This is a genomic window from Kineococcus lubricus, from assembly GCF_050871965.1.
GTDB lineage: Bacteria > Actinomycetota > Actinomycetes > Actinomycetales > Kineococcaceae > Kineococcus.
Genome location: NZ_JBJLSK010000022.1, coordinates 1 through 57,493, shown reverse-complemented (window position 1 = coordinate 57,493; position 57,493 = coordinate 1). Strand labels below are relative to the sequence as shown.

The window sequence follows — 57,493 nt, the reverse complement described above, 5'->3', positions numbered from 1 at the left end:
CCCGAGGATCGTGACGCGCGAGCCGAGGGTCTCCTTGGCGGCGCGGATGCGGCGGTCGAGCTCGTCGGCCGGCAGCAGCCGGTACTGCGCCGGGATCTGCTGCTGGACGGGCGATCCGGCCGGGACGGGGTCCTGCCGCGAGGCGCCCGCGCCGTAGGTGGGCGCCGGCAGCGGGAGGCCCGGGACGGCGTCGAACTGCCAGGGGGCGGTGGGCAGGTCGGGGTCGCAGGTGCTGTCCGCCCCACCCGGGGCGCGGGTGAGCAGCTCGATCTGGGTGGGGACGGACGCCATCGTGCAGCCTTCTCTCGGGGGGTTTCTTCTGGGGGGTCTGCTCAGGTGCCGGGCGAGCGTCCCCGGGGGTTCAGGCCAGGGAACCGGCGGACCGCAGCGGTCCGGCGGACCCCTCGGGGACCACGGCCCGGTACAGCTTCGGCGGGCGGTGCCGGCCGCCGGTCTGGCGTTCGCCCGTCTCGACCACGGTGCCCGAACCCTCCACCTGGCGGCGGAAGTTCGCGGGGTCGAGGGGGCGCTGGAGCACGGCCTCGTGCACCTCGCGCAGTTGCGCGAGGGAGAACTGCTCGTCGAGGAAGTGCTGGGCGACGTGGGCGTGCTGGACCTTCGTCCGCAGCCGCCACAAGGCGTACTGCACGATCTCGTCGTGGTCGAACGCCAGCCCGTGGCAGTCGTCCGCGGAGGTCCAGCGGACGTTCTCGCCCTCGACGGCGGCGGCGGCCTCGTGGTTGCGGACCAGGGCCGAGTACACGACCGACACGACGCGCTGGCCGGGGGAGCGGTCGGGGCGGCCGAACGTGTAGAGCTGCTCCAGGTAGCTGGGGCGCAGGCCGGTCGTCTCGGCCAGCGTCCGCCGTCCCGCGTCGCTGAGGCTCTCGGCGGTGCGCACCCACCCCCCGGGCAGCGCCCACCGGTCCCCGAACGGGTCCCGCGTCCGGCGCACGAGCGGCAGGTGCACGCGCACGGCGCCCTCGCGGTCGGGCAGCAGCGCGAAGATCACCGTCGACACCGCGACGAGGATCGCCTGCTCGGACGTGCTCATGGGAACCCAGGACCCCGGATCAGTAAAGGTGGTTCTGACAACAACTGGTCGCCGAGAACTGTAGGGCCACGACCCCCGTCGTCACAAGCCGCCGGCCGCCCCCAGGCGCAGGTGCTGCCAGGTGCCCGCCGCGTCGAGCCGGGTGAGCAACCCCGCCGCCACCGGCAGCGCCGGCAGGTGCACGACACCGGCGGGAGCCTCCCCGTGCACCAGCGACCGGGCCACCTCCGCCGTGACGGCCGCCGTCGCCCGCGTCTGCCGGTGCCCGGTCACCGCGCGCGCCGCGTGCTCGCCGGAGGCCGACCAGGCGTCGGCGCGGACGGTGAACACGTCCCCGCCGAGGTGGACCCGGCCCAGGGACCGGGCCAGCGCCGACCGCACCCGCCCGGACCCGCTCCACGGGGTGCGCCGCAGGAGCCCGAGGGCGCGCAGCGCCGCGCCGGCCGGCCGGGAGTCGAACGCCAGCCGGCTCGTCGTCCTCGCCCCCAGGGCCGCCGCGACGACCGGGGCGTCGGCGAACGGGAACCCCCGCGCCCGGCGCACGAGGACGGTCCCGTCGGGGCCGGGCAGGTGGACGGTCTCGTCCGGGGCGCCCGGGGCGGGGTCCAGCAGGGAGTCCACGGTCCAGCGCACCGCCGCCGGGCCGTGGCGCTCGGCCGCGCCGAGCAGGACGGTGATCTCGACGCGCGCGGCGCCCCCGACCGCGGCCGCGGCCTCGTGCGCCAGCAGGTTGCTCGCCCCGGGGGCCAGGCCCACCGACAGGACACCGGTCGCGCCGTGCTCGCGCGCCGTCGCGTCCAGGCCGGTCAGCCGCGCCAGGTGGGCCGGCGTGGCGCCGACGTCGACGAACCCGGCCCCGGCCTCCAGCAGCGCCCGCGCGGCGGCGACCGGGCCCTCCACGGTCAGCACCGCCACCCGGACCCCGCGCGCGAGGCGGCGCACGGCCGCGGGGTCGTCGAGGTCGGCCGCGCTCCACCGGGTGCCCAGCCGGGCGGCCAGCTCGCGCAGCGGGCCCTCGCGCCGGCCCACCAGGACCACGTCGCGGCCGAACTCCGGCGCCAGCGCCCGGGCCACCCGCGACCCGACCGCACCCGACGCCCCCACCACCAGGATCCCGTTCACCGCGGTGACGCTACGGCGAGCGCGGGGTGCGGCCGTGCCCACCCGGGTCGAGGAGGTCCGCGCAGCGCGCCTCCCCGAGCGCCCTGGCCGGTGAGGCGTCCCTGCCCCCACGACCTCGACGGCGCCGTCGACGTCGACGTCGACGTCGCCACGGTGCTCGCCGCCGACCTCCGGGAACCCCTGCGGGAACCTCTCCGCGAACTCCCCGGTAATTCGGGGTGACAACCCCGGCCCACCGGTCGTACCGTCGAAGGACACGGGAAGGAGGTGGTCCGACACATGGTTTCTCATCGGACGCGTGAGGTGGCTGCCCGCTAGCAGCTGCGTGACAGGACGCGGACCGCTCTGGTCGCCCCGCGCAGCGCGGCGAATCCACGGCAGTCACCGGGTCCCCGGGTGCCGGCTCGTCCAGCCGGCCCACCCCCGCACGGTCGCCCGACCGGCGGAGGTGGAAGTGCCCGGGGACTTTCCCCTGTCCGGGTGACTCGTCCCCGTACTCGTCCCGGGAAGTCGTCCAGAGAAGTTGTCCCGGACAACCACCTATCCTCGACGGCGTGAGTCCCGCCCCGGCCACCCGCCGACGCCTCCTCGCCGACACCACCCCGCTGCGCGAGGTCCCCGCCTTCCGGTGGTTGTGGATCGGGCAGTCGCTGGCCGGCATCGGCACCCAGCTCACCGTCGTCACCGTCGGGTTGCAGGTCTACGCCCTGACCTCCTCGACGTTCTCGGTCGGTCTGGTCGGCCTCTTCGCGCTCGTGCCGCTCGTCGGCCTGGGGCTGTACGGCGGTTCCCTCGTCGACGCGCACGACCGGCGGAAGGTCGCGCTGATCGCCTCCCTGGCGCTGTGGGTGCTCGCCGTCGCGATCGCCGCCCAGGCCTGGTTCCACGTCGGGTCCGTGGAACTGCTCTACGCCCTCGTGGCGCTGCAGAGCGCGGCGTTCGCGGTGAACAACCCGGCCCGGTCCGCGATCGTGCCGGGCATCGTGCCGCGCGAGCTCCTGCCGGCCGCGAACGCCCTGTCCGGCACCACGAACGCCCTCGCGCTGACCGTCGGCCCGCTGCTGGCGGGTTTCCTCGTCGGCGCGTGGGGGTTCCAGGCCGCCTACACCGTCGACGCGGTCACGTTCGTCGCCGCGCTCGTGGGCGTGCACCGGTTGCCGGCCATGCCGCCGGAGGCCGTCCCCGGTGCCCACCGGCCGGGGTTGCGCTCGGTCCTGGAGGGCGTCCGGTTCCTCGGCACCCGCCCGAACGTCCGCATGACGTTCCTGGCCGACCTGTGCGCCATGGTGTTCGCCATGCCGCGCGTGCTGTACCCCGCGATCGCGGCGGCCGAGCTCGGCGGCGGGGCCCGGACCGTCGGGATCCTCGGCGCGGGTTTCGCCGCCGGGTCCGTCCTGGCCGGGTTGTTCTCCGGGCCGCTGGGGGCCGTGCGCCGGCAGGGCGCGTTCGTCGTCGGCTGCATCGCCGTCTACGGCGCCTCGGTCGCCGCGTTCGGGGTCGTGCTCGTGCTCGCGCCCGGCGGCGCCGGGTGGGAGCTGTGGCTGTGCGTCGCGCTGCTCGCGGTCAGCGGCGCCGCCGACGCGGTGAGCTCGGTCTTCCGCGGCACGATCCTGCAGGTCGCCACCCCCGACGCGCTGCGCGGCCGGCTGCAGGGCGTGTTCATCGTCGTGGTCGCCGGCGGGCCGCGCCTGGGCGACCTCGTCCTCGGCTCGACCGCGAGCGCCGTCGGGGAGGGTCTCGCGGCGCTGGCCGGGGGAGCGGCGTGCGTCGTCGCGGTGCTCGTGCTCGCCGACCGCCAGCGCGGGTTCCTGCGCTACGACGCCCGCCACCCGGTCCCCTGACCCCGGGGTCAGGTGGCGCGCAGGCGGGCGTAGTCGTCGAGCGCGACCCGCCGCTCGTGGGCGTGGTCGACGATGCGCTCGGGGTAGCCGTGGGCGTACCCGTCGGCGGCCTCCCACGGCGTGTGGACGGCCTTGCCGGCCAGGTGCCGCAGCTCGGGCACGTAGCGCCGCACGTAGTCGCCGGCGGGGTCGAACCGCTGCCCCTGGGTGACGGGGTTGAACACCCGGAAGAACGGCGAGGCGTCCGTGCCCGAACCCGCGACCCACTGCCAGCCGTGGCTGTTGCTGGCCAGGTCCCCGTCGCGCAGCCAGCGCATGAACTCCCGGGCCCCGTGCGGCCACTCGACGTGCAGGTCCTTGACGAGGAAGCTCGCGACGATCATCCGGACGCGGTTGTGGATCCAGCCGACCGACCGCATCTGCCGCATCCCCGCGTCGACGATCGGGAACCCGGTCCGGCCCTCGGACCAGGCGGTGAACGCCTCGCCGGGCTCGGCGTAGCGCAGCCCGGCGAGCTGGGGCTTGTAGTACTCGCGGGCCGTCTCGGGCCGGTTCCACAGCACGTCGGCGTAGAACTCGCGCCAGCACAGCTCGGTGCGGAACGTCTCGGCGCCGCGGGAGCTCTCGCGGCGCAGCGCGGCCAGCAGCGTCCGCGGGTGCAGCTCACCCCACTTCAGGGCGTGCGAGAGCTGGGACGTCCCGTCGTGGTCGGGGCGGTCGCGCTCGTCGCCGTACCCGGCCAGGCCGTGGCCGAGGAAGTCCTCCCACCGCTCGTGGGCGGCCCGCTCGCCCGCCTCGGGCAGGGTGAGGTCGCCCAGGTCGGGCTCGGCGGGCCAGTGGCGGCCGTCCACGCCCTCGCCGTCGCCGATCCAGCGGACCGTGCCGGGGCTCGGCGCCGGGGCCGGCCAGCCGTGCTCGGCCCAGGCGCGGGAGAACGGCGTGAAGACCTGGAAGGGCCGGCCCGAGCCGTTGAGGATCGTGCCCGGGCCGATGGCGTAGGGGGTGCCGGTCCGGACGAGCTCGCGGTCGTGGGCGGCCAGCGCGGCGGCGACGGCGTCGTCGCGGCGGCGGCCGTGGGGGCCGGCGTCGGCGGTGACGTGGACGCGGCGGGCGCCGACGCGCGCCGCGACCTGCGCGACGACGCGGACGGGGTCGCCGCGCTCGACGACGAGCCGGCCGCCGAGGTCGGCGTCGAGGGCGCGCAGCGACCGCAGCAGGTAGGTGCGCCGGACGTCGCCGGAGGGGCCCCACAGGGCGGGGTCGACGACGAACAGCGGCAGGACCGCGCCGTCGGCGGCGGCGGCGAGCAGCGCGGGGTGGTCCTCCAGCCGCAGGTCCCGCCGGAACCACAGGACGCTCGTGCTCTCCTCGCGCGCAGCCACGACCGCCGACGCTAACCGCGTCCGGTCCCGGCCGCGATCGCAGCCGGTGGCCGGGGTGCCGGGGCCGGGTGCCGGGGCCGGGTGCCGGGCGGCGGGTCAGGGGTGCGACCACCACCGTCCGTACCGGATGATGTGCCCCGTGAGCGATCTCATCGACACCACCGAGATGTACCTCAAGACGGTCTTCGAACTGGAAGAGGAAGGCATCGTGCCGATGCGCGCTCGCATCGCCGAGCGACTCCACCACTCCGGGCCCACCGTCTCCCAGACCGTGGCCCGCATGGAGCGGGACGGCCTGCTGCACGTCGGCACCGACCGCCGGCTGGAGCTGACGGAGGCGGGCAACGCCAAGGCCATGCGGGTGATGCGCAAGCACCGGCTGACCGAGCGCCTGCTGACCGACGTCATCGGGCTGGAGTGGAGCCTGGTGCACGAGGAGGCGTGCCGCTGGGAGCACGTCGTGTCCGAGGAGGTCGAGAAGCGGCTGGTGGCGATCCTGGACCACCCGCACTTCGACCCGTACGGCAACCCCATCCCCGGGCTGGGGGAGCTGGGGGAGGACGACGCCGCGGAGGGGTTCCGCTCCGGGGTCCAGCCGTCGACGGCCCCCGACGTGGAGGGCCGGCCGGTGGTCGTGCGCCGGCTCGGGGAGCCGCTGCAGACCGACGTGCCGCTGCTGGCGCGGTTCCGCGCCGCGGGCCTGGTGCCGGGCGCGGAGGTCGTCGTGAAGTCCGTGGGCGGCGGTGTGGAGGTCGCCGTGGGCGACGGTGTGGTGGACCTCACGACCGCCGAGGCCGGTCACATCTTCGTCGCCCCGCTCTGACCGGTCCGCCCGCTCCACCCGTTCGGCCCTCGCACCTGCGCGGCACCGCGATCGCGGTGACGCTGCGTGCGGGGGCCGTTCGTCGTCCAGGGCCGGACGAGATCGGCGCAGCGTGCCGACTAGTCACTCTCCGTTGCATTCGTGACGACGGCCCGTCACACTCCCGGCACCCGTTCGTCACCGGGTCGTGACATCGCGGCGGCGGAGGGGTTATGGTCCACCCGCAACCACGACAGCGCACGTGGTCGCCCTCGCGTGGACGCCGAGCCCTGCCACCACGCCGAGGTCCCCCGAGACAGTTCATGGCAGGGGTGGGGGAACCACGTTTCCCGGGCGACGTCCGACCCTCCGGTCGGTCCGAGCCCTAGGGGTGAAGCCGGTGCGAACCGGCCGGGCAACTCCAGCCCGAACCCGACAGCTCACCTCGCAGGCGTCGGAGAGGCCACTTCCTTGACGACTCGCGTCCAGGCGCGCCACCGCGCCGCCGTCCGTCCCCTCACGCCCCTGACCGACCTCTCGGACAGCGTCGCCCGCACCGCCGGAGGGGCCGCTCGCACCGGCGCCGTCGCGGCCGCGGCCGGTGGCCTGCTCCTCGCGGTCGCCCTGCCCGCCGGTGCGGCCCCCGCCGCCGCCCCCGCCGCGATCGACAGCTCGGTCGCCTCGACCGTGCCCGCCGCCTTCGGGGCCAACCCGATCGGCGTGGTCTCCGCCCCGGCCACCACCGCCGCCCCCGCGGCCACCGCCACCTTCGCCGCGGCCCCGGCCGCCGCCCCCGTGGTCGTCGCCCCGACGCTGGAGCGGGCCGTCCGCGCCGGCGACGCGGCCCCGGTCGTCGCCTCCTCCGTCGCCGAGAGCGCCGTCGCCGTCCCGGTCGCCGCCGCCGCGGTGGCCGAGCCGGCCCCCGCCCCCGCCCCCGCGCCGGCTCCCGCCCCCGCGCCGGTCCCCCTCGGGCACCGGATCCTCGAGGTCGCCGACGACTACGCCGGCGTCCCCTACGTCTACGGCGGCACCACCCCGCGCGGCTTCGACTGCTCCGGCTACACCAGCTACGTGTACCGCCAGCTGGGCTTCGAGATCCCCCGCACCGCCAACGCGCAGAAGCAGGCCGCCGCCTCGATCTCGCGCGGCGACGCGGTCCCCGGCGACCTCGTGTTCTTCGCCAACGGCGGGGGCCGCGCGTACCACGTCGGCATCTACGCCGGCGACAACATGATGTGGGACGCCCCGCGCGCCGGGAAGCCCGTCCAGCTGCGGGCGATCTGGAGCGACGCCGTCACGTTCGGCCGCCTCGCGCCGACCGTCTGAGCAGTCCCACCGAACACTCCCCCCGCCAGGCGCGGGCCGTCACCCGACGGCCCGCGCCTGCGTCGTCCCCGGGACCGTCGCGGGTGCGCCGGTCGTGTCGGGTGGGATTCACGGGAAAGTTGCTGACTGCCCCGCCACCGGCGACGTACTCTCCCTCCAAGGACGTCGGACCGGACCCACGACGCGGAGGGGCGATGACCACGGCTCAGCCCGGAACCACCCCCCGGACGGGGACCGCGATACCGCACGGCCGGTCCGCGGCCCAGGTCACGGGGCACCACCGCGTGCACCACCACCATGTGACCGTCGTCGCTCTCTCAGAGGCGCCTCTCCCCGCCGGGGAAGGCGCCTCTCGTCGTCTCAGGAGGTGGATGTGCGCACGCTCGTGCTGAACGCCGGCTACGAACCCCTCGCGGTCGTGTCCTTCCGGCGCGCCCTGGTGCTGGTCCTGGCCGGGAAGGCGTCGGTGGTCCTCGCCGACGCCGACCCCGTCGTGGGCGCCACGATGAGCCTGGAACGGCCCTCCGTCATCCTCCTGACGCGCTACGTCCGGGTCCCGCGCGGGCAGACCGTCCCGGTGAGCCGGCGCGGGGTGCTGCGTCGCGACCACTCCCGCTGCGCCTACTGCCGCGGCCACGCCACCACCGTCGACCACGTCCTGCCCCGCAGCCGGCGCGGGCCGGACAGCTGGGAGAACCTCGTCGCCTGCTGCGTGCGCTGCAACAACGCCAAGGGGGACCGCACGCCCGAGGAGATGGGCTGGCACCTGCCGTTCCGGCCCGCCGCCCCCCGCGGCGCGTCGTGGGCCGTGCGCGGGGCCGACCAGCCGGACCCGCGCTGGGACTCCTTCCTGGCGACCGCCGCCTGAACCCGCCGCCCGGACCCGCCGGGACGTCAGTTGACGATCTCGGCGTCCGCCTCGCGCAGGGCCGTGAGGCGCTCGGTCCACTGCCGCAGCGCCTGCGGGGACAGGCGCGTCCAGTCGTGGACCTCCCGCACGACCCGCAACGGGTCGGCGCTGCGGAAGGAGCGCGTCGGGTTGCCCGGGAACCTCTTGTCCGTCACGTTCGGGTCGTCCTCGAAGGGGCCGGTCGGCTCGACCTCGTAGACGTGGGGGACCGCACCGCTGCCCGGGCCCCCGGCCAGCACCACGGCCAGCTCCGCGGCCAGGCCCGCCCCGTCGCGCAGCGCCGTGAAGTAGACGTGGTGCATCACCACCTCGGGGCGGTAGTTCGACCGGCGACCGGCCACGAGGAGGTCGCCGGCCGCCAGCTCGGCCCGCGTCCCGTGGAAGAAGGGTCCGCCCTCGTCCGCCGCCGTCACCCCCGCAGCGTAGGACGGCGCCCGGAAAACGGGAGGCCCCCGGCGCCCGCCCCTCGCTAGCGTCGACGGGGCGACCCCGCCGCCCCGAGCGCTCACCGGAGGACCCGCATGTCCCGCCCCACCCTGTCCTGGCGGCGCCTGGCCGGCCCGACGGCGGCGGGGGCGGCGGTCCTGGGGGTGCTGGCCGCGGTCGCCGAGACGCTGGGCACCGTCGTCACCGGCCGGCTGGCCGCCGACCCCGGCGTCGGGCTGCTCGCCGCGCTCGCCGTCCTCGTCGTGGGGGCCAGCGCCGGGGACACCCTGGGCCGGGTCGCGCTGGCCACGGCCGTCGGGCGGGCCGAGGGCCGGCTGCGCGCCGACCTGCTGGCCGCCGCCTTCGCCCAGCCCGTCCCGGCGCTGGGGGAGCAGGCCGTCGGCGAGGTCATCGACCGCGTCGACGACGACCCCCGCCAGCTCGCCCAGCTGGTCCGCGAAGCCGTCTGGGACCTGGGCCGCGGCGCCGTGCGCTGCCTGGCGGGGTGGGTCGTGGCCGGGCTCGTCTGGTGGCCGGCGTGGATCGTGTTCCCCGTCGTCGCCGTCGTCGTGTGGTTCGCCGTGCGCCGGCCCGCGGCGCTCCTCGTCGAGCGCAAGGTGGCCGAGGAGGTCGCCTGGACCGAGCACGCGGCCCAGCTCGAGGAGGCCGTCGCCGGACGCGACGACATCCGCTCCAGCCTGGGCCGCCCCCACGTGGTGCGCCGCTACGCGGCCCTGGCCGCCGCGGTGCTCGACCGGGTCCGGGCCACCACGGCCGTCTCGGCCACCGTCGCGCGCCGCAGCGTCCTGGTCCTGTCGCTGCTGTGCTGCGCGCTCGTCGTCGGCGGGGTCGCCCTCGTGGGCGAGGGGCGCCTGGGCGTCGCGCAGCTCGTGACGATCTTCCTGCTGTGCTCGGGGTTCGCCGGCGACCTCAACCAGATCGCCGAGCGGCTGCCCGAGGTGCAGGCCGGGCTCGGTGCGGTGCAACGCATCCGGGCCCTGCTGACCGCTCCCGCCGAGCCCGTCGGCGGCCGTCCGGTGGCCGCCGGCCCGCTGAGCGTGGAGTTCGCCGGCGTCCGCTTCGCCCACCCCGGCGGCTTCGCGCTGCGCGACGTCCGCTTCACCGTCCCCGCCGGCACCACCTGCGCCCTCGTCGGGCGCAGCGGCTCGGGCAAGTCGACGCTGGCCGCCCTGCTGTCGCGGGCCCTGGAGCCCGGCCCCGGGCAGGTGCTGCTCGGCGGGGACGACGTCGGCGCGCTGGACCTGCAGGACCTGCGCCGCAGCGTCGGCGTCGTCACCCAGCGCACCGAGCTGCTCGCCGGGACCCTGGCCCAGAACATCACCCTCGACGCCGACGTCCCGCCCGCCCGGCTCGAGGCGGCCGTCGACTCCCTCGGCCTGCGCGAGTGGGTCGACGGCCTGCCCGAGGGGCTGCTCACCCGGCTCGGTCCCGGCGGCAGCACCCTGTCGGCCGGCGAGGAGCAGCTCGTCGCCTTCGCCCGGCTGCTCGTGCGCGACGTCCGCGTCGTCGTCCTCGACGAGGCCACCGCCCGGATGGACCCCGTCACCGAGCACCGCGTCAGCGCCGCCGCCGCCCGGCTGCTCGCCGGCCGCACCGGCCTGCTCATCGCCCACCGGCTCAGCACCACCGCCCGCGCCGACCACGTGGCCGTCCTGGAGGACGGCGCGCTCGTCCAGCACGGGCCCCGCGCCGAGCTCGCCCACCGGCCCGGCCCGTTCGCCGACCTGCTGCGCGCCAGCGGCTCCGAGCAGCTCGACCCCGTCCACCACGACGGCGAGGTCCTGTCCAGCCGGCCCCGCCGCCCCCGCCCGCCCGCCCCGGCCGGCCCCCGCCCCCGGCTGCTGCGGGCTGTCGCGACCGCCGTCACCCGGCACCCGAGCTGGGGGCTGCTCGGCGCCGTCCTGTTCGCCCTGTGCTCGGTGCTCGGCACCTACGGCGCGGTGGCCGGCTGGCTGTGGGGGCTCGTCGTGCAGGGCCTGCAGACCGGCGCCGAGCCGCAGCGGGTGTGGGCGCCGATGGCCGGCCTCGTCCTCGTCCTGGTGTCCGTGCCCTTCCTGCTGACCGTCGCCCTGCGGGTGTACCCGTTGTGGTGGAACGCGATCACCCTCACGACGCGGCTGGCGGTGCTGCGCGGGCAGACCCGCCAGCACCGCCTCGCCCGGGTGCCCGCCGGGGAGGTGACCGCCCGGTGCTTGGACTCCGAGCGGTTCGTCCTCTACACCGACCGCTGCGTCGACGTCGTCATCGGCGTGTTCGTCGTGGCCGTGACCTCCCTGGTCGCCGGGGACGTCACGGCCGGGGCCGTCGTCGCCGTCGTCATGGCCGGTTCCGCGCTCGTCTCCGTCGTCGGCGCGCCGCTGGCCGGGCGGCGGGGCCGGGCCGCCGGGGACGCCCGCGCCGTGTTCGGCCGCGACCTCGGCTCGGCGGTCGACGCCGCCCGCACCGTCAAGCTCGCCGGGGCCGTCCCCGACGTGCTGCGCCGCCTGGTGGCCGTCGACGGCCGGCGCGTGCGGGCCTCGGTGCGCGAGCTGCGGGTCCGGGCCCTGCTGGAGGGGGTCCCCGGGGTGCTCGTGCAGGCCGGCGTCGTGGTGACCTGGGGCCTGCACCTGAGCGGCTGGTGGTCGCTGGCCGACGCCCTGCTGGTCTCCACCGCCGTCGCGGGAGCGTCCTACTACGGCACGGTGTCCGGCGCCGTCATCACCGAGGCCCCCGTCGCCCGGGAGTGGCTGCGGGCCGTCACCGCGCTCGCCGGGACGCCGGACGTGGTGCGCGTCCCGGCCGGCACGGACCTGCTGACCGGCCGCGCGCCCGCCCCGGAGGCGCCGCCGCGCACGCCGCTGCGGCACGTCGACGTCGAGGGGTTCACGGCCGTGCACGACGACGGCACCGTCGGTGTGCAGGACGTCGACCTGCACGTGGAGGCCGGTGAGCTCGTCCTGCTCACCGGCCGGGTCGGGTCCGGCAAGTCCAGCTTGCTCGCCGCCCTGGCCGGTCTGGTCGACCACGAGGGCGCGGTGCGCTGGAACGGCGTCGACGTGGAGGACCCGCAGACCTTCCTGCGCCCGGGCCGGGTCAGCTACGTCGCCCAGGTCCCGCGGGTCCTGTCGGGCAGCTTCGACGACAACGTGACCCTCGACCACGCCCACGCGCGCGCCCTGGCCGACGACGCGGTGCGCGACGCCCGCCTGACCCGCGACGTCACGGCCGCCGGGGGCCGGCACGCCCTCGTCGGGCACCGCGGGGTGCGGCTGTCGGGCGGCCAGGTGCAGCGGCTCGCGCTGGCCCGCGCGCTCGCCTCGGGCGCCGACCTGCTCGTCGCCGACGACGTGTCCTCCGCGCTGGACGCCCGCACCGAGCTGGAGCTGTGGCAGTCGCTGCGGGACCGGGGGACCACCGTCATCGGGGCGTCCTCCAAGCGGTCCGCGCTGCTGGCCGCCGACCGGGTCGTCGTGCTGGCCGACGGGCGGGTGGAGGCGGTCGGCCCGTGGAAGGAGCTGGAGGGGGACTGGGGGCACCTGGCCGGGTGAGGCCGGGGTCCGACCCCGGGGGGACGACCCGACCGCGCCGGGGTGCGAGGCTGGGGCCATGGACGAGAACAAGGGTCAGGGCGAGTCGCTGGACTCGGTGCTGCGGGGGCTGCTCAGGCAGGGCCGGATCGACCCGCAGGCCGAGCGCCTCGCCGCGCAGGGCATCGACCGCCTCAAGGCGTTCCTCGGCACCACCCCGGCGCCCGGCGGGGCGAGCACCGAGGAGGTCCAGGAGGCCGAGGTCGTGGCCGAGGGGCGGGCGATGCTCATGCACACCGTCCCGCTGGCCGACGGCACCCGCGTGGAGGTCCTGGTGCCCGAGCGCCTCACCCGCGCCGAGGCCGACCGGATCGCCGGGGTGCTCACCGCCCTGGCCGTCGAGGAGTGAGCGGCCCCGACGCCGAGGTGGTCGAGGTGACCGGGGTCGTGCGGCTGGGGCAGTTCCTCAAGCTGGCCGGGGCCGTGGACACCGGCGGGCAGGCCCGCGAGGCGCTCGTGGCCGGGGACGTCACCGTCAACGGCGAGCCGGAGGAGCGGCGCGGGCGCCAGCTCGCCGACGGCGACGTCGTGGGCCTGGGCGGGGGGACGTGGACGGTGCGCGTCACGGGGTGAGGCCGGGGCGCTCGCCGGTCAGCGGCCGAGGGCGTCGATCGCGGCGACCTCCGCCGCGTCCAGCGCGAACCCCGCCACGTCCCGGTTGCGGGCCTGCCGCTGCCGGTCCCCGGACTTGGGGATGACCACGACGCCGTGCTGGACGTGCCAGCGCACGACGACCTGCTCGGCGCTCACCCCGTGCCGGTCGGCCGCCGCGCGCAGCGGCCCGGCGGTGAGGTCGGTCGCCTTGAACGGCGAGTAGCCCTCCAGCACGACCCCGCGCTCGCGGTGGGCGGCGAGCAGCTCCGCGTCGAACAGGGCCGGTCCCCACTTCACCTGGTTCACCGCCGGGGTCACCCCGGTCGCGGCCGTCAGCTCGTCGAGCTGGGCCAGGGAGTAGTTCGAGACGCCCACCGCCCGCACCCGCCCGGCCTCGCGCGCCGCGACGAGCCGCTCCCACACGTCCGGTCGCGCCGCCCCGCCGGGCGGCCAGTGGATGAGCCACAGGTCCAGGACGTCGACCCGCAGCAGCCGCAGGCTCCGCTCGAGGAACTCCTCCTCGCGGCCGGCGTGCTCGTGGTGCAGCTTCGTGGTGATCCGCACGTCCGGCAGGCCGGCGTCGGCCACCGCGCGGCCCACCTCGTCCTCGTTCTCGTACATCGTCGCGGTGTCCAGGAGCCGGTACCCCACGTCGAGGGCGTCGCGCAGCGCGCGGTACCCGGGCTCGCCGCGCAGCCCGTACGTGCCCAGGCCCACCAGGGGCAGGTCGAGGGTGCCGTCGAGCGTGCGGACGGGCGTGGTCGGGTCGGTCGTCGCGTCGGGGCTCACGCCGCCGACGCTACGTCCGGTCCCGGCGGCCCGCAGCGGACAGGACCGCCTCGGCGACGGCCCCGGGGGCCAGCTCGGGCACCCAGTGCCCGGTGTCCAGCGGCACCCGCCGGTAGGGGCCCCGGACGTGGTCGGCGGTCCCGGTCACGGCGGCGGGCGCGTAGAACGGGTCGCGGCGGCCGTGCAGGTACGTCACGGGGACCTCGACGGAACCGACCGGACCGGCGTGCGGCAGCGCCCGGTACCAGTTCAGCGCCGCGGTCAGGCTCCCCGGGGCGCGGTGCCGGCGCGCGTACCCGGCGGCGAGCCCGGCGGGCAGCCCGCTGCGGCGCAACGACGCCGCCAGGAGCCGCCCGCCCCCGGCGAGCAGCAGCCGCTCGGGCAGCGCCGGCAGCTGGAAGAACGCGACGTACGTCGAGCGCAGCGGCTGCGTCGAGCGCGTCATCGCCGCACCGAACGCCGCGGGGTGGGCCTGCGACAGCGCGGTCAGCGACGCGACCCGGTCCGGGTGCGCCGCGGCCAGGGCCCAGGCTACGACCCCGCCCCAGTCGTGGCCGACGAGGTGCACCGGGCGCCCCGGGGCGGCGGCGTCGAGGAGGGCGAGGACGTCCGCGACGAGCTCGGTCAGCGCGTAGCCGCGCCGGTGCGGGGGCCGGGCGGTGGGGCAGTAGCCGCGCTGCTCGGGCACGAGCACCCGCAGCCCGCCCGCGACGAGCCGGGGCACCACGGCGTCGTAGGCCTCCGGACCCTGCGGGAACCCGTGCAGGCACACCACGACGTCCCCGTCGGCGGGTCCGGAGTCGGAGACGGCGAAGCGCAGGCCGGCGCGGGTGAAGGTGTCCACCGGCCCACTGTCCCCGGGCGGGCGGCCGTCCGCCCGGGGAAGGTGCTCAGTCCTTCAGACCGGCGTTGATGTCGGCGTTCATGACGTACCGCTGGAACACCAGGTAGATGACGACGAGCGGGACGATCGAGATGACCGAGGCCCCCAGCAGGACCGACCAGTTGACGTTCTGCGCCCCCACGATGCTCTGGATGCCGATCTGCAGCGTGAACTTGCCGGGGTCGTTGAGGACGATCAGCGGCCAGATGTAGTCGTTCCAGCGCCACTGGAACGAGAAGATCGCCAGCGTCACCATGATGGGCCGGGCGATCGGCAGCATGACCCGCACGAACGTCGTGAGCTCGTTCGAGCCGTCGATGCGGGCCGCCTCCAGGAGCTCGTTCGGGACCGTGGAGAAGAACTGCCGGAACATGAAGCAGCCGGTCGCGGTGATGATCGACGGGACGACGATCCCGGCCAGGTGGTTGTAGAGCCCGAGGTCGCGCACGACGAGGAACGAGGGGGACAGGATGACCTCGGTCGGCAGCATCGTCGTGGCGAGGATGCACAGGAAGAACGCCTTGAGCCACCAGTTCTGGTACTTGGCCAGCGCGTACCCGGTCATGGCGCTGGCCAGGACGGTCAGGACGGTGGTGGAGACGGCGACGACGAGCGTGTTGGTGAAGTACCGGGCGAAGTCGAAGCTCGTCCAGGCCTGCTCGTACCCGGCGAGCGTCGGGTTCTGCGGCAGCAGGGTGAGGGGGTAGGAGAACAGGTCCCCCGCCGGTTTGAACGACGACAGGACGAACCACAGCACCGGGAACCCGTACAGGACGGCCAGCAGCCACAGCAGGACGGTGGCGCCGACGGTGCGGGCGGGGGAACCGCCCTCGCGTCCGGCGGCGGCGCGGCGCAGCGCCGGTGCCTTCGGGCGCGGCAGCGAGGAGAGGGCCATCTCACGCCTCCCGGCGTCGGTTGACGAGGACTTGGAGCAGGGCGATGGCCATGAGGACGGCCATGAGCACGAAGGAGGCCGCGCTGGCGTAGCCGATCTGCCCCTGCTGGAAACCGGTCCGGAAGATGTACTGGACGAGGAGGTTGTTCTCCGTGCCCGGGCCGCCGCCGTTGAGCGACTGCAGCAGGGCGTACTCCTTCATGGCGCCCAGGCTGCCGAGGAGGATCACGATGAACGACGTCGGCGCGATGCTCGGCAGGGTGATGTAGCGGAACCGCTGCCACGGGGAGGCGCCGTCGATCGAGGCGGCCTCGTGGTAGGAGACGGGCACGTTCCGCAGGGCGGCGACGAACAGCAGCATGTTGAACGCGGTCCCGCCCCAGGCCCCGGCGATGGCGACGATGACCAGCGACAGGTCGGCGTTGGACTGCCACGGGACGGCGCTGCCGCCGAGGGAGGTGATGAGGTAGTTCACCAGCCCGAAGTTCTCCCCGAAGATCCACCGCCAGATGACCCCGGCGACGATGGGGGAGACGAGCCACGGGACGAAGAACAGCACGCGGGCGACCGCCTTGCCCTTGGCGTGCGGGCTGGTGAGCAGCACCGCCATCGTCAGCGACAGGACGTAGATCAGCGGCACCGACACGGCCGTGAAGACCACGGTGCGACCGAAGGCGGAGTAGAACGCCGCGTCCCCGAGGAGCTTCTCGTAGTTGGCCAGCCCCACCCACGGGGCCGACCCGACGCCGGTGTAGCTGGTGAACGAGTAGTACAGCCCCGTCACCGCGGGCCAGACGAAGAACAGGGCGAAGAGCACCACGTTGACGGCGACGAACAGCAGCGGGGCGAGGCGGTAGCGCGCCGCGCGGCGGCGGGTGGCGCGGCCGGTGGCCGGGCGCGGGGCCGGCGCGGGGGCGGCGGGGCCGGTCCCGACCGCGGCGGGGACCGGACCCGGGGCGCTGGGGGTCATGGAACCTCCTGGGGGTGGTCCCGGACCCGGCGGTCCCGGGTCCGGGCGGGGACGTCAGGCGATCTGCTGGTTGAGCAGTTCGACGATGTTGTCGACCGCCTGCTGCACGGTCTGCTGGCCGTTGATGGCCTTGCCCAGCTCGTCCTTGGTGGGGTCGGTCGTGATGGCCTTGCCCGCCAGGGTGAGCTTTTCACCGGCCTCGCTGCCGGAGGTGGAGATCGGGTCGGCGAGCTCGATCTCCCGCTGGTAGAGGGCGTACCCGTCCAGGGCGGCCTGGTTGGTCCCCGGGTAGGCGATGTCGAGCCCGGTCTCCACGGGCAGCCAGCCGTTCGTGGCGGCGACCTTCGCGTAGTTGGCGGGGTCGTAGAGGAACTCGACGAACTTCATCGCCGCGTCCTTGGTGTCGCCGTTGTCGAAGGCGACGACCTTGCCGCCGGTGTTGATGTCCGTCGCGTGCGTCGGCTGCGCGGGCGTGGGGACGGCGGCCCAGGTGAACTGCGAGATGCTGTCGGCGAAGTCGGCGACCTGCCAGACGCCGGAGAAGTACGCCACGACCTGACCGCTCTTGAACAGCGCGTTGGGGTCGGCGCCGGAGGTCCACACCGACTTGGGCATGACGACGTCGTCGTTGAGGTCGACGAACTCCTGCAGGGCCGTGACCGTCGCGTCGTCGACGGTGTACTCGGTGCCCTCGTCGTTCAGCTGGAAACCCTTCGCCCCGTGCCCGTAGACGAACGCGCGGATGCGGGCGGGGGAGGCGTCGTAGACGAGGTCGTACTGGGCGCCGGTGGCGGTGCGGACCTGGGCCGCGGCGGCCAGGAACTCGTCCCACGTCCAGGTGCTCGCCGGGTCGGTCGGGTACGCGACGCCGGCCTGCTGGAACAGCGAGGCGTTGACGAACAACCCGGCCGCGGTGATGTCGGAGGGGATCGTGAGGATCTTGCCGTCGTCGGTCTCCTGGTACAGCTTGTCGTCGATCCCGTTGGCCGGGTTCGTCGCGACGGCGCTGAGGTCCTGGAGCTTGTTCGTCCAGATCGGGTCCAGGGACGGTGCGCTGGCCACGTCGGGCAGCGAGTCCGCCTGGGCGGCCTGGCGCAGCTTGGTCTGGTACCCGTCGTAGGGCACGTTGACGATCTCGACGGTGGTGCCGTGCTGCGCCTCGAACGCGTCGGCGAGGTCGTAGTAGCCCTTCGCCTGCGCGTCGCTGGCCGACAGCCAGAAGGTGATCTTGTCAGCGTTCCCGCCGCCGGTGGACGAGTCCCCGCCGCAGGCGCTGAGGGTCCCGGCGGTGGCGGCCGCGGCGAGGGAGCCGAGGAGGACGGACCGCCGGCTGGTGCTGTTCTGGCTCATGGATGGACTTCCTCGTCTCCCGGTCCCCAGCCGTTCCCGCACCCGTCGTCGGGTGGCCCGAGAGGGGGCCGGCGGTCGGAACGGCACCGCCGTGCCGGCGGTTCCTGGAACGTAGGTGGAAAGGGTTTACCGGGTCAAGGGACACGACGCTGGTGCGCATGACTTCTCGTCAGGTCATGCGCACGATAACGTCACCGCCGGTGGCGCAGCGTCGTGCCCACCCGGCGCCGCGCGCCCACCCCGTCCGGAGGACCCCGTGCACCCCACCCCCACCCCCCCGTGCGACCCCGCCTGCGACCCCGCCTGCGACACCGCTTGCGACACCGCGTTCACCGCGGCCCTGGTGCGCGACCTCGACGAGGACGTCACCGGCCTGCTCGCCCCGGACGCCCCCGCGCTCAGCCCGCTGGCCCACCGCGAGACCACCTCGCGGCTCAAGGCGCTGGTCACCGCCGCCTGCCACCCCGGCTCGGTGCACCACGGCTCCGCGCTCGTGCACGCGACCGCGTCCCGGCTGGTCGGGCAGCTGCGCGCCGCCCAGACCCCCGGCGGCCTGTTCGACAGCACCAACCTGGCCTCCCCGCCGGACACCGCCTTCACCGTCAACGACCTGTGCCTGACCGCCGCGATCGCCGAGCGCGACCCCGCGCTGGCCGACGTCGCCGCGGGCCTGCGGGACGTCGCCGCGCGCGTCCTGCCCCCGCTGCTGACCGGCGGGGTCCACACCCCCAACCACCGGTGGGAGCTGGCCAGCGCGCTCGCCCGGCTGGAAGCCCTGCTGGGCCCGGACGCGGCCGTGCGCGCCCGCGTCGAGGAGTGGCTCGCCGAGGGCGTCGACCTGCAGCCGGACGGCATGTACTCCGAGCGCAGCCCCCTGTACGCCGGGGCCGTCACCAACCCCTCGCTGCTCGTCCTGGCCGACCTGCTGGACCGCCCCGAGCTGCTGGACCCGGTGCGCCGCAACCTCGAGGCGTTCCTGCCGCTGCTCGACGAGGACGGCGTCGTGGAGTCGGTGCACTCCCGGCGCCAGGACCAGCACGCCCCCGGCCACCCCGGCCGCGACCTGCTGCTGCCCTACCGCCGCCTGGCGCTCGAGGAGGGCCGGGCCGACTTCGCCGACGCGGCGCGCCTGCTGCAGGCCCACGGCGTGGACGGCCGCCGCCTGCTGCCCGAGGTGCTCGTGCGGCCCGCCCTCGGCGCGGTCCTGCCCGCCGGGCCCGGCACGGCGTGGAACGGGCGGGCCGAACTGCCCGCCTCCGGCCTGCTCGTGCACGCCAGCGGCCGCACCCGCACCGTCGTGTTCGGCGGCAGCGACCAGCCGCGGGTGGGGACGATCCGGTCCGGGACGGCCAACTCCGCCACCTTCCTGCGGCTGCGGCACGGGGCCGCGGTCCTGGAGTCGGTGCGCCTGTCGACGGCCTTCTTCGGCCTCGGCCCCTTCCGCAGCGCCACCCTGGGCCGCGCCGACGACGGGGCGGTGCTGCTGCACCAGGAGCTGCGGGCCGGGTACTACCAGCCGCTGGCGGCCGCCGACCGCGACCCGGCGGGCGCCTACCCGCTGGGCGACGAGGGCCGCTTCCACGCCGCGATGGCCTTCGACCGGCGGCGGGTGGACGCGGTCGAGCTCGTCACCGACGTCCGCGTCGACCTGCTCGACGACGGTGCCGACCTCACGGTCGGGTTCGGCGGCGCCGCGACGTCGTACGCGCTGGAGCTGACCTTCCGCCCCGGCGGCGTCCTGGAGGGCGTGGCGCCCGCCGCGGGCGGCGGGTCGGTGCCCACCGGGGCGCAGGTGCGCTACGCCGTCGGGCCGGACGAGATCGTCCTCACCCGCACCGGCGAGGGCGCCGGCGCGGCCGACCAGCCGGCCCGCTACGACGGCGGGGAGCAGTACGACTACCTGCGCGGCAGCCACGCGGCCGAGGGGGAACGGGTGTACCTGACCGGGCGGACCCCCGGCGTCCTGCGGGTGCGGCTGCGGGGGCGCGGCGGGGCCGGGTGAGGCGCGCTCGGAGGGATTCGAACCCCCAACCAACCGGGTAGAAGCCGGTCGCTCTATCCGTTGAGCTACGAGCGCCTGCGCCGGCGACGGCCGGCGCGCACACCTTAGCGAGTCGCGGGCGCGCGCACCTCCGCCGCGAGGCCCCCGGGGCGACCGGCCGGGCCCGCCACCCGGTCGGGGGGTCCAGGCCCGGCCCCCGGGTGCCGACACCTCCTGCGACCCCCGGGAGGACCACGTGAGCGCGACCCGCGCCCAGGCGCCGGCGCGCCACCTGCTGCTGCAGGCAGCCCTGCTCGTCGCCCCGATCGCCTTCGTCGTCTCGACGATCCCGGGCGTGCGCGCCCAGGAGGGGTACACCCCGCTGCTGGACGGCCTGCTCAACAACCTCGCCTACGAGGCCGCCGCCGCGATCTGCCTCGTGCGGACCCTGGCGATGCCCCGCGCCCGGCGCGCCGGGTACCTGCTGGCGGCGGGCCTGGCCGTCTACGGCGCCGGCAACGTCTTCTGGAGCCTCTTCGTCCGGCCCCTGGCGGACCAGCCGTACCCCTCCGGCGCCGACCTGTGCTTCTTCCTCTTCTACCCGGCCGCCTTCACGGCGCTGATCCTGCTGGCCCGCCACCGCGACGACCGGCACGCCGGCAGCCTGTGGCTGGACGGCGTCGTCGGGGGCCTGGCGGTCGGCGCCGTGGCCGCCGCCGCGGTCATCGGGCCCATCGTCTCCGCGTCCGGTTCCTGGGCCGCCGTCGCGACCACCTCGGCCTACCCCGCGCTGGACCTGGTCCTGCTGCTGGTGCTGGCGGCCGTGCTCTCCCTCTTCGGCTGGCGCCCGCCGCGGGGGCTGTGGCGGCTCGCCGCCGGGCTCGTCCTGTTCGTCGTCGCCGACCTGGCCTACCTGCTCGCCACGGCCACCGGCACCTACGTCTCCGGTCGCCTCACCGACGGCGTCTGGGTGGCCGGCGTGGTCCTCATGGGCTTCGCCCCCGGCGGGGCGCCCGGGCCCAGGGGGCCGCGCCTGCCCGGGTGGGCGCTGGTGTCGATCCCCCTGCTGGCCACGGTCGTGGCGCTCGGCGTGTTCGTCGTGGACCACCGGCACCCCCTGCACCCGGTGGCCGTCGTCCTGGCCGTCGCCACCGTCCTCAGCGCCCTGGCCCGCCTGCTCTTCACCTTCCGCGAGGTCACCCGGCTCGCCGGGCAGCGCGAACTGGCCCGCACCGACGACCTGACGGGCCTGGGCAACCGCCGGGCGCTGGACCGCAGCACCACCGACCTGCTCCTGGCCGCCGGTCCCGGCGCCGACGTCGCCCTGCTGCTGCTCGACCTCGACGGCTTCAAGGAGGTCAACGACAGCTTCGGGCACCAGGCCGGGGACTCCCTGCTGCGGGACGTGGCCGGGCGCCTGCGGCAGGTCGCCGACGCCCCCGGCGCCGCGGTCGTGCGCCTGGGCGGCGACGAGTTCGCCGTGGTGCTCGGCGGGGCCGCGGCGACCCGGGCCGGGGCGCTGGCCCTGGCCGGGCGGGTCCACGAGGCCCTGCGCGAGCCCTGCACCGTCGCCGGCGTGCAGGTCCACGTGCGCGCCAGCGTCGGCGTCTCGGTGCTGCCGGCGGCCTCGGCCGGCCTCGACGCCCTGCTGCGCCAGGCCGACGTCGCCATGTACCACGCCAAGGCCCACCACCTCGGCACGTTCGCCTACTCCGAGGAGGTCGACGAGTTCGGCTCGGGGGAGCGGCTGGAGACCGCCGAGCTGCTGCGCGGTGACATCGCCGCCCGCCGCATGGTCCTGCACTACCAGCCGAAGGTCGACGTGGGCACCGGCGCGGTGCACGGCGTCGAGGCCCTCGTGCGCTGGCTGCACCCCCGGCGCGGGCTGCTCTTCCCCGACGCCTTCCTGCCCGCCGTGGAGGGCGCGGGCCTGATGGAGGAGCTGACCCGGGCCGTGCTGGAGCAGGCGCTGGACCAGGCCGGCGACTGGTGGCGGGCGGGCCGGCCCCTGGCCGTCGCGGTCAACCTGTCGGCGTCGTCCCTGAGCGACGAGGAGCTGCCCGAGCGCGTCGCGGAGCTGCTGGCCGCCCGCCGGCTCCCCCCGCACCTGCTGGAGATCGAGATCACCGAGGACTTCCTCATGGTCGACCACGAGCGGGCGCGGCGGATCCTGCACCGCCTGCGCGGGCAGGGCGTGCGGGTGGCCGTGGACGACTACGGGACCGGCTACTCCTCCCTGGCCTACCTGCGCGAGCTGCCCGTCGACGACCTCAAGCTCGACAAGGCCTTCCTCACCGACCTCACGGCCGACGACCGGGCGCTGGCCATCGTGCGGTCGACGATCATGCTGGCCCACTCCCTGGGCCTGCGCCTGGTCGCCGAGGGCGTCGAGGACGAGGAGACCAACCGCGAGCTGGCCGCCGCGGGCTGCGACGTCGTGCAGGGCTGGCTGTACTCCAAGGCGCTGCCCGCCCACGAGCTGGAACGCTGGCTGGCCGGGCGGGAGCCCGCCCCGGTGCCCGCCGCCGTCCCGGCCGGGGCGGGCGGCGGGCGCGCTTCCCGCCGCGGGGCGGTGCTCGACTAGCCTGGGGCCGTGGCGGAATTCATCTACGTGATGTCCAAGGCTCGCAAGGCGCACGGGGACAAGGTCATCCTCGACGACGTCTCCATGTCGTTCTACCCCGGGGCGAAGATCGGCGTCGTGGGCCCCAACGGCGCGGGGAAGTCCAGCGTCCTGAAGATCATGGCGGGGCTGGACCAGCCCTCCAACGGCGAGGCCCGCCTCTCGCCGGGGTACAGCGTCGGCATCCTCATGCAGGAACCGGCCCTGGACGAGACCAAGACGGTCCTGCAGAACGTCCAGGACGGCCTGGGCGACCTCAAGGTCAAGATGGACCGCTACAACGAGATCACCGGCCTGTTCGAGGACCCCGACGCCGACTTCGACGCCCTCATGGCCGAGATGGGCCAGCTGCAGGAGGAGCTCGACCACGCCAACGCGTGGGACATGGACTCCCAGCTGGAGCAGGCCATGGACGCGCTGCGCTGCCCGCCCGGCGACGCCGACGTCTCGGTCCTGTCCGGTGGCGAGAAGCGCCGCGTCGCGCTGTGCAAGCTGCTGCTGGAGCAGCCCGACCTGCTGCTGCTCGACGAGCCCACCAACCACCTCGACGCCGAGTCGGTGACGTGGCTGGAGCAGCACCTGGCGAAGTACCCCGGCGCCGTCCTGGCCGTCACCCACGACCGGTACTTCCTCGACAACGTCGCGCAGTGGATCCTCGAGCTCGACCGCGGCCGCGCCTACCCCTACGAGGGCAACTACTCCACGTACCTGGAGAAGAAGGCCGCCCGCATGGAGGTCCAGGGCAAGAAGGACGCCAAGCTCGCCAAGCGCCTCAAGGACGAGCTGGAGTGGGTCCGGTCCAACGCCAAGGGCCGCCAGACCAAGTCCAAGGCGCGCCTGAACCGCTACGAGGAGATGGCCGCCGAGGCCGAGCGGACCCGCAAGCTCGACTTCGAGGAGATCCAGATCCCGGCCGGGCCGCGGCTGGGGTCGGTGGTGATCGAGGCGAAGGGCCTCAAGAAGTCCTTCGGGGACCGCACCCTCATCGACGGCCTGTCGTTCTCCCTGCCGCGCAACGGCATCGTCGGCGTCATCGGCCCCAACGGCGTCGGCAAGACCACCTTGTTCAAGACCATCGTCGGCATCGAGCCGCTCGACGGCGGCGACCTGAAGATCGGCGAGACGGTCAAGCTGTCCTACGTCGACCAGTCCCGCGGCGGCCTCGACGGCTCCAAGACGCTGTGGGAGGTCGTCTCCGACGGCCTGGACTTCATCCAGGTCGGCAGCCAGGAGATGCCCTCGCGCGCCTACGTCTCGGCGTTCGGGTTCAAGGGCCCGGACCAGCAGAAGCCCGCCGGCGTCCTGTCCGGCGGGGAGCGCAACCGGCTGAACCTCGCGCTGACCCTCAAGGAGGGCGGCAACGTCCTGCTGCTGGACGAACCGACCAACGACCTCGACGTCGAGACCCTCGGCTCGCTGGAGAACGCGCTGCTGGAGTTCCCCGGCTGCGCCGTCGTCGTCAGCCACGACCGGTGGTTCCTCGACCGCGTCGCGACGCACATCCTCGCCTACGAGGGCACCGAGGAGAACCCGGCGAACTGGTACTGGTTCGAGGGCAACTTCGCCGGCTACGAGGAGAACAAGGTCGCCCGCCTGGGCCCGGACGCCGCCCGCCCGCACCGGGTGACGTACCGCAAGCTCACCCGCGACTGACCGGGACCCCCGCCGCGCCCGCCGCGTCGTCGCCCACCGGCGGCGGCGCGGCGGCCGGCACCACCCGGTCCCGGCCGGCCGTCTTCGCCAGGTAGAGGGCGGTGTCGGCGCGGGCGAACAGCTCCGCGGGGCTCTCCAGCCCCGACCACAGCGCCACCCCGGCCGAGAACGTCTGCCCCGCCGGGGTCAGGGTGCGCAGCCCGTCGGCGACCGCCGTCGCCGACGCCAGGTCGTGGCCCAGCAGCAGCAGCACGAACTCCTCACCGCCCCAGCGGCCCAGCATCGCCGCCCGGCCCGGCCCGGTCCCGGCGTGCGCGGTGGCCAGACCCTCCCGCCACGCCGCGGCCGACTGCACGAGCAGGCGGTCCCCGGCCTGGTGGCCGAAGGTGTCGTTGAACGACTTGAAGCGGTCCAGGTCCAGCACCGCCACGCACAGCGCCGTCCCCTCGGCGCGGGCGCGGGTCTGCATCCGCTCCAGCTCCGCGTCGCTGGTGCGCCGGTTCGGCAACCCCGTCAGCGCGTCGGTGCGCGCCAGGTCCGCCAGCCGCGACGCCTGCTGCTCCAGGTGCCGCAGCAGCCCCGACATGCGCAGCACCACCAGCAGGAACAGCACGACCGACGCCAGGCCGACCGCCCACGCCTCCAGCCGCCAGTGGAAGGCCAGCTGCAGCAGCAGCGTCCCGGGCGCCACCAGGCTGGCCAGCGTCAGCGCCGCCAGCCGGCGGCGGGTGAAGCGGGTGTCCCCGTCGCCGTGGCCGGGGTCGGTCAGCCCGCGCATCGACGGGTGCAGCGCGGCCGCGGCGAAGGCGACGTACCCCAGCAGCCAGGGCAGCGAGATGATGCCGCCGGAGTACCCGGTCGTCATGAGGACGTACTGGTAGGCGCAGTCGGCGACCAGCAGCAGCGCGTTGGCCGCCACCAGCCAGCTGAAGGCGGCCGTGCGGGCCCCGGTGGTGGTCAGCAGCCGCACCAGCAGGGCCAGCAGCAGCACGTCGCCCAGCGGGTAGGCCGCGGCCAGGACCCGCGCCACCGTCGACTCCCCGGCCGACTCCAGCCCCGGGCGCATCAGCAGCACCCAGCTGACGAGGACGAAGCCGACGGTGAAGATGAGGGAGTCGATGACGCCCTCGCGGTCGCCCTCCCCGCGCCGGGCGCGCACGAACAGCCAGAAGCCCGAGGCGATGAGGACGTAGCTGGCCAGGTACAGCGCGTCGGCGGGGGAGGGGAACGGGGAGACGCCGAGCACCCACGTGTAGACGGCCCACAGCAGATCGGCGCACGCCCACACGGCGATGCCCGCCGTCGTCAGCCACCACGCGGCCGCCGCCCGGGGGCGGTGGCGGCGCACGCCGACGGCCATGAGGGCCGCGCAGCCGAAGCTGATGGTCGTGTACAGGACGTCGCGCACCGGGCCGACCGGCAGCAGCGTGCACAGCACCGCCAGCGTCGTGCCGACGATCAGGTGCAGGCGCAGGAGCGTCCCGCCGCGCGAGGTGTTCACGGGTGGACGATCGGCGCGGGGTGGGCCGCGGCTGAGACCGTCCCACCCGTTCGGCGGGTCGGTCAGGGCAGCCGCAGCATGCCCTCCTGCGCGACGGTCGCCACCAGCCGCCGCTGCCGGTCGTACATGCGGCCGGTCGACAGCCCCCGCGCCCCCGAGGCGCTGGGGCTCTGCGTGACGTACAGGACCCACTCGTCGGCGCGCGCCGGCCGGTGCCACCACATCGCGTGGTCCAGGCTCGCCACGCTCATCCCCGGCGTCGCCCACGCCAGCCCGTGCCGGCGCAGCACCGGCTCCAGGACGCTCAGGTCGCTGGCGTAGGCCAGGGCGCCGCGGTGCAGCAGGTCCGGCCCGGGCAGCGGGGCGTCGAGGCGGAACCACACCGACTGCCCCGCCCGCCGCTGGGGATCGGCGGCGGCGTACAGGGCGGGCTCGACGTGGCGCACGTCGACGTGGCGGCCGCGGCCGATCCGCGCGGCCATCGGGTGGTCGAGGGCGTCGAGCAGCTCGTAGTCGCTGGGCAGGTCCTCCGGGTCGGGGACCTCGGGGGCCGGTTCGTGGTGCTCCAGCCCCTCGGCGGCGGTCTGGAAGGAGGCGATCCCGGACAGGATCGGCACCCCCGCCTGCGTCGCCTGGACGCGCCGGGCCGAGAAGGAGCGCCCGTCGCGCAGGCGCTCCACCGTGAAGGCCACGGGGACGTCGGGGTCGCCCGGGCGCAGGAAGTAGGCGTGCAGCGAGTGCAGCGCGCGGTCCTCGGGGACGGTGCGCCCGGCGGCGACCGCGACCTGCCCGAGCACCTGGCCGCCGAACAGCCGCGGCCGCCAGTGCGGCAGGTTCGGGCCCCCGAACACGTCCACGGCGTCCTCGGCGGGTCGCACGTCGAGCACGGGCAGCAGGGGCGAGGCGGTCATCCGGGCACGCTACCGCCGGGCCGCGCGACGGTCGCCGCAGTACGGTCGGCGCGTGCTCGCCGCCCGCGCCGTCCGCGCCGCCCCCGACGACCCGCTGTCCGCGCTGGAGGTCGCCGACGCGCCCGCCGCGCCGCCGCCGGAGGGCTGGGTGCGGGTCACCGTGGGGGCCGCCGCCCTGAACCGGCACGACCTGTGGAGCCTGCGCGGGGTGGGGCTGCCCGCCGACCGGCTGCCCATGGTGCTGGGCTGCGACGCCGCGGGCACCACCGACGACGGCCGCGAGGTCGTCGTGCACGCCGTGGTGTCCGACGACGACTTCCGCGGCGACGAGACCCTCGACCCGGCCCGCTCGCTGCTGTCGGAGGAGCACCCGGGGACCCTCGCCGAGCACGTGTGGGTGCCGCGCCGCAACGTCCTGCCCCGGCCCGCGGGCTGGAGCGTGGAGCGGGCCGCGTCGCTGGGGACGGCCTGGCTGACGGCCTACCGGATGCTGTTCACCCAGGCGAGGGCCGTGCCCGGCCAGACCGTCCTCGTCCAGGGCGCCGCCGGCGGGGTGTCGAACGCCCTCGTCGTCCTGGGGTCGGCGGCGGGGCTGCGGGTCTGGGTCGCCGGCCGCTCGCCCGAGCGGCTCGCCCGGGCCCGCGCGTGGGGGGCGGCGGCGACGTTCGGCAGCGGGGAACGGCTGCCCGCCCGCGTCGACGCCGTGTTCGAGACCGTCGGGCAGGCCACCTGGAAGCACTCGGTGCAGTCGCTCAGGCCCGGCGGCTGCGTCGTCGTGGCCGGGGCGACGACCGGCGGCGACCCGCCCGCGATGCTGCAGAACGTCTTCTTCCGGCAGTTGCGGGTCCTGGGTTCGACCATGGGCACGCGCGAGGAGTTCGAGCGGCTGCTGCAGTTCTGCGACACCGCGGGGCTGGAACCGGAGATCGACTCCGTGCACGCGCTGGCCGATGCGCGGGACGCGTTCGCGCGGCTGGAGTCCGGCGAGGCCGTCGGCAAGGTGCTGGTGCGTCCCTGACCCGGGGCCGGACCCGGTTCATCGCCGCCACGTCCTCCCGGCGAGCCCGGTGCCCGAGGGACGTGGCGGCGATGGTTTCGAGCATGGTCCCGGTGCGGTCCCCGCACAACGGATCACAGGGGTGAAGATCGGTCGTTCTTCACGTACGGTGAACCCCATGGCTCCGCTGCGCGTCGCTGCGCTCGAACCGCTGACCGACCCGGCGCTCGCCGCGCCCGCGCCGGAGACCGGGCTGGACGCCCTCACCGTCGGCCGGCGCATCCGCCACCACCGCCAGGCCAAGGGCTGGACCCTGGCCCGCCTCGGCGAGGAGGTCGGCGCGGCCCAGAGCCAGCTGTCGCAGGTCGAGAACGGCAAGCGCGAACCCCGGCTCTCCCTGATCACCGCCGTCGCCAAGGCCCTGGGCGTCCCCCCGTCGGACCTGCTCGACCCCGCGCCGCCGCCGAGCCGGCGCGCCGCGCTGGAGATCGAGCTGGACCACGCCCAGCGCTCCACCCTGGCCCGCTCGCTGGGGCTCACCGAGGTGCGCTCGAGCCGGAAGCTGCCGACCGACGCCCTCGAGGCGCTGGTGCAGCTGCACCGCGAACTGGCCCGGCGGCACGACGCGTCGAACGCGACGCCCGAGGAGGCCCGCCGCGCCAACACCGAGATCCGGCTGCTCATGCGGGCCTCGGACAACCACCTGCCCGAGATCGAGGAGGTCGCCGAGGACCTCGTGCGCTCGGCCGGGTACACCGTCGGGGCGCTGACCCACCGGCAGGTCGCCCGGATGGCCGGGGACCTGGGGTTCACCCTCATCCACGTCGACGACCTGCCGCACTCCACGCGCACCGTCACCGACCTCGCCAACGGCCGCATCTACCTGCCGCCGGCCTCCATCCCCGGCGGGCACGGGCTGCGGTCGATGGCGCTGCAGGCCATCGCGCACCGCGTCCTGGGGCACGAGCGGCCCGCCAGCTACACCCAGTTCCTGCGGCAGCGGCTGGAGATCAACTACTTCGCGGCGTGCTGCCTGCTGCCGCGCAGCGCGGCCGTGGAGTTCCTGTCGGCGGCCAAGGCCGACAAGGACCTGGCCGTGGAGGACTTCCGGGACGCGTTCGGCGTGACCCACGAGGCCGCCGCGCACCGGCTCACGAACCTGCTGACCTCCCACCTCGGCATCCCGGTGCACTTCCTGCGCGTCGGCGACGACGGGGCGCTGTACCGCGGGTACGAAAACGACGGCGTCCCGTTCCCGGAGGACTCCTCGGGCGCGATCGAGGGGCAGCCGGTCTGCCGGAAGTGGACGGCCCGCACGGTGTTCGACGTCCGCAACCGCACCACCGAGAACTACCAGTACACCGACACCCCGGCCGGCACGTTCTGGTGCTCGAGCCAGACCGGCATGAGCAACGACGGGGGTTTCTCGATCACCGTCGGCGTCCCGTACGCGCACGCGAAGTGGTTCCGCGGCCGCGACACCCGGGTCCGCACCGTCAGCACCTGCCCGGAGGCGGCCTGCTGCCGCCGCCCGCCGAGCAGCATGGTCGAGCGGTGGGCGGACGCGGCCTGGCCCAGCGCGCGCCTGCACGCCCAGACCCTCGCCCCGCTGCCCTCGGGCCGGTTCCCCGGGGTCGACGACCTGGAGGTCTACTCGTTCCTGTCCTCCCACGCCCCCCGGCAGCCCGAGGCCTGACGCCTCCCCACCGCCCCTCGAGGACCCCCGCGATCAAGGACACCCGCCCCGCGATCAAGGACACACGTGTCCTTGATCGCGGGGCGGGTGTCCTTGATCGCGGAGGGGGTGGGGTGGGGCCGCTCAGGCGAAGCGCACGACGTCCTCGTGCGGCAGCCGGGGCAGCCGCGGGCGGAAGGCGTCGGGGCCGGGGTGGCCGATGTTCACGACGAGGCTGGAGCGCCAGCTCGTGCCGGCGAAGAACTCAGCGTCCACGCCCGCCTTGTCGAAACCGGCCATGGGGCCGGCGGCCAGGCCGAGCGCGCGCACGGCGAGGATGAAGTACCCGGCCTGCAGGGCGCCGCTGTAGGCGCCCATCTCGCCGCGGGCGGCGGCGTTCTCCTCCAGCCAGCCCTGGCGGGGGACCATGAAGGGCGCGACGGTCGGGATGGCGTCGTGGAACCGGTCGTCGACGGCGAGGACGGCGATCGCCGGGGCGCTCGCGGCGCGGTCGCGGTTGGTGTCGGCCAGCAGCGGGACGAGCCGGGCCTTGGCCTCGGGGGTGCGGACGAACAGGACGCGCAGCGGCTGCAGGTTGGCGCCGGTGGGGGCCCAGCGGGCCAGTTCCCAGATCCGGGTGAGCTCCTCGTCGCCGACCGGGGTGTCGGCGAAGGTGTTGGCCGTGTGGGCGCCGGTGAACAGGGCGGCGAGGGTGGCCTCGTCGAGCCGGCGGGGGTCCTGGGTGAGCGTGGTCATCTGCGGTGCTCCTCATACTAGCCTGGACGGTGTTGCTTCGAAAAACAGAGTAGCACCGGAGGTTGAAGAGTCAAGGAGTAGGGTGGGGGGATGACGGACCCGCAGGTGGTGCACGACCCGCGCGCGTGCGACGGCGCGCTCGCCCGGGCCTTCGGGTTCCTCGGCAAGCGGTGGAACGGCATCCTCCTCGCCACCCTGACCCACGGCCCCGCCGGGTTCTCCGACCTGCGGCGCACCGTGGCCGGCATCAGCGACTCGGTGCTCGCCGACCGGCTGGCCGAGCTGTGCCGGGCCGGTCTGGTCTCCCGCACCGTCCACCCCGGGCCACCGGTGTCGGTCGTCTACGAGCTCACCGCCTCCGGCACCGCCCTGGCCCCCGCGCTGCAGGAGCTGACGCGCTGGGCCCAGCAGAACCTGCCCGCCGAGCGCTGCGCGGGCCAGGACGGGTGAGTCAGTCCTCGAACGTGTTCAGCATGCTGTGCGCGGCCCGCTCCAGGTAGTCCCACAGGACCCCCTCCTGCGCCGGCGGCAGGCCGAGGGAGTCCACGGCCACCCGCATGTGGCCCAGCCAGCGGTCGCGCGCGTCCGGGTTGACCTTGAACGACGCGTGCCGCATCCGCAGCCGCGGGTGCCCGCGCTCGGCCGAGTACGTCGTCGGCCCGCCCCAGTACTGCTCCAGGAACATCAGCATCCGGCGCTCGGCCGGGCCCAGGTCGGCCTCGGGGTACATGGGCCGCAGCACCTCGTCGGCCGCGACCCCCTCGTAGAACCTCGCGACGAGCGCGACGAACGTCTCGTGCCCGCCGACCTCGTCGTAGAACGTCCGCGTCGCCCCGTCCGGACCGGCCGGGGTGCGGCCGAGGAGGTTCTGCGGGCGGACGAACGGCAGGTCGGGGCTCACCCCACCAGTGTCGCCCCCTCGCGTGCCTCCTCCGCGCCGGGGGCGGCCTCGGCCGGGCTCACCCGCCCCTCACCGCGGGCCGCCGCCTCGGCCGCCCCCTTCACGTTCTCCTGCATCCCGCCGAACACGACCCCGTGGAACGGGCTGATCGCCGCCCAGTACGCCTGCCCCGCCAGACCTCGGGGGTGGAACAGGGCGCGCTGGTGGAACAGCGTGCGGCCCACCGGGTCCGTCTCGACCCTCAGGTCCAGCCAGGCCAGGCCCGGCAGCTTCATCTCCGCGCGCAACCGCAGCAGCCGGCCCGGCTGACGCTCCTCGACCCGCCACCAGTCCACGACGTCCCCGACCATCAGGTGCCGCGGGTCGCGCCGGCCGCGGCGCAGACCGGGCCCGCCGGAGAACCGGTCCATCACCCCCCGCACCGTCCACGCCGTCGGCCACGAGTACCAGCCCTGCTCCCCGCCGATGCCCTCCAGCACCCGCCACAGCACGTCCGCGGGAGCGTCCACCACGGTCGTGCGGTCGTCGACGTACAGGTTGCCGCCCGCCCAGTCCGGGTCGCTGGGCAGCGGGTCGCTCGGGGCGCCGGGCACCGACGCCGAGCTCCACCGCGTCGCGACGTTCGCCTCCTGGATGCGCTGCAGCGCCAGCTGCACCGCCCGCCGGAACGGGATCAGGCCGCCGGGCGGGTCCGGCACGTACCGCGCCACGTCGTGCTCCTTGCACACGACCTCGTGCACCAGGCTCTCCACCAGCGGCCGCGCGATCGACCCCGGCACCGGCGTGACCGCCCCGACCCAGTGGCTGGACAGCTGCGGGGACATGACCTTCACCGGCAGCACCCGCCGCCGGGGCAGCCCGGCGACCTCGGCGTACCCGCGCATCATGTCCAGGTACGTCATGACGTCCGGGCCGCCGATGTCGAAGGTGCGGTTCACCTCCGGCGGCATCGAGGCCGACCCCACGAGGTAGCGCAGCACGTCGCGGACCGCGATGGGCTGGATCCGGTTGCTCACCCACGCCGGGCAGACCATCACCGGCAGCCGCTCGGTGAGGTACCTCATCATCTCGAAGCTCGCCGAGCCCGACCCGATGATGACCGCGGCCTGCAGCACCGTCGCGGGCACGGGGGCGTCCAGCAGGATCTCGCCCACCTCCCGGCGCGACTCCAGGTGCGTCGACAGGTCCTCGCCCTCGGGGTGCAGCCCGCCCAGGTACACGATCCGCTGCACGTCCTCCTCGGCCGCGGCCCGCGCGAACGTCCGCGCCGTGCGGCGGTCCCGGGCCGGGAACGCCCCGCCGGCGCTCATCGCGTGGATCAGGTAGTAGGCGACGTCGACCCCGGCCAGCGCCGCGCGCACCTGCCCGGCGTCGGAGGCGTCGGCCTGCACGACCTCCACGTCCCCGATCCACGGCCGGTCGCGCAGCGCCTCCGGGCGCCGGGCCAGGGCCCGCACCCGGAACCCCGCCTCCAGCAGCTCGGGGACCAGCCGGCCGCCGATGTACCCGGTGACCCCCGTCACCAGCGCCAGCCGACCGTCCCCCGCAGCGATGTCGCTCATGGCCCCCAGTCTCGGAGCGGGTGTGCGCCCCCGCGACCCGGCGTCAGCGCAGCAGCGGGGCCAGGAACCCCGTCACGAGCTCGTCGACCCGCACCGCGTGCGGGGTCTGCGGCGCCGCCTCCAGGCCCGGCTCGTCGGCCAGCGCGTGCCCCATCCCGGCGATCTCCTCGTACCGGGTGTCGGGCAGCGCGGCCCGCTGCGCCGCGATCCGCTCCAGGAAGAACGGGGCGTCCTGGTCCCCGGCCACCACGAGCCGGGGGACGCCGGCCAGCTCTGCGGCGCGCACGACGAAGTCGCACTGCTCCAGCAGCTCCTCGTTCCCCGGCGACTCGACCAGCTCGACCCCCAGGACGTCGGCGATGAACGGCAGGGTGACGCGCAGCTCGATCAGCGGGCTCAGCAGCGCCAGGGCCCGCGGTGCCACCACCCCGGAGACGGCGACGAGCTGCGCGACCATCGCCCCCATCGACCCGCCCACCAGCGCCACCGGGCCCCCGCCCAGGCCCAGCTCCCCGCGCAGCGCGGCCCACGCGGCGGGGAACTCGGCCAGGGCCTCGCGCGCGATCCGGCCGTGGACCAGCCCGGTCATGTCCCGGGCCGCGAGGGCGAGGACCTCCTCCATCCCGCCGGCCGGCATCCGGGCCCCCGACATCGGCAGCCCCAGGTACAGCCGCCACGCGTCCAACCCGGCCAGCGGCAGCGCCGCCGCGAACGCCTGCGGGGTCCGCGGGGCGTCCAGCAGGTGCCACGCGACGACGACCGGCGCGTCCGGGCGGGGCGTGGCCGGCGGCAGGGCGACGTAGGGGACTCCGGCGGCGGTTCCGGTGCGCACGAGGGGCTCCAGGGGTCGGGGTGGTGGGCAGGACCTTCGTCCCTTTCCTACCGCGCGCCCCCGACACACCGTCAGGGGCACGGACGAGGAGGCGGGTGGTCGAGGTGCGCGAGCGGTTCACCGGGCGGGGACCGGTGACGGTGGAGGTCCGGCCGGACCCGTTGCGCTCGCAGCTGGTGCTGCGCGACGACGGAGGGGTCGTGGAGGTGCTGCCCATCCGGCCCGACGTGCTCCCGCGCGTCCGGCAGGGCCTGCACGAGGACGCCGGCGGCGGCACCGGGGGCGAGGCCTGCCGGGTGGAGCTGCGCGACGACGACGGGACGGTCCGCGAGCGGTGGGGGACGTTCACCGGGCCCGGCGGGGCCGCCGCCGTCGGGCTGGCGCTGCTGGCCGCCGACCGGCACGCCGACCACGCCGTCGTGCTCGACGCCGCGGGTCGCGAGCGCGGCGAGCTGCGCGCCGCCGCCCGCGCGCCCCGGCGGGCGTGAACCGGACCGCCCCCGCCGCGCGCGGGCCCGGGACCGAGGTCCCTGCCCGGCGGGGGGCTCCCGGGAGCAGCCTGGTGCCAGCAGGGGGCCGCGCCCGCGGCTCCCGGCCCGAGGTGGGGAGGCAGTCGTGACGGACTCCGGGCGTGGCGCGGTCGTCGTCGGCGTGGACCGGCTGGAGGAGGGGCGCGCGGCCCTCGCGTGGGCCGCCCGGGAGGCCGCGCGCCGCGACGTCGCGGTGCGCGTCGTGCACGCCGCGGCCCACTCGGCCGACCTGCTCGACGCCGGGTACTCCTCCGCGGTGCTCGACGAGGTCGACGCCGGGGCCCGCGCCGGGCTGGAGGCGGCCGCGGAGGTGGCGCGCGCGGCGGGCGCCCCGCACGTGGAGGTGCGCCTGGTGCACGACCAGCCCCGGCGGGCGCTGCTGGCCGAGGCCGCCGGGGCCGCGCTGGTCGTCACCGGCGCCCGCCGCCGGCGCGGCCTGCGGACCCTGGGCGCCCTGGAACTGGGGTCCACCAGCCTGTTCCTCGCCTCCCACGCGCCCGTCCCGACCGCCCTCGTGCGGACCCTGCCGCCGGCCGGGGGCCCGGTGGCGGGAGTGGTCGTGGGCCACGACGGGTCCGGGCACGCCGACGCGGCCCTGCGCTGGGCGGCCGGGTACGCCGCCGAGGCCGGGGTGGAGCTGACCGTCGTCGCGGTCTGGCACCCGCCGTTCGCCGTGGCCGCCACCCCGTACGGCCTCGACGTCCCGGACTGGACGCAGACCCTGCGCGTGGTCGAGGACGCCGCCGCCGAACGCCTCGAGGCGGCCGTCGAGGCCGTGCGGGCGCAGCAGCCGGGCCTGCCGGTGGCGCACCGGCTCGTGCGCGACGAGTCGGCCGCCGAGGCCCTGCTGGCCGCCGCCGACGGCTCGCGGCTGCTGGTGACCGGCACCCGCGGCCGCGGCGCGTTCGCCGCGGCCCTGCTGGGCTCGGTCAGCCACGCCGTCCTGCACCGCGCCGGCGGCCCCGTCGTGGTCGTCCCGCAGCCCCCGGGCCGGGACCTTGGTCCCGAACCCGGCCGGTCGGCGGCGGGGACCGGGCCGCAGGGGTGAGGATCGCCGGAGACGGTCGTCGCCGGGACGACCGCACGGGGGAGGGGACGAGTCGATGGTCCGGGTGTTCCTGCTGGACGACCACGCCGTGGTCCGCGCCGGGTTGCGGGCCGTCCTGGAGGCCGATCCCGAGATCGAGGTCGTCGGCGAGGCCGGCACCGTCGCCGAGGCCGTCGAGGGCATCACGCTGACCCGCCCCGACGTCGCCGTCCTCGACGGCCGGCTGCCCGACGGGTCCGGTGTGGAGGTGTGCCGGCAGGCCCGGCGCGTCTCGCCCGGCACGCGCAGCATCCTGCTCACCTCCTACGACGACGACGAGGCGTTCCTGTCGGCCGTGGTCGCCGGCGCCGCCGGGTACCTGCTCAAGGAGATCGGCACCGGTGACCTCGTGGGGTCGGTGCGGGCGGTCCACGCGGGCGGCTCGCTGCTGGACCCGCAGGCCGTCGAGGCCGTCCGCCGGCGCCTGGAGGACCCGCTGGCGGCCGACCCGCGACTGGCCGAGCTGACCCCGCAGGAACGCCGGGTCCTGCGGTTGCTGGGTCAGGGCTGCACGAACCGGCAGATCGGCCGGGAACTGCACCTGGCCGAGAAGACCGTGAAGAACTACGTCTCGAACCTCCTGGCGAAGCTGGGGCTCAGCTCGCGCACCCAGGCCGCCGTCTACGTCGCCCACGGCTGAGGGTCCCGCCCGAGGACCTCGTGCCCTGGCGCGTCGGGGGCCGCTGGGCGAGCCTGGGCCCGTGGACCTCCTCGAGACCCTTCCCGAGACCCTCACCGACGAAGAACTCCGCACGGTCGACGCCTGGTGGCGCGCCGCGAACTACCTGACCATCGGGCAGATCTACCTGCAGGACGACGCCCTGCTGCAGCGCCCGCTGACCCCCGCCGACGTCAAACCCCGCCTCCTGGGCCACTGGGGCACCAGCACCGGCCTGTCGTTCGTGTACGCCCACGTCTCCCGGCTCATCCGGCACACCGGCCAGCGGACGGTGTACCTGGCCGGGCCCGGGCACGGCGGCCCCGCCCTGGTGGCCGCCTCCTGGCTGGAGGGCACCTACGCGGACTGCTTCCCCGCCGTGACCCAGGACGCCGACGGGCTGCGCCGGCTGTTCCGGCAGTTCTCCTCCCCGGGCGGGATCCCCTCGCACGCCTCGGTCACCACCCCCGGCTCGATCCACGAGGGCGGTGAGCTCGGGTACGTCCTGGTCCACGCCTTCGGGGCCGTCATGGACAACCCCGACCTGCTCGCCGTGGCCGTCGTCGGGGACGGGGAGGCCGAGACCGCGCCCCTGGAGGGGGCCTGGAAGGGCATCTCGTTCCTCAACCCCGCCCGCGACGGGGCGGTGCTGCCGGTGCTGGCCCTCAACGGGCACAAGATCTCCGGCCCGACCGTCCTGGCCCGCAAGGACCCCGCCCAGGTCCGCTCGCTGCTCGCCGGGCACGGCTACCACGTGCTGGAGGTGACCGGCTCGGACCTGCCGGGCATGCACCACCGGTTCGCCGCCGCGCTCGCCGAGGCGCACCGGCGCATCCGCGACGTCCAGCGCGCCGCGCGCACCGGGACCCCGCCGGCCGGGCTGCCCGCCTGGCCCGTGATCGTGCTGCGCTCACCCAAGGGGTGGACCGGCCCCGGCGTCGTCGACGGCGTGCAGGTGGAGGGGACGTGGCGCGCGCACCAGGTGCCGCTGTCGGGGGTGAAGGAGAACCCCGAGCACCTGCGGCTGCTCGAGGACTGGATGCGGTCCTACCGCCCCGAGGAGCTGTTCGACGCCGCCGGCCGCCCCACCGCCCTCGTCCGCGCCAACGACCCCACCGGTGACCTGCGGATGTCGGCGACCCCGCACGCCAACGGCGGCACGCTCACGCAGGACCTGGACCTGCCCGACGTCGCCGACCACGTCCTCGCCGTCGAACGGCCGGGGACCACCCGCGCCGAGTCCACCCGGCGGCTCGGGGAGTACCTGCGGGAGGTCTACCGCCGCAACCCCGAGACGTTCCGGCTGTTCTGCCCGGACGAGACGAACTCCAACCGCCTCGGCGCGGTGTTCGAGGTCAGCGACCGCACCTGGATGGAGGCCACCGAACCCGGGGACGAGGCGCTCTCGCGCGAGGGCCGGGTCGTGGAGGTCCTGTCCGAGCACAACTGCCACGGCTGGCTGGAGGGGTACACCCTCACCGGCCGGCACGGCCTGTTCGCCACCTACGAGGCGTTCGCGATGGTCAGCGCGTCCCAGACCGTCCAGCACGGCAAGTGGCTGGAGGAGGCCGAGCACCTGCCCTGGCGCGCGCCCGTCCCCAGCCTGAACGTGCTGCTGACCTCCACGGCGTGGCGCAACGACCACAACGGGTTCAGCCACCAGGGGCCCGGGCTCATCCAGACCGCGCTCACCCAGCGCGCCGCGGTGTCGCGGGTCTACCTGCCGCCGGACGCGAACTGCCTGCTCGAGGTCGCCGACCACTGCCTGCGGACCCGCTCGCGGATCAACCTGGTCGTCATCGACAAGCAGCCGCAGCTGCAGTACCTCGACGCCGCGGCCGCCGCCGAGCACGTCCGCCGCGGGGTGGGGGTCTGGGACTGGGCCGGCACCGACGACGGCGGGTCCGACCCCGACGTCGTCCTGGGCTGCGCCGGGGACGTCGTGACGATGGAGACCGTCGCGGCCGCGGCGCTGCTGCGCGAACGGCTGCCGACGCTGCGGACCCGGGTGGTGAACGTCGTCGACCTCATGCGGCTGCACCGCCCCTCCGACCACCCGCACGGCCTGGACGAGCTCGCCTTCCGGGAGCTGTTCACCGACCACGTCGACGTCGTGTTCGCCTTCCACGGCTTCCCCGGCGCGATCCACCAGCTCGTGCACGGCCGTCCCGACGCCGACCGGTTCCACGTGCGCGGGTTCATCGAGGAGGGGACCACCACGACCCCCTTCGACATGACGGTGCGGAACCGGGTGTCGCGCTACCACCTCGTCGTCGACGCGCTGAACAACGCGACCCGGCTGCCCAGCGGGGCCGCCGACCTCAAGGCGTGGTGCGAGGCGCAGCTGCGCCGGCACCACGAGTACGTCGTGGAGCACCTGCAGGACGTTCCCGAGGTCCGCGACTGGACCCTGTGACCCCGCCGCGGTCGACGACACCCGTCCGGCCGTCCTCGACCGCCGCGGGGACGGGGGTCACAGCCCCCGGTGGGTGCGGGCGGGGTCGGCCGCCGCGGCGTCCGCGGCGGCCACGTCCGCCTCGCTGGGCGGCGGCGGCTGCGGGGTCACCGCCTTCGCCGGGTCCGGCAGCGGCTGGGCCTGCCGGGGGACGTCGTCGCGCTGGGCGTCGCGCTGGTCGTCGTGCGGCAGGAACACCGTGCGCTGCGCGGGCGGGAACGCGATGCCCTCGGCGTCGAACACCGCCTTGATGCGCCGCATCAGCTCCCGCTGCACCGCCCACTGCTGCAGCGGCGCGGTCTTCACGACCAGGCGCAGCACGATCCCGTCGATCGTCATCTGCTCCACGCCCCACACCTCCGGGGCGTCCAGGACCAGCGGTCGCCACGCCTCCTCGGCCACCAGGTCGTCGGCCACCCGCTGCATGACCTGCTGGGTGCGGGTCAGGTCCTGCCCGTAGGCGACGGAGATGTCCACGACCGCGCGCGCCCAGCCCTGGCTCTGGTTGCCCACCCGCAGGATCTCGCCGTTGCGGACGTACCAGACGGTGCCCTTCACGTCGCGCAGCCGCGTCACCCGCAGGCCCACCGCCTCCACCGTGCCCGAGGCGTCGCCCAGGTCCACGGAGTCGCCCACGCCGTACTGGTCCTCGGCCAGCATGAAGATCCCGGACAGGAAGTCCTTCACCAGCGCCTGCGCGCCGAAGCCCAGCGCCACCCCGGCGATCCCCGCCGAGGCCAGGAACGGGGCGATCGCGATGCCCACGGTGTCCAGCACCATGAGGATCGCCAGGATCCCCAGCACGAACGTCGCGGTGCTCTTCAGGACCGAGGCGAGCGTCTCGGCCCGCTGCTGCCGCCGCTCGGACAGCAGCGGGGAGGACTCCAGCAGCCCGTTGCGGCGGCCGCCGCCGAGCTTGCCGGCCCCCGTCGCGATGCCCGCCGCGACGCGGCCGATGAGGCGCATCACGAGGAACCGGGCGATCCAGCAGACCAGCAGGATCACGACGATCTTCAGGGGCTTGTCCAGCAGGAACGTCACGACGTCCTGGGCGCCGGCGGTGGCGTCGTCGGCGGTGACCGCCGACAGGGCTTGCGTGATGTCGTCCAGCACGAGGGTGTGCAGCTCCTTCTCAGTCGTCCGGGTTCAGTCGTCCGGGGTCAGTCGTCCAGGGTCAGGCCGGTCGCCCGCGCGGCGAAGGCCAGGGTGTCGCGGACCAGCCCGGCGGTGCGGGACACCGACCGGGCCCCGTGCCCCACGTCCCGCTCCCGCCGCAGCAGCACCGGCCGCACGGCCGGGTCCGAGCTCGTCGCGTGCTGCAGCGCGGCGCACAGCTTGCGCGCGTGCAGGGGGTCGACCCGGCTGTCCCCGTCGAACACCGTGAACAGCACCGACGGGTACGCCGTCCCCTCCACCACGCGGTGGTAGGGGGAGTAGGCGTGCAGCCAGCCGAACTCCTCGGCGACCGCGGCGGTCCCGTACTCGTCGCTCCACGTCGCGCCCAGGCCGTGCAGCTCGTAGCGCACCATGTCCAGCAGCGGCGCCGAGCACACCACCGAGGCGAACAGCGCCGGTTCCTGCGTCAGCGCCGCCCCGACGAGCAGGCCGCCGTTGGAACCGCCGTGCGCGCTCAGCTGCCCGGGCGTGGTGAAACCGCGGTCCACCAGGAACCGCGCCGCGGCGTGGAAGTCGTCGAAGACGTCCTGCTTGCGCCCGCGCATCCCCGCCCGGTGCCAGTCCTCGCCCTCCTCCCCGCCGCCGCGCAGGTTCGCCACGGCGTACACCCCGCCGGCCTCCACCCAGGCCAGGGCGTCGGGCGCGTAGTGCGGGGACAGGCTGATCCCGAACCCGCCGTAGCCGTAGAGGATCGTGGGGGCCGGCTGCCGGGGGACGCCGTCGGCGTCCAGCAGGTCCGCGCGCGCGGTGACCTGCAGCCGGACGGTCGTGCCGTCGGCGCTGGGGTACTCCAGCAGCGCGCTGACCACCGGCGGGACGTCCACGGCGCCGGGCGGGGCGGCCTCCACGGCGAGCGCGCCGGTGCGGGCGTCGTAGTGCCACACGTGCGAGGGCGTCGTGGTGTCGGTGTACCCGAACCACAGCTCGTGCCCGCCCTCGGGGCGGCCCACCAGCCCGCCGATCGACCCGGTCCCCGGCAGCTCCACCCGTCCGGCCGAACCCTCCAGCCGCTCCCCGGTGGCGAGGTCGTGGACCGTCACCGAGCTCACCGCGTGCTCGGTCCAGCCGACCACCAGCAGCGGCCGCTCCAGCTCGGCGCCGTCCAGCACCGCGACGTCGTCCAGCAGCGCGTCGGACTGCGGCACCAGGTCCGTCCAGCGCTCCGGCTCCGGGGCGCCCGGGTCGGCGACGGCCAGCCGGCCGCGCGGGGCGTCGAGGTCGGTGAACACGTACAGCCGCCCGTCGCGGCCCACCCAGGCGCCGGTGTTCGCGTCCCGCCCCTCCACGACCGTCCGGAACCGTGGGCTCGCCGGGTCCGACCCGGACAGGTCGGCGATCCACACGTCGTTGCGCGGTGCCGTCCCGTCCGAGGCCGTGACCACCAGCCAGCGCCCGTCCCGGGAGGTCCACACGCCGTAGTAGTTCGTCATCGACCGGCCCGCGCCGAACACCTCGACGTCGGCCGAGGGGTCCGTCCCCACGACGTGCAGGTACACCCGCCGGTGATACTGCCGCTCCTGCTCGGGCAGCTGCTCCGGCGGCAGCCGGCGCACGTAGTAGAAGGCCCGCCGGTCGCCGTCGCGGGGCAGCCAGGCCACGGGGGAGTAGCGGGCCCGGTCGATCGGGCCGTCCACCACCTCACCGGTCGCGGCGTCCAGCACGCGCAGCACGCTCTCCTCGCTGCCGCCCTCGGACAGCTGGTACGCGACGAGGTCGCCCTCGACGTCGGGGCGCCACGCGTCCAGCGTCGTCGTCCCGGAGGCGTCCAGCGCCACCGGGTCCACCAGGACGCGCGGCGCGGCGCCGGGGTCGGTGACGAGCAGGACGCCGTGCTCGGCGTCCGGGGCGCGCCGGGTGCGGAACACCCGGTCCCCGCGGTGCACGGGCGCGCCGACCGACCCGGTCGCCATGAGCTCCCGCACCCGCCGCTCCAGCCGGTCCCGGCCCGGCAGCGCCGCCGCCCACCGCTCCCACGCCTCGTCCTGGGCCCGCGACCACGCCACCGTCCGCTCGTCGGCGGCGTCCTCCAGCCAGCGGTACGGGTCGGCGACGGCCACGCCGTGCAGGTCGTCGACGACGTCCAGGCGGGGAGCGAGCCGCGGGTCCGGGGACGGGGAGGTGGGGGTGCCCATGGGCGACCACCCTAGGTCGCGTCCCCCCGGGCCCGTCGAACCGCGCGCGACCCGCCGCGGTCCCCCCGACGTCTCGGACGCGCCGCCGGACGGCACCTCTGGCAGAGTCGACGGGTGGCCACCGACGCGCCGAGCGCCCAGCTGGGCGCCGACCTCACCGACCTCGCGGCCGCCTGCGGGGTCTCCACCACCTTCCACGACTGGCAGGGGCGCGAGACGACCGTCCCGGCCTCGACGATCACGGCGGTCCTGACCGCCATGGGGCTGGACGTCACCTCCCGCGAGCGCGTCCGCGACGCGCTGCAGGAGGTCAAGCAGCGGCCCTGGCGGCGCGTCCTGCCCCCGGTCGTCGTCGCCCGCGAGGGCCGGTCGCAGGGCGTGCCCGTGCACGTCCCGCACGGCGACCCCGTCGACGTCGTCGTGGAGCTGGAGGGCGGGGAGGGCTGGGCGCCGCTGCGCCAGCTCGACCGCTGGATCGACCCCGTCCGCGTCGACGGGCGCCTCACCGGCCGGGCCACCTTCGAGCTGCCCGACGACCTGCCCCTGGGCTGGCACGTCCTGAAGGCGCAGACCCCCACCGGGCAGGCCGAGTGCCCCGTCGTCGTCACCCCCGACGTCCTGGAGCTGCCCCGCACCCTGCAGTCCGGCCGCAGCTGGGGCTACCAGGCGCAGCTGTACTCGGTGCGCTCCTCCCGCTCCTGGGGCGTGGGCGACCTCGCCGACCTGGCCGAGCTGGCGGCCGTCGCCGCCGACCAGGGCGCCGGCTGGCTCCTGGTCAACCCGCTCGCCGCGGCGCAGCCGGTCCCGCCCATGGAGGCCTCCCCGTACCTGCCCACCACCCGCCGGTTCGTGAACCCGCTGTACCTGCGCGTCGAGGACGTCCGCGAGGTCGCCTACCTGTCCCCGGGGGACCGGGCGCTGGTCGAGCGCCTGGCCGAGCGGGTCCGGCCCGCCGTCCACGACGACGGCGAGATCGACCGCGACGCCGCGTGGGCCGCGAAGAAGCAGGCCCTGGAGGTCGTCTTCGCCCACGGGCGCACCCCCGCGCGCGAGGCCGCGTTCCGCCGGTACGTGGCCTCGGAGGAACCCGGGCTGTCGGGGTTCGCCACCTGGTGCGCCCTCGCCGAGCGGTTCGGGTTGCCCGCCGCGGACTGGCCCGCCGAGGCCGCCTCGCCGCAGGCCGCCCGGGAGGCCGGGCTGGCCGACGAGCTCGCCGACCGCGTCGAGTTCCACCGCTGGCTGCAGTGGCAGTGCGACGAGCAGCTGCGCACCGCCCAGGACGCGGCCACCGCCCCCGGCACCGGGCCCGGGATCGTGCACGACCTCGCCGTCGGCGTCCACCCCGACGGCGCCGACGTCTGGTCCCTGGGGCCGGCGCTGGCCCACGGCGTGACCGTCGGGGCGCCCCCGGACGCCTTCAACCAGCAGGGGCAGGACTGGAGCCAGCCGCCGTGGCGGCCCGACCAGCTCGCCGAGGTCGCCTACGCGCCGTTCCGCGACATGGTCCGCACCATCCTGCGGCACGCCGGGGGCCTGCGCGTCGACCACGTCCTCGGCCTGTTCCGGTTGTGGTGGATCCCGCAGGGCTCCGCGCCCTCGGCCGGCACGTACGTCAAGTACGACCACGAGGCGCTCATCGGGATCCTCGCGCTGGAGGCCCACCGCGCCGGCGCGGTCCTCGTCGGGGAGGACCTCGGCACCGTCGAGCCGTGGGTGCGCGACTACCTCGCCGACCGCGGCATCCTCGGCAGCGCCGTCCTGTGGTTCGAGTACGACGGGGACCGCCCCAAGGCCCCCGAGGCGTTCCGCGAACTGGCCCTGGCCAGCGTCACCGTCCACGACCTGCCGCCCACGGCGGGCTACCTCGCCCAGGAGCACGTCGCGCTGCGCGACCGCCTGGGCCTGCTGACCCGGCCCGTGGAGCAGGAGCGCGAGCAGGACGCGGCCGAGCAGGAGCGCATCCTGGGGCTCGTGCGGGACCGCGGCCTGCTGGCCGAGGACGCCGACGAGCAGGCGACCGTCGAGGCCCTGCACCGCTACCTGGCCCTGTCGCCCTCCCTGCTGCTGGGCGTGGCCCTCGTCGACGCCGTGGGCGACCGCCGCACCCAGAACCAGCCGGGCACCTCCCAGGAGTACCCGAACTGGCGGATGCCGCTCACCGGGCCCGACGGGAAGGTCGTGCTGCTCGACGACCTCGCCGACCACCCCCGGGCCCAGTCGCTGGCCCGGGCGGTGGACGACGCCCTGCGGTCTCAGGAGGGGACCTGACCCGACCCCGGGTCCTCGTCCCCCCGTCCCCTCCTGGTCCCGAACCGCTCAGCGTCGTCCACGCCCGGACCGTGCTCCTGCCGGGACGTCCCCCCGGGCGTCCCGGCACCCCCCGCTGGAGCTGGCCCCAGCCTGCCCCGGCGCGCTTGCGAGCCGCTTGCAGCGCCTTGCGGCCACCCGACCCGCCCCGATCGGGCCCGCGCCCGGGCCGGGGCTGGTTACCGTGACCCCGTGCCAGGACAGGGGGCCACGGGCCCGGCCACGGGACCGGACGTCGACACCCGCGCCGAGACCCGCGCCGAGACCCGCGTCGAGGTCCGCGTGCTGGGGACCGTCGAGCTGCGCGTCGACGGCGACCCCGTCCCGCTCGGGCCGTCGCTGCGCACCGTGCTGGCCGCGCTCGCCCTCGACGCCGGCCGCGTCGTCGACGCCGACGTCCTGTCCGACCGGGTCTGGGGCGAGCGCGGCACCCGGCCGGCGGCCTCCACGGTGCACAGCTCGGTCTCGCGGCTGCGGCGCGCCCTGGCCGGCGCCGGGGAAGCCCTCGCCACCCGCGCCCCCGGCTACCGGCTGACCGCCCACGTCGACGCCCGCGCCTTCGAGCGCTCGCTCGCGCGGGCCCGCACCGAGCCCGACCCCCGCACCGCGCACCGCGCGGTCGAGGACGCCCTGGCCCGCTGGCACGGACCGGCCTACGGCGGCGTGGACACCGGGTTCGCCCACGACGAGGCCCGCCGGCTGGAGGCCCGCCGCGTCGAGGCCCTCGAACTGCGCGCCCGGCTCGACCTGCGGCTCGGCCGGCACCGCGAGGTCCTCACCGACCTCGCCGACCTCGTCGCCGCCCACCCGCTGCACGAGGACCTGCGGGCCAGCCTGGCCCTGGCGCTGTACCGCAGCGACCGCCAGGCCGAGGCCCTGGCCGTCCTCGACGAGGGCCGCGACCTGCTGGGCCGCGACCTCGGCCTGGACCCCGGGCCCGCGCTGCGGCGGCTGCGGGACCGGGTGCTGCGGCAGGACCCCGAGCTGGACGCCCCCGTGCAGGCCCCCGCCGACCAGGCCCCCGCCGACCAGGCCCCCGCCGACCAGGTCCCCGCCGTCCCCGACCCGCCCCGACCCCCGGTGGCGCTGCCGGTGGTCCCGACCCCGCTCGTGGGGCGCGACCCCGAGATCGGTGCCCTGCGGGACCTGCTGGACCGCGCCCGGCTGGTCACGCTCACCGGGACCGGCGGCGTCGGCAAGACCCGCCTGGCCGCGGCCGTCGCCGACGCGGCCCGCCCCGCGTTCGGCGCCGGCGTGTGGTTCGTGCCGCTGGCCACCGTGACCCGCGCCGCCGGGGTGCTGCCCGCCGTCGCCCGCGCCGTCGGGCTGCCCCAGCCCACCGACGAGGACGCCCCGGGGGCCGTCGCGGCCCGCCTGGCCACCGGCCGCCACCTGCTCGTGCTGGACAACTGCGAGCACCTGCTCGAGGCCGCCCCCGACGTCGCGACGCTCGTGCGGGCCTGCCCGGACCTGTCCGTGCTCGTCACCTCCCGCGCCCCGCTGCGGGTCAGCGGCGAGGTCGAGCACCGCGTCGCCCCGCTGCCCCCCGACCCCGCCCGGGAGCTGTTCTGCGCCCGGGCCCGGGCCGTCGTCCCGTCCTTCGCCCTCGACGAGCGCACCACCGCCGTCGTGGACGACATCTGCCGGGCCGTCTCCGGCATCCCGCTGGCCCTGGAGCTGGCCGCCGCGCGGGTGCGGGTCCTCGACGTCGCCGACCTGCTGGCCCGGCTCGACCAGGCCCTCGCCGGCGGGCCCCGCGACCTGCCCGCCCGCCAGCGCAGCGTCCGCGCCACCCTCGACTGGAGCTGCGGCCTGCTCGACCCCGCCAGCCGCGGCCTGTTCCGCCGCCTCGGGGTCTTCACCGGCGGCTGGACGCTGGAGGTGCTCGAGGAGGTCGAGGGCGCCGACGTGCTGGAGCACCTGGAGACCCTCGTCGAGCACTCCCTGGTCACCGTCGACTTCCCCGTCGGCGGGCCCGCGCGGTACTCGATGCTCGAACCCACCCTCCAGCACGCGCGGCGGCTGCTGACCCCCGACGAGCGCGACCGGGCCGCCCTCGCCCACGCCCGGGCCTACGCGCGCCTGGCCGAGCGGGCCGCCACCGGCTACCAGCAGGCCGAGCAGGTGCAGTGGCTCGAACGGCTGGACGTCGAGCACCCCAACGTCCTCGCGGCGCTCGAGTGGGCCCACGGCGCCGGCGAACGGGACCTCGCCGCCCGCCTGGTGTGGGCGAGCTGGCTGTTCTGGTGGCTGCGCGGGCACCTGCGGACCGGGCGCCGCGCCGCCGAGGCCGTCGTGTCGGGCGTCCCGACCGGGCCCGGGCAGAGCCTGGCCACCGTGCGGGCCCGGACGGCGGCGGCGGCCATGGCCTTCGCCCAGGACGACGCGGCCGCCGCCCGCACCGGCTGGCAGGACGCCCTCGACGCCTGCGCCGGTGCCACCGGCTGCACCGAGGCCGAACGGACCGAGGCCCGCGCCCACTGCGAGGCCGGGCTGGGGATCTGCGCGCTCGTCGACGGCGACCTGGACACCGCGGCGCGCCAGCACCGGCGGGCCGTGGAGCTGGCCGCGGGGCTGCCCGCGGACTCCTGGGGCCCGTGGATCGTGCGGCTCAACCTCATCTGGGCCGCCACCACGGCCTGGCGCGCCGGCCGCGCCGACGACGCCCGCGCGGACCTGGACACCGCGCTCGCCCTGGCCCGCGGCGTCGGGGACCGGCTCGCGACCTACCTGGCGCTCTACAACCGGGCCCTCGTCGAGGCCGACGCCGCCCCCGACCGGGCCGCGCGGACCCTGCTGGAGGGCGTGCGGCTGTCCGAGCAGCTGCGGGACCGCGCCAACCTCTCCGCCTTCCTGGAAGCCCTCGTCGTCCTGCTGGTCCCCGCCGCCCGCCGCGACGCGGCGACGGCCGGGCTGCTCGCGGCGGCCGCGGCCGCGGCCGCCGCCGCCCGCGAGAGCGTCGGGTTCGAGGTGTACCGGTACTACCCGCGGGACCCGGTGGCGCTCGCCGCCGCGCGGGCCGAGCTGGGGGAGCTGCTGGACGCGCACCAGCTGCGGCACGCGACGGCCCGCGGGGCGTCGGCCTCGCTGGCCGAGGCCGTCGGGATCGCCGTCGCGGCCGTGACCTCGGCCCTCGGCACGACCCTCAGCACGGCCCGTCCAGCGCAGCCCACCGCGACCAGCTGACGTCGACCCCGACGAACCGGGGCCGCGTGAAGGGCCAGTCCCGGGTCGTCCACGCGCGCAGGGCCCCGGGCAGCTCGGCGTGCAGCGAGGACGACGCGTGGGCGTCGACGAGCCACCACGACACGTCGGCGTCCACCCCGCCCGCGGCGCCGCCCCGGGGCGGCCCGACGTGGACGCAGCCGACCATCTCGTCCTCGGCCTCGTCGAGCACGCCATACGTGAAGGAGGCGCCCTGGGCGGCCCACCGCTCCCACAGGGGCTGGTGGCCCGGGTCCGCGGCGGCGGCCGGGTCCGCCGGCGGCCGCTGCCGGACCCGGCCCAGCCGGGCTCGCCGGCTGAGCCCGGACCGCGCGACGGCGACCCGGTGCAGGTCGACGTCGACGGCCCGCAGCGGCCGCAGGTGGAACCCGCTGTCCAGCTCCAGGTGCGCCGGGTGGGTGAACCACGACGGCAGCCAGGGGCCGGTGCGGTCCTCGGACGTGCGGATCGAGTCGTTCACGGGTCCACCGTGGCGCCCGCGCCTTGCGGTCGCCTTGCACCGCGGTCCCGGGCGCTGCCCGGGACCGCGGTGCGGGCCTCACCGCGCGTCGCGCTCCTGGGCGCGCAGGGCGCGGGCCACCCCGTCGCGGTTCTCCAGGACCAGGCGGCGCAGCGCCGGGGGAGCGTCCGCCTCGGCCGCCAGCCACGCGTCGGTCCGGTCCAGCAGCGCCTGGTCGGCCAGGTCCAGCGGGTACAGGCCCGTGACGATCTGCTGGGCCATCTCGTTGGTGCGCTCGGCCCACACCGTGCGCAGCGCCGCGAAGTAGGGCTCGACGAACGGGCGCAGCAGCCCCTCGTCGTGGGCGCGGGTGAACCCGGCGATCACCGAGGCCTGCACGGCGTTCGGCAGGTCGCCGCGGTCCACGACGTCCGCCCAGGCCTGCTGCTTGGCGGCCGCCGTGGGGACCGCGGCGCGCGCCGCGGCCGCCGAGCGCTGCCCCGTCGCGGTCGCGTCGCGGGTCAGCTCGGCCTCGATCTCCTCGGTCCCGGCCCGTCCGCCGGCGACCAGCGCGGTCAGCAGGACCCAGCGCATGTCGGTGTCCACCTCCAGCCCCTCGAGGGCGCCGGAGCCGTCGTACAGGCCCTCGACGACCGACAGGTGCTCCTCGCTGCGGGCGGAGGAGGCGAACGACCGGGCGAACTGCAGCTGGGTGTCGCTGCCGGGGGCCGCCGCGCGCAGCAGCTCCAGCAGGGTCGCCGCCGTGCGGGCCCGGACCTGCTCGCGGTGCGCCGGGGCGGTGTACAGCTCGACCGTCGTCGCGAGCTGGCGCAGCAGCACCAGCGCGACCGTCGAGTCCGACCGGGCGGCGTCACCGGGCAGCAGCGTCGTCAGCAGCAGGTCGACGTAGTCGCGGGCGGGGGACTCCCCGTCGCGCGTCATGTCCCACAGCGCCGCCGCGACGAGCGAGCGCGGCAGCGAGTCGCGGAAGGCGTCCAGGTGCTGCAGGGCGGACGCCAGCGACGCCCCGTCGAGCCGGATCTTGGCGTAGGCGAGGTCGTCGTCGTTGACCAGCAGCAGGTCCGGGCGCTTGCGGCCGACGAGCTGCGGCAGGTCGGTGCTGGCGCCCGCGGCGTCCAGCTCGACGCGGTGGGTGCGCTCGAAACCGCCGTCGACGAGGTCGTAGCAGCCGATCGCCAGCCGGTGCGCCCGCAGGTGCGGGTGCTCGGCGGGCGCCTCCTGGAGCAGCCGGGCCGCGGTGATCGTCCCGTCGGCGTCGGTCTCCAGCACCGGGCGCAGGGTCGCGACGCCGGCCGTCTCCAGCCACTCGCGCGACCAGGACGACAGGTCCCGGCCCGAGGTCGCCTCCAGCTCGCGCAGCAGGTCCACCAGTTCGGTGTTGCCGTAGGCGTGGCGGGCGAAGTACGCCCGCACCCCGGCCAGGAACTCCTCGCGCCCCACGTAGGCCACGAGCTGCTTGAGGACGCTGGCGCCCTTGGCGTACGTGATGCCGTCGAAGTTCACCTCGACGTCCTCGAGGTCGTTGATCTCCGCGACGATCGGGTGCGTCGTGGGCAGCTGGTCCTGCCGGTAGGCCCAGGACTTCTCCAGGGAGTTGAAGGTGGTCCACGACCCCACCCACTCCGTCGCCTCGGCCGCGGCCAGGGTGGAGGCGAACTCCGCGAAGGACTCGTTGAGCCACAGGTCGTTCCACCAGCGCATGGTCACGAGGTCCCCGAACCACATGTGCGCCAGCTCGTGCAGGACGGTGACCACGCGCCGCTCGACCGTGGCCTGCGGGACCTTGGAGCGGAAGACGTAGCTCTCCACGAAGGTCACCGCGCCGGCGTTCTCCATCGCGCCGGCGTTGAACTCCGGGACGAACACCTGGTCGTACTTGGCGAACGGGTACGGGCGGTCGAACTCGCGCTCGAAGAACTCGAACCCCTGCTTGGTGGCCCGCACGACGTTGTGCGCGTCCAGGTGCTGGACGAGGGACTTGCGGCAGTACACGCCCAGCGGGATCGTCCGGCCGTCGGCGGAGACGAGGGAGTCCTCGGACCCCTCGTAGGGCCCGGCGATGATCGCGGTCACGTAGGAGGACAGCCGGGGCGTCTTCTCGAACGTCCACCGCAGGCCCGCCTCGACGGGGTGCTTCACCTGCACGGGGGCGTTGGAGACCACGCGCCAGTGCTCCGGCGCGGTCACCGTGAAGGTGAACTCGGCCTTGAGGTCGGGCTGCTCGAAGACGGCGTACACCCGGCGGGAGTCGGCGACCTCGAACTGGGAGTACAGGTACACCTCGTCGTCGACGGGGTCGACGAAGCGGTGCAGCCCCTCGCCGGTGTTCATGTACCGGCAGTCGGCCACGACCAGCAGCTCGTTCTCGTCGGCCAGGCCGTCGAGCGCGATGCGCACGCCGTCGTCCACGGCCGCCACGTCGAGGGCGGTGCCGTTGAGGACGACCTCGTGGACCTGCGCGCTGATGAGGTCGATGAACGTCGAGGCCCCCGCGGTCGCGGAGAACCGCACCGTCGTGGTGGAGCGGAACGTCTCCGGGCCCGTCGTCAGGTCCAGGTCGACGTCGTAGTGCTCCACCCGCACGAGCTCGGCCCGGGTGCGGGCCTCCTCGCGGGTCAGGTTCTCGCCGGGCACGGCACGTCCTCTCCTCGCAGGTCCAAGTCGTCCCCGACTCTGCCACGCCGGGCCGACACGGGCCCCGCCACCCGGGTGCCGGGCCGCAGGAGCACGATGGGCCCATGACGACCGAGACCCCCGCCCGGACCGCTCCCGCGGCCACCGCCGACTTCTGGTTCGACCCGCTGTGCCCGTGGGCCTGGATGACCTCGCGCTGGATCCTGGAGGTCGAGGAGGTCCGCGACATCACCGTCCGCTGGCACGTCATGAGCCTGTCGGTCCTCAACGAGGACAAGCCCGACCTGCCGCAGGAGTACCGCGAGATGCTCTCCCGCGGCTGGGGGCCGGTGCGGGTGGTGACCGCGGCGCGGGTCCTGCACGGCGAGGACGTGGTCCTGCCGCTCTACACGGCCCTGGGCACCCGGCGGCACCCCGGCGGGCGCGACGACTGGGACGGCATCGTCGCCGAGGCGCTGGCCGAGGTGGGGCTGCCGGCCGAGCTGGCCGGGTACGCGGACCGGGACACCTACGACGCCGAGCTGCGCGCCTCGCACGCCGAGGGCATCGGCCGGGTCGGCGAGGAGGTCGGGACCCCGGTCGTCGCGTTCGGGGACGTCGCCTTCTTCGGGCCCGTCGTGACCCCCGCGCCCAAGGGCGAGGACGCCGGGCGGCTGTGGGACGGCTGCGTGCTGGTCGCCGGGACCCCCGGGTTCTTCGAGCTCAAGCGCACCCGCACCCGGGGGCCGGTCTTCGACTGAGCCGCGCGCCGACCCGCCCCCGCGGCACGGGCCCGGTCCGGGGCTGCCAAGCTGGCCCCATGCGCGTCCACATCGGCACCGACCACGCCGGTTTCGAACTGAAGGAGCACCTCGTCGCGCACCTGCGCGGCCAGGGCCACGACGTCGTCGACCACGGCGCCCACCACTACGACCGGGTCGACGACTACCCGCCGTTCATCCTGCGTGCCGCGCACGCCGTGGCCGCCGAGCCGGGCAGCCTGGGCATCGTCATCGGCGGGTCGGGCAACGGCGAGCAGATCGCGGCGAACTTCGTGTCCGGCATCCGGTGCGCGCTGGCGTGGTCGGTGGAGACCGCCCGCCTGGCCCGCGAGCACAACGACGCGCAGTGCGTGGGCATCGGTGCGCGGATGCACACGCTGGAGGAGGCGACGGCGCTGGCCGAGGCGTTCCTGGCGACGCCCTTCTCGAACGACCCGCGGCACGTGCGGCGCATCGAGATGCTCGACGAGTACGCCCGCACCGGGCAGCTGCCGCCGCTGCCCGCGGGGCACCAGGAGAGCCCCACCGCCTGACGCCGGGGCGGCCGGGCCCCGGGGCTCACCCCCGGGCGCCGGCCGCGCCCGCCCGCGCCGCGTGCTCGGCCCCGTACTGGGCGCCGAGGTCGCGCGCCAGGGCGCCGAGCAGCCGCCGGGCCTCGCGCACGCAGGTGCCGACGTCGGGTTCGACGTCGGTCAGCGCCCGGGCCTGCGCGAAGCCCGCCGCGCGCCAGCGCTCCTCGGCCAGCGCGCGCCGGCCGCTGAGGACGACGACGGGGGCCGGGATGCGGGCCGCGGCCGCGGCCACGCCCACCGGGGTCTTCCCGCCGAGGGACTGCTCGTCGAAGCTGCCCTCGCCCGTGATGACCAGGGAGGCCTGCCGCGTGCGGTGGCTCCAGCCCGCGAGGTCCAGCACGACCTCCACCCCGGGCCGGCGGGTCGCGCCGAGCAGCCCCAGGGCGACCAGCCCGACGCCGCCGGCCGCCCCGGCGCCGGGGGTGTCGCGGGCGTCGAGGCCGGTCCCGGCGGCCAGCGCGTCGGCGAAGCGGGTCAGCGCGGTGTCCAGGAGGGCGACGTCGTCGGGGGTCGCGCCCTTCTGCGGGCCGAAGACCGCCGCCGCGCCCCGCTCGCCGAGCAGCGGGTTGTCGACGTCGGCGGCCAGCGTCCACCGCACCTGCCGGACCCGGGGGTCCAGCCCGGACAGGTCGACGCGGTCGAGGTCCAGCAGCGCGGCGCCGCCGTCGGGCAGGTCCCGGCCGGCCGCGTCCAGCAACCGGCCGCCGAGGGCGGTCAGGAGGCCGGCGCCACCGTCGGTGGAGGCGCTGCCGCCGACGGCCAGCACGACGTGCCGGGCCCCGGCGTCCAGCGCCGCGCGCACCAGTTCGCCGGTGCCGCGCGTGGTCGCCGTCAGCGGTGCGGGGGTCCCGCCGGGGAGCCGGTCGAGCCCGGAGGCCTGCGCCATCTCGACCACGGCGGTGTCCCCGTCGCGCGCGAACGTCGCCTCCACCGGCTCGCCCGTCGGCCCGGGCACGACCGCGGTGACGGCGCTGAACCCCGCCGAGCGCAGCGCGGCCTCGACGGTGCCCTCGCCCCCGTCGGCGACGGGCAGGACGGTGGTCTCCAGGGCCACCGCGCCCTCGACGTCGACGCCCCGGGAGCGGGCGGTGCCGGTGAAGGCGTCGAGGAAGCCGTCCTCGAAGGCGGCGGCGATGGTGGTGGCGACCTCGCCGGCGGTCAGGGAGCCCTTGAACTTGTCCGGGGCCACGACGACGTGGAAGGGGGACGGCATGCGCGGACCCTACCGAGGGTGCGCAGCCGGGGGCGGGACGCAGGACAGCGGCCGGCCCGGGGGGCCGACCGCTGCCGGGGGAGCGGGTGACGGGAATCGAACCCGCGTAGCTAGTTTGGAAGACTAGGGCTCTACCATTGAGCTACACCCGCGCACGGGGGCACCGGCCGACGGCCCGTGTCCCTCGGGGACCATCGTAGCGGCCCCCGGGCGGTAGCCTGCTCCCTGTGCCCCCGCGAGGGGGCGCGCGGGGTGTGGCGCAGCTTGGTAGCGCGTCCGCTTTGGGAGCGGAAGGCCCCCGGTTCGAATCCGGGTACCCCGACGGACGCGCGACCGTCCGCCCGTGCGCAGCGCGGGCGCCGGTCGCGCAGTGAAGGGCTCCGGCGCGGACGGCTACGCTTTCGCGGTGCGTCGGGGCTGCCCCGGCGTGCCGCACGCCTGACCACGACCTCCGCGCAGGCGGAGAGACCCCAGGAGATCCCCGCTGTGAAGAGCGACGTCGAGACCCTCAACCCGACCCGGGTCAAGTTCACCGTCGAAGTCGGGTACGACGAGCTGAAGCCCAGTCTCGACAAGGCCTACAAGACCATCGGCGGGCAGGTCCAGGTGCCGGGCTTCCGCAAGGGCAAGGTGCCGGCGCGGGTCATCGACCAGCGCTTCGGCCGGGCCGTGGTGCTCGAGGAGGCCGTCAACGACGCGCTGCCGAAGTTCTACCAGCAGGCCGTCGAGGCCTCCGACTACCTGCCGCTGGGGCAGCCGACCGTCGACGTCTCCCAGGCGCCGGACCCGGCCAAGGGCGGCGACCTGAAGTTCTCCGTCGAGGTCGACGTCCGCCCGACCCTGGAGCTGCCCGACCTGTCCACCATCACCGTCACGGTGGACGACCTGCAGGTGCCCGAGGAGGAGGTCGAGACGCGCCTCACGTCCCTGCGCGAGCGCTTCGGCACCCTCGTCGGCGTCGACCGCGCGGCCGCCGACGGCGACTTCGTCTCCATCGACCTGCTCGCCGAGATCGACGGCGAGGAGATCGAGAGCGCCAAGGGCATCAGCTACCGCATCGGCCAGGGCAACATGATCGAGGGTCTGGACGAGGCGCTGACGGGCGTGTCGGCCGAGGGCACGACCACCTTCACCGCCCCGCTGGCCGGCGGCGACCGCAAGGGCGAGGACGCGCAGATCACCGTGACCGTGCAGTCGGTCAAGGAGCGCCAGCTGCCCGAGGCCGACGACGACTTCGCCCAGCTCGCGAGCGAGTTCGACACGCTGGAGGAGCTGAAGGCGGACCTGCTCAAGCAGGTCGAGCAGTCGAAGAAGTTCGAGCAGGGCCTGCAGGCGCGCGACAAGGTGCTCGAGAAGCTCCTGGAGGTCGTCGAGGTCCCGGTCCCGGCGTCGCTGGTCGAGGCCGAGATCCACGCCCACCTCGAGCGCGAGAACCGTCTCGAGGACGCCGAGCACCGCGCCGAGATCACCGGCTCGACCGAGCAGGCCATCCGCAGCCAGCTGCTGCTGGACGCCCTCGCCGAGCGCGAGGAGATCGGCGTCGAGCAGGGCGAGCTCATCGAGTATCTGGTCGGCCAGGCCCAGCAGTACGGCATGGACCCGAACCAGTTCGTGCAGATGGTCGACGGGGCCGGCCAGGTCCCGGCGATGGTCGGCGAGGTCCGCCGCCGCAAGGCGCTGGCCGTGGCCATGGAGAAGGCGACCGTGACGGACGCCTCCGGCAACGCCGTGGACCTCGAGGAGCTCGTCGGCGGCGACGAGGACGAGGCCGGGCAGGGCCAGGGCCAGGACCAGGACGAGACCGTCGAGTCGCCCGCGGAGGACGGCCAGACCGTCGACCCCACCGGTGAGGACGAGCAGGCCGCGGCCGAGCAGGTCGCGCAGGACGAGTCCAAGAGCTGACCCGGACGCTGTGGGCGCACCGCCGTGGCGGTGCGCCCACAGCGAAAAGGGCCCGGCCCCGACATGGTCGTCGGGGCCTGCGCGTTAGGGTCGATCGAGATCGGCGGAGCATCCGCCGGACCCTCCCGGACACGTCCGGGGTGGGTGGTCGACGCCAGGAGAGGGCCAGGGAACAGCGTGAGCGAGATCTTGAGCGCACCGGGACTGGTGACGCCGCAGCAGGCCCGCACGGGTACGCCGGGGATGGGCCTCGACGACAACGTCTACCAGCGGCTCCTGCAGCAGCGGATCATCTGGCTCGGGACCGAGGTCCGGGACGACATGGCCAACGCCATCTGCGCGCAGCTGCTGCTGCTGGCGGCGGAGGACCCGGACGCGGACATCTTCATGTACATCAACTCGCCCGGCGGCTCGGTGTCCGCGGGCATGTCGATCTACGACACGATGCAGTACATCAAGCCGGACGTGGCGACGATCGCCACCGGCATGGCGGCCTCGATGGGGCAGTTCCTGCTCTGCGCCGGTGCCCCGGGCAAGCGCTCGGCGCTGCCGCACGCGAAGATCATGATGCACCAGCCGCTGGGCGGCCTGGGCGGCTCGGCCAGCGACATCAAGATCCTCGCCGAGCAGATCATCGCCACGAAGCGGCAGATGGCCGAGCTCATCGCCCAGCACTCGGGGCAGACGTTCGAGACGATCACCCGCGACTCCGACCGCGACCGCTGGTTCTCCGCGCAGGAGGCCAAGGAGTACGGCCTCATCGACCACGTCGTGGGGCACACCAGCGAGGTCGAGGGCGGGGGCGGCACCGGTGCCTGAGCTCCACCGCCCGCCGTTCACGACCGCTTCGAGGGGAGACCGCCCGATGAACCCGCAGTCCCGGCTGAACCCGGCGTACGACCAGTCCGCGCGCTACGTGCTGCCGCAGTTCGAGGAGCGCACGTCCTACGGGATGAAGCGCTCGGACCCGTACACCAAGCTCTTCGAGGACCGCATCATCTTCCTCGGCGTGCAGGTGGACGACGCCTCGGCCGACGACATCATCGCCCAGCTGATCGTGCTGGAGTCCCAGGACACCGAGCGCGACATCATCATGTACATCAACTCCCCGGGCGGGTCCTTCACGGCCCTCACGGCGATCTACGACACGATGATGTACATCCGCCCGGACATCCAGACGTACTGCATGGGCCAGGCCGCATCTGCCGCCGCGGTGCTGCTGGCGGCCGGTGCGCCGGGGAAGCGGTTCGCGCTGCCGAACTCGCGCATCCTCATCCACCAGCCGGCCATGGCCGGCGGCGACTACGGGCAGGCCTCGGACCTGGAGATCCAGGCCAACGAGATCCTGCGCATGCGCTCGTGGCTGGAGAGCACGCTGGCGTTCCACTCGAACCGGACCGCCGACCAGGTGCGCGAGGACATCGAGCGCGACAAGTTCCTCACCGCCACCGAGGCCGTGGAGTACGGCCTCATCGACGAGGTGCTGACGAGCCGCAAGGCGTCCGCCCCCTCGCTGTGAGCACGTAGCGTCACCCATGCGCAGCAGTGCGTGACGTGACGCGCGACGCGCCGGGGGGCCGGTCTGGCACCGTGTCCCCCGGGAGCGTCTAATGAGTCCGGTGAGCCGGTCTCGCCGGGTAGCGTGGTCAGCAGTGACGCGATGCCGGGTCCGGTTCCTCCGGCCCCCCGGGTCGGGTACCAGCACGAGGAGAGGAATCGTCGGTGGCACGCATCGGTGACGGTGGCGACCTGCTGAAGTGCTCGTTCTGCGGGAAGAGCCAGAAGCAGGTCAAGAAGCTCATCGCGGGCCCAGGCGTCTACATCTGCGACGAGTGCATCGACCTGTGCAACGAGATCATCGAGGAGGAGCTCGCCGAGGCCAACGACCTGGGCCTGGTGGAGCTGCCGAAGCCGAAGGAGATCTTCGACTTCCTCGACCAGTACGTCATCGGCCAGTCGTCGGCGAAGAAGTCCCTCGCCGTGGCCGTCTACAACCACTACAAGCGCATCCAGGTCGGCGAGGCCGCGGGCAAGGCCCGCGAGGACGCCGTCGAGATCTCCAAGTCGAACATCCTGCTCATCGGCCCGACGGGCTGCGGCAAGACGTACCTGGCGCAGACGCTGGCGAAGATGCTCAACGTCCCCTTCGCGATCGCCGACGCCACCGCGCTGACCGAGGCCGGCTACGTCGGCGAGGACGTCGAGAACATCCTCCTCAAGCTCATCCAGGCGGCCGACTACGACGTCAAGAAGGCCGAGACGGGCATCATCTACATCGACGAGGTCGACAAGATCGCCCGCAAGTCCGAGAACCCCTCCATCACGCGCGACGTGTCGGGGGAGGGCGTGCAGCAGGCGCTGCTGAAGATCCTCGAGGGCACCACCGCGAGCGTCCCGCCGCAGGGCGGGCGCAAGCACCCGCACCAGGAGTTCATCCAGATCGACACGACGAACGTGCTGTTCATCGTGGGCGGCGCCTTCGCCGGGCTGGACCGGATCATCGAGGCCCGCTCGGGCAAGCAGGGCCTGGGCTTCGGGGCGCAGCTGCGCTCCAGCGACAAGAAGGCCGAGCCCAGCTTCGCCGACGTGATGCCCGAGGACCTCATGAAGTTCGGGCTGATCCCGGAGTTCATCGGGCGCCTGCCGGTCATCACGAGCGTGGAGAACCTCGACGCCGAAGCCCTCGTGCAGATCCTCACCAAGCCGCGCAACGCCCTCGCCAAGCAGTACCAGCGGATGTTCGAGCTGGACGGCGTGGAGCTGGAGTTCACCGACGACGCCCTCGAGGCCGTCGCCGACCAGGCCATCCTGCGGGGGACCGGGGCCCGCGGCCTGCGCGCCATCATCGAGGAGGTCCTCCTGCCGGTGATGTTCGACGTCCCCAGCCGCGACGACATCGCCCGCGTCGTCGTGACCCGCGAGGTCGTGCTGAAGAACGTCAACCCGACGCTGGTGCCGCGCGAGGCCCCGGCCCGCAAGAGCACCCGCGAGCGCCGCGACAAGTCGGCCTGACCCGCCCGCAGCACGACGGAGGGCCCCGCACCGACCGGTGCGGGGC

At 75.3% G+C, this 57,493-nt stretch carries 46 protein-coding genes, 3 tRNA genes, 2 pseudogenes and 1 riboswitch (1 of these 52 cut by a window edge); of the genes and pseudogenes, 27 read left to right on the top strand and 24 right to left on the bottom strand.

Annotated elements, in window-relative coordinates; genetic code table 11:
* The 3 genes from nadA to ACRYRX_RS16670 all read right to left on the bottom strand — a co-directional run.
* Positions 1 to 291: the 5' end (the start) of a quinolinate synthase NadA gene (gene nadA / locus ACRYRX_RS16680; RefSeq protein ID WP_432513532.1), read on the bottom strand. Its footprint begins 1,002 nt before the window's first position; the window shows 291 of its 1,293 coding nt (coding positions 1–291); its start codon is at positions 289 to 291; its stop codon lies beyond the left edge, outside the window.
* A gap of 70 nt (positions 292 to 361) precedes the next feature.
* Positions 362 to 1,054: an NUDIX hydrolase gene (locus ACRYRX_RS16675; RefSeq protein WP_432513531.1), complete on the bottom strand. Its 693-nt coding sequence runs from the start codon at positions 1,052 to 1,054 to the stop codon at positions 362 to 364.
* Between the two features lie 81 nt (positions 1,055 to 1,135).
* Positions 1,136 to 2,176 carry a saccharopine dehydrogenase gene (locus ACRYRX_RS16670; RefSeq protein WP_432513529.1) on the bottom strand — a complete coding sequence of 347 codons (1,041 nt, stop codon included), beginning with the start codon at positions 2,174 to 2,176 and terminating at the stop codon, positions 1,136 to 1,138.
* 90 nt (positions 2,177 to 2,266) lie between these two features.
* Between ACRYRX_RS16670 and ACRYRX_RS16665 the strand changes: the two genes are divergently transcribed.
* Entirely contained in the window at positions 2,267 to 2,398 is a 132-nt protein-coding gene (locus ACRYRX_RS16665) for a hypothetical protein (RefSeq protein ID WP_432513527.1), read from the top strand.
* Positions 2,399 to 2,730: 332 nt separating this feature from the next.
* On the top strand, positions 2,731 to 4,017 hold the full coding sequence (locus tag ACRYRX_RS16660) for an MFS transporter (RefSeq protein WP_432513524.1): 1,287 nt from the start codon (positions 2,731 to 2,733) through the stop codon (positions 4,015 to 4,017).
* Positions 4,018 to 4,025: 8 nt separating this feature from the next.
* Here the strand turns inward: ACRYRX_RS16660 and ACRYRX_RS16655 are convergent, their stop codons facing one another.
* Positions 4,026 to 5,399 (bottom strand): cryptochrome/photolyase family protein, encoded by a 1,374-nt coding sequence (locus tag ACRYRX_RS16655; RefSeq protein WP_432513522.1) that lies wholly within the window; start codon positions 5,397 to 5,399, stop codon positions 4,026 to 4,028.
* Positions 5,400 to 5,538: 139 nt separating this feature from the next.
* On the opposite strand from ACRYRX_RS16655, the gene ACRYRX_RS16650 reads away from it, so the two are divergent.
* The 3 genes from ACRYRX_RS16650 to ACRYRX_RS16640 all read left to right on the top strand — a co-directional run bounded on the left by ACRYRX_RS16650 (position 5,539) and on the right by ACRYRX_RS16640 (position 8,395).
* Positions 5,539 to 6,222 (top strand): metal-dependent transcriptional regulator, encoded by a 684-nt coding sequence (locus tag ACRYRX_RS16650; RefSeq protein ID WP_432513519.1) that lies wholly within the window; start codon positions 5,539 to 5,541, stop codon positions 6,220 to 6,222.
* Between the two features lie 268 nt (positions 6,223 to 6,490).
* Positions 6,491 to 6,670, top strand: a riboswitch (cyclic di-AMP (ydaO/yuaA leader).
* A 2-nt stretch (positions 6,671 to 6,672) separates the two neighbouring features.
* Positions 6,673 to 7,527, top strand: a complete 855-nt coding sequence (locus tag ACRYRX_RS16645; RefSeq protein ID WP_432513516.1) for a C40 family peptidase — start codon at positions 6,673 to 6,675, stop codon at positions 7,525 to 7,527.
* Positions 7,528 to 7,900: 373 nt separating this feature from the next.
* Positions 7,901 to 8,395, top strand: a complete 495-nt coding sequence (locus ACRYRX_RS16640) for an HNH endonuclease (protein WP_432513514.1) — start codon at positions 7,901 to 7,903, stop codon at positions 8,393 to 8,395.
* 26 nt (positions 8,396 to 8,421) lie between these two features.
* On the opposite strand, the gene arr is transcribed toward ACRYRX_RS16640, so the two are convergent.
* A complete protein-coding gene (gene arr / locus ACRYRX_RS16635; protein ID WP_432513513.1) occupies positions 8,422 to 8,850 on the bottom strand; it encodes an NAD(+)--rifampin ADP-ribosyltransferase in 429 nt (142 codons plus the stop codon).
* A gap of 108 nt (positions 8,851 to 8,958) precedes the next feature.
* On the opposite strand from arr, the gene ACRYRX_RS16630 reads away from it, so the two are divergent.
* From ACRYRX_RS16630 to ACRYRX_RS16620, 3 genes are read left to right on the top strand one after another with little or no spacing between them, the layout of a single operon-like run.
* Positions 8,959 to 12,411, top strand: coding sequence for an ATP-binding cassette domain-containing protein (locus tag ACRYRX_RS16630; protein ID WP_432513512.1), 3,453 nt, complete (start codon positions 8,959 to 8,961; stop codon positions 12,409 to 12,411).
* 58 nt (positions 12,412 to 12,469) lie between these two features.
* Positions 12,470 to 12,799, top strand: coding sequence for a hypothetical protein (locus tag ACRYRX_RS16625; protein WP_432513510.1), 330 nt, complete (start codon positions 12,470 to 12,472; stop codon positions 12,797 to 12,799).
* Positions 12,796 to 13,023, top strand: coding sequence for an RNA-binding S4 domain-containing protein (locus tag ACRYRX_RS16620; protein WP_432513509.1), 228 nt, complete (start codon positions 12,796 to 12,798; stop codon positions 13,021 to 13,023). The genes ACRYRX_RS16625 and ACRYRX_RS16620 overlap by 4 nt, the downstream gene beginning before the upstream one ends.
* A gap of 18 nt (positions 13,024 to 13,041) precedes the next feature.
* On the opposite strand, the gene ACRYRX_RS16615 is transcribed toward ACRYRX_RS16620, so the two are convergent.
* Genes ACRYRX_RS16615 through ACRYRX_RS16595 form a run of 5 tightly spaced genes read right to left on the bottom strand, consistent with a single transcriptional unit; the run spans position 13,042 to position 17,931 of the window.
* Complete coding sequence (locus tag ACRYRX_RS16615; RefSeq protein ID WP_432513506.1) at positions 13,042 to 13,833, bottom strand: aldo/keto reductase; 792 nt, start codon at positions 13,831 to 13,833, stop codon at positions 13,042 to 13,044.
* Positions 13,834 to 13,843: 10 nt separating this feature from the next.
* Positions 13,844 to 14,677 carry an alpha/beta fold hydrolase gene (locus ACRYRX_RS16610; RefSeq protein ID WP_432513504.1) on the bottom strand — a complete coding sequence of 278 codons (834 nt, stop codon included), beginning with the start codon at positions 14,675 to 14,677 and terminating at the stop codon, positions 13,844 to 13,846.
* 46 nt (positions 14,678 to 14,723) lie between these two features.
* Positions 14,724 to 15,611 (bottom strand): carbohydrate ABC transporter permease, encoded by an 888-nt coding sequence (locus tag ACRYRX_RS16605; RefSeq protein ID WP_432513503.1) that lies wholly within the window; start codon positions 15,609 to 15,611, stop codon positions 14,724 to 14,726.
* 1 nt (position 15,612) lies between these two features.
* Complete coding sequence (locus tag ACRYRX_RS16600) at positions 15,613 to 16,581, bottom strand: carbohydrate ABC transporter permease (RefSeq protein WP_432513501.1); 969 nt, start codon at positions 16,579 to 16,581, stop codon at positions 15,613 to 15,615.
* Between the two features lie 54 nt (positions 16,582 to 16,635).
* Positions 16,636 to 17,931, bottom strand: coding sequence for an extracellular solute-binding protein (locus tag ACRYRX_RS16595; RefSeq protein ID WP_432513500.1), 1,296 nt, complete (start codon positions 17,929 to 17,931; stop codon positions 16,636 to 16,638).
* 256 nt (positions 17,932 to 18,187) lie between these two features.
* On the opposite strand from ACRYRX_RS16595, the gene ACRYRX_RS16590 reads away from it, so the two are divergent.
* Complete coding sequence (locus ACRYRX_RS16590) at positions 18,188 to 19,933, top strand: hypothetical protein (protein WP_432513498.1); 1,746 nt, start codon at positions 18,188 to 18,190, stop codon at positions 19,931 to 19,933.
* 2 nt (positions 19,934 to 19,935) lie between these two features.
* Here ACRYRX_RS16590 and ACRYRX_RS16585 read toward each other — a convergent pair.
* Positions 19,936 to 20,008 (bottom strand) — tRNA-Arg (locus ACRYRX_RS16585).
* A gap of 160 nt (positions 20,009 to 20,168) precedes the next feature.
* On the opposite strand from ACRYRX_RS16585, the gene ACRYRX_RS16580 reads away from it, so the two are divergent.
* Positions 20,169 to 22,496, top strand: coding sequence for a putative bifunctional diguanylate cyclase/phosphodiesterase (locus ACRYRX_RS16580; RefSeq protein WP_432513497.1), 2,328 nt, complete (start codon positions 20,169 to 20,171; stop codon positions 22,494 to 22,496).
* 9 nt (positions 22,497 to 22,505) lie between these two features.
* A complete protein-coding gene (ettA, locus tag ACRYRX_RS16575) occupies positions 22,506 to 24,188 on the top strand; it encodes an energy-dependent translational throttle protein EttA (protein WP_432513495.1) in 1,683 nt (560 codons plus the stop codon).
* On the opposite strand, the gene ACRYRX_RS16570 is transcribed toward ettA, so the two are convergent.
* On the bottom strand, positions 24,175 to 25,689 hold the full coding sequence (locus ACRYRX_RS16570) for a GGDEF domain-containing protein (RefSeq protein WP_432513493.1): 1,515 nt from the start codon (positions 25,687 to 25,689) through the stop codon (positions 24,175 to 24,177). The two genes, ettA and ACRYRX_RS16570, sit on opposite strands and share 14 nt — an antisense overlap.
* Positions 25,690 to 25,751: 62 nt before the next feature.
* Positions 25,752 to 26,600 (bottom strand): acyl-CoA thioesterase, encoded by an 849-nt coding sequence (locus tag ACRYRX_RS16565; RefSeq protein ID WP_432513491.1) that lies wholly within the window; start codon positions 26,598 to 26,600, stop codon positions 25,752 to 25,754.
* A gap of 52 nt (positions 26,601 to 26,652) precedes the next feature.
* Between ACRYRX_RS16565 and ACRYRX_RS16560 the strand changes: the two genes are divergently transcribed.
* Positions 26,653 to 27,618 (top strand): zinc-binding dehydrogenase, encoded by a 966-nt coding sequence (locus ACRYRX_RS16560; protein WP_432513488.1) that lies wholly within the window; start codon positions 26,653 to 26,655, stop codon positions 27,616 to 27,618.
* Between the two features lie 157 nt (positions 27,619 to 27,775).
* A complete protein-coding gene (locus ACRYRX_RS16555) occupies positions 27,776 to 29,293 on the top strand; it encodes a helix-turn-helix domain-containing protein (RefSeq protein ID WP_432513486.1) in 1,518 nt (505 codons plus the stop codon).
* A 123-nt stretch (positions 29,294 to 29,416) separates the two neighbouring features.
* On the opposite strand, the gene ACRYRX_RS16550 is transcribed toward ACRYRX_RS16555, so the two are convergent.
* The gene (locus tag ACRYRX_RS16550; RefSeq protein WP_432513484.1) at positions 29,417 to 30,028 is read right to left on the bottom strand and encodes a malonic semialdehyde reductase; all 612 of its coding nucleotides are present in this window, start codon (positions 30,026 to 30,028) and stop codon (positions 29,417 to 29,419) included.
* A gap of 90 nt (positions 30,029 to 30,118) precedes the next feature.
* Between ACRYRX_RS16550 and ACRYRX_RS16545 the strand changes: the two genes are divergently transcribed.
* Positions 30,119 to 30,478 carry a winged helix-turn-helix transcriptional regulator gene (locus tag ACRYRX_RS16545; protein WP_432513482.1) on the top strand — a complete coding sequence of 120 codons (360 nt, stop codon included), beginning with the start codon at positions 30,119 to 30,121 and terminating at the stop codon, positions 30,476 to 30,478.
* 1 nt (position 30,479) lies between these two features.
* On the opposite strand, the gene ACRYRX_RS16540 is transcribed toward ACRYRX_RS16545, so the two are convergent.
* The 4 genes and pseudogenes from ACRYRX_RS16540 to ACRYRX_RS16525 all read right to left on the bottom strand — a co-directional run bounded on the left by ACRYRX_RS16540 (position 30,480) and on the right by ACRYRX_RS16525 (position 33,323).
* Complete coding sequence (locus ACRYRX_RS16540) at positions 30,480 to 30,929, bottom strand: globin (RefSeq protein ID WP_432513480.1); 450 nt, start codon at positions 30,927 to 30,929, stop codon at positions 30,480 to 30,482.
* Positions 30,926 to 31,420: pseudogene (locus ACRYRX_RS16535) on the bottom strand (DUF2867 domain-containing protein); the annotation flags it as partial. The pseudogene ACRYRX_RS16535 and the gene ACRYRX_RS16540, both read right to left, overlap by 4 nt.
* A 759-nt stretch (positions 31,421 to 32,179) precedes the next feature.
* Positions 32,180 to 32,491 (bottom strand): annotated as a pseudogene (locus ACRYRX_RS16530) (NAD(P)H-binding protein); the annotation flags it as partial.
* Between the two features lie 43 nt (positions 32,492 to 32,534).
* Positions 32,535 to 33,323: an alpha/beta fold hydrolase gene (locus tag ACRYRX_RS16525; protein WP_432513478.1), complete on the bottom strand. Its 789-nt coding sequence runs from the start codon at positions 33,321 to 33,323 to the stop codon at positions 32,535 to 32,537.
* A gap of 95 nt (positions 33,324 to 33,418) precedes the next feature.
* On the opposite strand from ACRYRX_RS16525, the gene ACRYRX_RS16520 reads away from it, so the two are divergent.
* The 4 genes from ACRYRX_RS16520 (at position 33,419) to ACRYRX_RS16505 (ending at position 38,014) form a co-directional block, all read left to right on the top strand.
* Positions 33,419 to 33,811 carry a hypothetical protein gene (locus ACRYRX_RS16520; protein ID WP_432513476.1) on the top strand — a complete coding sequence of 131 codons (393 nt, stop codon included), beginning with the start codon at positions 33,419 to 33,421 and terminating at the stop codon, positions 33,809 to 33,811.
* A gap of 127 nt (positions 33,812 to 33,938) precedes the next feature.
* A complete protein-coding gene (locus ACRYRX_RS16515) occupies positions 33,939 to 34,901 on the top strand; it encodes a universal stress protein (RefSeq protein WP_432513474.1) in 963 nt (320 codons plus the stop codon).
* 55 nt (positions 34,902 to 34,956) lie between these two features.
* Positions 34,957 to 35,580 (top strand): response regulator, encoded by a 624-nt coding sequence (locus ACRYRX_RS16510; RefSeq protein ID WP_432513472.1) that lies wholly within the window; start codon positions 34,957 to 34,959, stop codon positions 35,578 to 35,580.
* A gap of 61 nt (positions 35,581 to 35,641) precedes the next feature.
* A complete protein-coding gene (locus ACRYRX_RS16505; RefSeq protein ID WP_432513471.1) occupies positions 35,642 to 38,014 on the top strand; it encodes a phosphoketolase family protein in 2,373 nt (790 codons plus the stop codon).
* A gap of 57 nt (positions 38,015 to 38,071) precedes the next feature.
* Here the strand turns inward: ACRYRX_RS16505 and ACRYRX_RS16500 are convergent, their stop codons facing one another.
* Both ACRYRX_RS16500 and ACRYRX_RS16495 read right to left on the bottom strand, forming a co-directional pair.
* Entirely contained in the window at positions 38,072 to 39,166 is a 1,095-nt protein-coding gene (locus ACRYRX_RS16500) for a mechanosensitive ion channel family protein (protein ID WP_432513470.1), read from the bottom strand.
* A 47-nt stretch (positions 39,167 to 39,213) separates the two neighbouring features.
* Positions 39,214 to 41,361, bottom strand: a complete 2,148-nt coding sequence (locus ACRYRX_RS16495) for a prolyl oligopeptidase family serine peptidase (protein ID WP_432513469.1) — start codon at positions 41,359 to 41,361, stop codon at positions 39,214 to 39,216.
* A 114-nt stretch (positions 41,362 to 41,475) separates the two neighbouring features.
* Between ACRYRX_RS16495 and malQ the strand changes: the two genes are divergently transcribed.
* Together malQ and ACRYRX_RS16485 are read left to right on the top strand one after the other, a co-directional pair.
* Positions 41,476 to 43,629 carry a 4-alpha-glucanotransferase gene (malQ, locus tag ACRYRX_RS16490; protein ID WP_432513468.1) on the top strand — a complete coding sequence of 718 codons (2,154 nt, stop codon included), beginning with the start codon at positions 41,476 to 41,478 and terminating at the stop codon, positions 43,627 to 43,629.
* 231 nt (positions 43,630 to 43,860) lie between these two features.
* The gene (locus ACRYRX_RS16485) at positions 43,861 to 46,854 is read left to right on the top strand and encodes a BTAD domain-containing putative transcriptional regulator (protein WP_432513465.1); all 2,994 of its coding nucleotides are present in this window, start codon (positions 43,861 to 43,863) and stop codon (positions 46,852 to 46,854) included.
* Here the strand turns inward: ACRYRX_RS16485 and ACRYRX_RS16480 are convergent.
* Positions 46,814 to 47,353, bottom strand: coding sequence for an N-acetyltransferase (locus ACRYRX_RS16480; RefSeq protein ID WP_432513463.1), 540 nt, complete (start codon positions 47,351 to 47,353; stop codon positions 46,814 to 46,816). The two genes, ACRYRX_RS16485 and ACRYRX_RS16480, sit on opposite strands and share 41 nt — an antisense overlap.
* Positions 47,354 to 47,431: 78 nt before the next feature.
* Positions 47,432 to 49,987: an aminopeptidase N gene (gene pepN, locus ACRYRX_RS16475; RefSeq protein WP_432513461.1), complete on the bottom strand. Its 2,556-nt coding sequence runs from the start codon at positions 49,985 to 49,987 to the stop codon at positions 47,432 to 47,434.
* A 104-nt stretch (positions 49,988 to 50,091) separates the two neighbouring features.
* Here pepN and ACRYRX_RS16470 point away from each other — a divergent pair, with 104 nt between their 5' ends.
* Entirely contained in the window at positions 50,092 to 50,727 is a 636-nt protein-coding gene (locus ACRYRX_RS16470; protein WP_432513459.1) for a mycothiol-dependent nitroreductase Rv2466c family protein, read from the top strand.
* 59 nt (positions 50,728 to 50,786) lie between these two features.
* Entirely contained in the window at positions 50,787 to 51,281 is a 495-nt protein-coding gene (locus tag ACRYRX_RS16465; protein ID WP_432513458.1) for a ribose-5-phosphate isomerase, read from the top strand.
* A gap of 25 nt (positions 51,282 to 51,306) precedes the next feature.
* On the opposite strand, the gene ACRYRX_RS16460 is transcribed toward ACRYRX_RS16465, so the two are convergent.
* Together ACRYRX_RS16460 and ACRYRX_RS16455 are read right to left on the bottom strand one after the other, a co-directional pair.
* Positions 51,307 to 52,533, bottom strand: a complete 1,227-nt coding sequence (locus ACRYRX_RS16460; RefSeq protein ID WP_432513457.1) for a glycerate kinase — start codon at positions 52,531 to 52,533, stop codon at positions 51,307 to 51,309.
* A gap of 81 nt (positions 52,534 to 52,614) precedes the next feature.
* Positions 52,615 to 52,685, bottom strand: a tRNA-Gly gene (locus ACRYRX_RS16455).
* 96 nt (positions 52,686 to 52,781) lie between these two features.
* Here ACRYRX_RS16455 and ACRYRX_RS16450 point away from each other — a divergent pair.
* The 5 genes from ACRYRX_RS16450 to clpX all read left to right on the top strand — a co-directional run bounded on the left by ACRYRX_RS16450 (position 52,782) and on the right by clpX (position 57,447).
* A tRNA-Pro gene (locus tag ACRYRX_RS16450) sits at positions 52,782 to 52,855 on the top strand.
* A gap of 164 nt (positions 52,856 to 53,019) precedes the next feature.
* Entirely contained in the window at positions 53,020 to 54,435 is a 1,416-nt protein-coding gene (gene tig, locus ACRYRX_RS16445; RefSeq protein ID WP_432513456.1) for a trigger factor, read from the top strand.
* Between the two features lie 243 nt (positions 54,436 to 54,678).
* Positions 54,679 to 55,254 (top strand): ATP-dependent Clp protease proteolytic subunit, encoded by a 576-nt coding sequence (locus ACRYRX_RS16440; RefSeq protein ID WP_432513553.1) that lies wholly within the window; start codon positions 54,679 to 54,681, stop codon positions 55,252 to 55,254.
* Between the two features lie 46 nt (positions 55,255 to 55,300).
* Positions 55,301 to 55,954, top strand: coding sequence for an ATP-dependent Clp protease proteolytic subunit (locus ACRYRX_RS16435; protein ID WP_432513454.1), 654 nt, complete (start codon positions 55,301 to 55,303; stop codon positions 55,952 to 55,954).
* A gap of 203 nt (positions 55,955 to 56,157) precedes the next feature.
* Entirely contained in the window at positions 56,158 to 57,447 is a 1,290-nt protein-coding gene (clpX, locus tag ACRYRX_RS16430) for an ATP-dependent Clp protease ATP-binding subunit ClpX (protein ID WP_432513452.1), read from the top strand.
* The last annotated feature ends 46 nt before the right edge of the window (positions 57,448 to 57,493 follow it).

What these genes read in the sequence shown, in the direction of transcription:
- ACRYRX_RS16510 (WP_432513472.1), top strand. Translation starts at nt 34,957, where the DNA reads ATGGTCCGGGTGTTCCTGCTGGACGACCACGCCGTGGTCCGCGCCGGG.
- ACRYRX_RS16605 (WP_432513503.1), bottom strand. Translation starts at nt 15,611, where the DNA reads ATGGCCCTCTCCTCGCTGCCGCGCCCGAAGGCACCGGCGCTGCGCCGC.
- ACRYRX_RS16460 (WP_432513457.1), bottom strand. Translation starts at nt 52,533, where the DNA reads ATGCCGTCCCCCTTCCACGTCGTCGTGGCCCCGGACAAGTTCAAGGGC.
- ACRYRX_RS16470 (WP_432513459.1), top strand. Translation starts at nt 50,092, where the DNA reads ATGACGACCGAGACCCCCGCCCGGACCGCTCCCGCGGCCACCGCCGAC.
- ACRYRX_RS16630 (WP_432513512.1), top strand. Translation starts at nt 8,959, where the DNA reads ATGTCCCGCCCCACCCTGTCCTGGCGGCGCCTGGCCGGCCCGACGGCG.
- ACRYRX_RS16565 (WP_432513491.1), bottom strand. Translation starts at nt 26,600, where the DNA reads ATGACCGCCTCGCCCCTGCTGCCCGTGCTCGACGTGCGACCCGCCGAG.
- ACRYRX_RS16440 (WP_432513553.1), top strand. Translation starts at nt 54,679, where the DNA reads ATGGGCCTCGACGACAACGTCTACCAGCGGCTCCTGCAGCAGCGGATC.
- ACRYRX_RS16675 (WP_432513531.1), bottom strand. Translation starts at nt 1,054, where the DNA reads ATGAGCACGTCCGAGCAGGCGATCCTCGTCGCGGTGTCGACGGTGATC.
- ACRYRX_RS16595 (WP_432513500.1), bottom strand. Translation starts at nt 17,931, where the DNA reads ATGAGCCAGAACAGCACCAGCCGGCGGTCCGTCCTCCTCGGCTCCCTC.
- ACRYRX_RS16550 (WP_432513484.1), bottom strand. Translation starts at nt 30,028, where the DNA reads ATGACCACGCTCACCCAGGACCCCCGCCGGCTCGACGAGGCCACCCTC.
- ACRYRX_RS16625 (WP_432513510.1), top strand. Translation starts at nt 12,470, where the DNA reads ATGGACGAGAACAAGGGTCAGGGCGAGTCGCTGGACTCGGTGCTGCGG.
- ACRYRX_RS16435 (WP_432513454.1), top strand. Translation starts at nt 55,301, where the DNA reads ATGAACCCGCAGTCCCGGCTGAACCCGGCGTACGACCAGTCCGCGCGC.
- ACRYRX_RS16495 (WP_432513469.1), bottom strand. Translation starts at nt 41,361, where the DNA reads ATGGGCACCCCCACCTCCCCGTCCCCGGACCCGCGGCTCGCTCCCCGC.
- ACRYRX_RS16465 (WP_432513458.1), top strand. Translation starts at nt 50,787, where the DNA reads ATGCGCGTCCACATCGGCACCGACCACGCCGGTTTCGAACTGAAGGAG.
- ACRYRX_RS16555 (WP_432513486.1), top strand. Translation starts at nt 27,776, where the DNA reads ATGGCTCCGCTGCGCGTCGCTGCGCTCGAACCGCTGACCGACCCGGCG.
- ACRYRX_RS16545 (WP_432513482.1), top strand. Translation starts at nt 30,119, where the DNA reads ATGACGGACCCGCAGGTGGTGCACGACCCGCGCGCGTGCGACGGCGCG.
- ACRYRX_RS16600 (WP_432513501.1), bottom strand. Translation starts at nt 16,581, where the DNA reads ATGACCCCCAGCGCCCCGGGTCCGGTCCCCGCCGCGGTCGGGACCGGC.